Origin of the sequence: Stenotrophomonas sp. TWI1151, assembly GCF_039673135.1 — a bacterium.
In the GTDB taxonomy this organism is placed as follows: Bacteria; Pseudomonadota; Gammaproteobacteria; order Xanthomonadales; family Xanthomonadaceae; genus Stenotrophomonas.
On sequence record NZ_JBDJLA010000007.1, the window covers coordinates 1 to 56,583 of the forward strand.

General features: G+C 67.5%; 50 protein-coding genes and 1 tRNA gene. 21 read left to right on the forward strand and 30 right to left on the reverse strand.

All coding sequences use genetic code 11. The features are described 5' to 3' along the window. Positions 1 to 75: 75 nt before the first annotated feature. The 6 genes from hemC to ABE422_RS10085 form a co-directional block, all read right to left on the reverse strand. A complete protein-coding gene (gene hemC, locus ABE422_RS10060; RefSeq protein ID WP_346462917.1) occupies positions 76 to 987 on the reverse strand; it encodes a hydroxymethylbilane synthase in 912 nt (303 codons plus the stop codon). 55 nt (positions 988 to 1,042) lie between these two features. Beyond that, positions 1,043 to 1,771 (reverse strand): LytTR family DNA-binding domain-containing protein, encoded by a 729-nt coding sequence (locus tag ABE422_RS10065; protein WP_313219529.1) that lies wholly within the window; start codon positions 1,769 to 1,771, stop codon positions 1,043 to 1,045. Between the two features lie 10 nt (positions 1,772 to 1,781). Next, positions 1,782 to 2,828 (reverse strand): histidine kinase, encoded by a 1,047-nt coding sequence (locus ABE422_RS10070; RefSeq protein ID WP_313219528.1) that lies wholly within the window; start codon positions 2,826 to 2,828, stop codon positions 1,782 to 1,784. Between the two features lie 4 nt (positions 2,829 to 2,832). Continuing rightward, positions 2,833 to 3,498, reverse strand: coding sequence for a dienelactone hydrolase family protein (locus ABE422_RS10075; RefSeq protein ID WP_282257418.1), 666 nt, complete (start codon positions 3,496 to 3,498; stop codon positions 2,833 to 2,835). Positions 3,499 to 3,571: 73 nt separating this feature from the next. Then, positions 3,572 to 5,479, reverse strand: coding sequence for a glucans biosynthesis glucosyltransferase MdoH (mdoH, locus tag ABE422_RS10080; protein ID WP_313209087.1), 1,908 nt, complete (start codon positions 5,477 to 5,479; stop codon positions 3,572 to 3,574). Between the two features lie 470 nt (positions 5,480 to 5,949). Further along, a complete protein-coding gene (locus tag ABE422_RS10085) occupies positions 5,950 to 6,129 on the reverse strand; it encodes a hypothetical protein (protein WP_313209086.1) in 180 nt (59 codons plus the stop codon). A gap of 194 nt (positions 6,130 to 6,323) precedes the next feature. On the opposite strand from ABE422_RS10085, the gene ABE422_RS10090 reads away from it, so the two are divergent. Then, complete coding sequence (locus ABE422_RS10090; RefSeq protein WP_313209085.1) at positions 6,324 to 6,713, forward strand: DUF2628 domain-containing protein; 390 nt, start codon at positions 6,324 to 6,326, stop codon at positions 6,711 to 6,713. 144 nt (positions 6,714 to 6,857) lie between these two features. Here ABE422_RS10090 and arcD read toward each other — a convergent pair whose 3' ends face one another. The 4 genes from arcD to ABE422_RS10110 form a co-directional block, all read right to left on the reverse strand. Next, on the reverse strand, positions 6,858 to 8,282 hold the full coding sequence (gene arcD / locus ABE422_RS10095; RefSeq protein WP_346465805.1) for an arginine-ornithine antiporter: 1,425 nt from the start codon (positions 8,280 to 8,282) through the stop codon (positions 6,858 to 6,860). A 108-nt stretch (positions 8,283 to 8,390) separates the two neighbouring features. Then, positions 8,391 to 10,985 carry a methyl-accepting chemotaxis protein gene (locus ABE422_RS10100; RefSeq protein ID WP_346482906.1) on the reverse strand — a complete coding sequence of 865 codons (2,595 nt, stop codon included), beginning with the start codon at positions 10,983 to 10,985 and terminating at the stop codon, positions 8,391 to 8,393. A 244-nt stretch (positions 10,986 to 11,229) separates the two neighbouring features. Further along, a complete protein-coding gene (locus tag ABE422_RS10105; RefSeq protein ID WP_346482907.1) occupies positions 11,230 to 12,696 on the reverse strand; it encodes a SulP family inorganic anion transporter in 1,467 nt (488 codons plus the stop codon). A 176-nt stretch (positions 12,697 to 12,872) separates the two neighbouring features. Beyond that, the gene (locus ABE422_RS10110; protein ID WP_346482908.1) at positions 12,873 to 13,757 is read right to left on the reverse strand and encodes an AraC family transcriptional regulator; all 885 of its coding nucleotides are present in this window, start codon (positions 13,755 to 13,757) and stop codon (positions 12,873 to 12,875) included. Positions 13,758 to 13,879: 122 nt separating this feature from the next. Here ABE422_RS10110 and ABE422_RS10115 point away from each other — a divergent pair, with 122 nt between their 5' ends. Further along, positions 13,880 to 16,081: a TonB-dependent receptor gene (locus ABE422_RS10115; RefSeq protein ID WP_346482909.1), complete on the forward strand. Its 2,202-nt coding sequence runs from the start codon at positions 13,880 to 13,882 to the stop codon at positions 16,079 to 16,081. Positions 16,082 to 16,110: 29 nt separating this feature from the next. Here the strand turns inward: ABE422_RS10115 and ABE422_RS10120 are convergent, their stop codons facing one another. Continuing rightward, positions 16,111 to 17,148, reverse strand: coding sequence for a DUF5694 domain-containing protein (locus ABE422_RS10120; protein WP_346482953.1), 1,038 nt, complete (start codon positions 17,146 to 17,148; stop codon positions 16,111 to 16,113). 208 nt (positions 17,149 to 17,356) lie between these two features. On the opposite strand from ABE422_RS10120, the gene ABE422_RS10125 reads away from it, so the two are divergent. Together ABE422_RS10125 and ABE422_RS10130 are read left to right on the forward strand one after the other, a co-directional pair. After that, positions 17,357 to 17,479 carry a hypothetical protein gene (locus tag ABE422_RS10125; RefSeq protein WP_302476396.1) on the forward strand — a complete coding sequence of 41 codons (123 nt, stop codon included), beginning with the start codon at positions 17,357 to 17,359 and terminating at the stop codon, positions 17,477 to 17,479. 106 nt (positions 17,480 to 17,585) lie between these two features. Continuing rightward, complete coding sequence (locus ABE422_RS10130; RefSeq protein ID WP_346482910.1) at positions 17,586 to 18,110, forward strand: hypothetical protein; 525 nt, start codon at positions 17,586 to 17,588, stop codon at positions 18,108 to 18,110. 28 nt (positions 18,111 to 18,138) lie between these two features. On the opposite strand, the gene ABE422_RS10135 is transcribed toward ABE422_RS10130, so the two are convergent. Continuing rightward, positions 18,139 to 18,489 (reverse strand): hypothetical protein, encoded by a 351-nt coding sequence (locus ABE422_RS10135; protein WP_313219521.1) that lies wholly within the window; start codon positions 18,487 to 18,489, stop codon positions 18,139 to 18,141. 11 nt (positions 18,490 to 18,500) lie between these two features. Beyond that, positions 18,501 to 18,683 carry a hypothetical protein gene (locus ABE422_RS10140; RefSeq protein ID WP_346481552.1) on the reverse strand — a complete coding sequence of 61 codons (183 nt, stop codon included), beginning with the start codon at positions 18,681 to 18,683 and terminating at the stop codon, positions 18,501 to 18,503. A 389-nt stretch (positions 18,684 to 19,072) separates the two neighbouring features. Between ABE422_RS10140 and ABE422_RS10145 the strand changes: the two genes are divergently transcribed. Then, positions 19,073 to 19,852 (forward strand): hypothetical protein, encoded by a 780-nt coding sequence (locus tag ABE422_RS10145; protein ID WP_313209077.1) that lies wholly within the window; start codon positions 19,073 to 19,075, stop codon positions 19,850 to 19,852. A 63-nt stretch (positions 19,853 to 19,915) separates the two neighbouring features. Here ABE422_RS10145 and ABE422_RS10150 read toward each other — a convergent pair. From ABE422_RS10150 to dtd, 4 genes are all read right to left on the reverse strand, one after another. Then, a tRNA-Ile gene (locus ABE422_RS10150) sits at positions 19,916 to 19,991 on the reverse strand. 57 nt (positions 19,992 to 20,048) lie between these two features. Next, positions 20,049 to 21,449, reverse strand: a complete 1,401-nt coding sequence (yjjJ, locus tag ABE422_RS10155; protein WP_346482911.1) for a type II toxin-antitoxin system HipA family toxin YjjJ — start codon at positions 21,447 to 21,449, stop codon at positions 20,049 to 20,051. Positions 21,450 to 21,761: 312 nt separating this feature from the next. Next, positions 21,762 to 23,609, reverse strand: coding sequence for an RNA polymerase sigma factor RpoD (gene rpoD / locus ABE422_RS10160; RefSeq protein ID WP_121040252.1), 1,848 nt, complete (start codon positions 23,607 to 23,609; stop codon positions 21,762 to 21,764). An 89-nt stretch (positions 23,610 to 23,698) separates the two neighbouring features. Continuing rightward, positions 23,699 to 24,139 (reverse strand): D-aminoacyl-tRNA deacylase, encoded by a 441-nt coding sequence (gene dtd, locus ABE422_RS10165; protein WP_313219505.1) that lies wholly within the window; start codon positions 24,137 to 24,139, stop codon positions 23,699 to 23,701. Positions 24,140 to 24,224: 85 nt separating this feature from the next. On the opposite strand from dtd, the gene ABE422_RS10170 reads away from it, so the two are divergent. From ABE422_RS10170 to ABE422_RS10185, 4 genes are all read left to right on the forward strand, one after another. Continuing rightward, entirely contained in the window at positions 24,225 to 25,142 is a 918-nt protein-coding gene (locus ABE422_RS10170; protein WP_313219504.1) for a lauroyl acyltransferase, read from the forward strand. 68 nt (positions 25,143 to 25,210) lie between these two features. After that, a complete protein-coding gene (gene ribA / locus ABE422_RS10175) occupies positions 25,211 to 26,344 on the forward strand; it encodes a GTP cyclohydrolase II RibA (RefSeq protein WP_313209062.1) in 1,134 nt (377 codons plus the stop codon). Between the two features lie 158 nt (positions 26,345 to 26,502). Continuing rightward, positions 26,503 to 26,955, forward strand: coding sequence for a PH domain-containing protein (locus ABE422_RS10180; RefSeq protein ID WP_313209113.1), 453 nt, complete (start codon positions 26,503 to 26,505; stop codon positions 26,953 to 26,955). Then, the gene (locus tag ABE422_RS10185) at positions 26,952 to 28,469 is read left to right on the forward strand and encodes a PH domain-containing protein (protein ID WP_313209061.1); all 1,518 of its coding nucleotides are present in this window, start codon (positions 26,952 to 26,954) and stop codon (positions 28,467 to 28,469) included. The genes ABE422_RS10180 and ABE422_RS10185 overlap by 4 nt, the downstream gene beginning before the upstream one ends. A 38-nt stretch (positions 28,470 to 28,507) precedes the next feature. Here ABE422_RS10185 and ABE422_RS10190 read toward each other — a convergent pair whose 3' ends face one another. Continuing rightward, on the reverse strand, positions 28,508 to 29,566 hold the full coding sequence (locus ABE422_RS10190; protein WP_346462930.1) for a CDP-glycerol glycerophosphotransferase family protein: 1,059 nt from the start codon (positions 29,564 to 29,566) through the stop codon (positions 28,508 to 28,510). Between ABE422_RS10190 and ABE422_RS10195 the strand changes: the two genes are divergently transcribed. Further along, positions 29,565 to 30,383, forward strand: a complete 819-nt coding sequence (locus ABE422_RS10195; RefSeq protein ID WP_313209060.1) for a glycosyltransferase family 2 protein — start codon at positions 29,565 to 29,567, stop codon at positions 30,381 to 30,383. The two genes, ABE422_RS10190 and ABE422_RS10195, sit on opposite strands and share 2 nt — an antisense overlap. Here the strand turns inward: ABE422_RS10195 and ABE422_RS10200 are convergent. The 5 genes from ABE422_RS10200 to def form a co-directional block, all read right to left on the reverse strand. Beyond that, positions 30,368 to 31,669 (reverse strand): O-antigen ligase, encoded by a 1,302-nt coding sequence (locus ABE422_RS10200; protein ID WP_313209059.1) that lies wholly within the window; start codon positions 31,667 to 31,669, stop codon positions 30,368 to 30,370. The genes ABE422_RS10195 and ABE422_RS10200 overlap by 16 nt on opposite strands. A 111-nt stretch (positions 31,670 to 31,780) precedes the next feature. Continuing rightward, positions 31,781 to 33,502, reverse strand: a complete 1,722-nt coding sequence (locus ABE422_RS10205; RefSeq protein ID WP_346462931.1) for a glycosyltransferase family 39 protein — start codon at positions 33,500 to 33,502, stop codon at positions 31,781 to 31,783. A 26-nt stretch (positions 33,503 to 33,528) separates the two neighbouring features. Continuing rightward, complete coding sequence (gene rsmB / locus ABE422_RS10210) at positions 33,529 to 34,872, reverse strand: 16S rRNA (cytosine(967)-C(5))-methyltransferase RsmB (protein ID WP_313209057.1); 1,344 nt, start codon at positions 34,870 to 34,872, stop codon at positions 33,529 to 33,531. Between the two features lies 1 nt (position 34,873). Continuing rightward, positions 34,874 to 35,797, reverse strand: coding sequence for a methionyl-tRNA formyltransferase (fmt, locus tag ABE422_RS10215; RefSeq protein WP_313219500.1), 924 nt, complete (start codon positions 35,795 to 35,797; stop codon positions 34,874 to 34,876). Positions 35,798 to 35,896: 99 nt separating this feature from the next. Further along, positions 35,897 to 36,409 (reverse strand): peptide deformylase, encoded by a 513-nt coding sequence (gene def, locus ABE422_RS10220; protein ID WP_346482912.1) that lies wholly within the window; start codon positions 36,407 to 36,409, stop codon positions 35,897 to 35,899. A gap of 126 nt (positions 36,410 to 36,535) precedes the next feature. On the opposite strand from def, the gene ABE422_RS10225 reads away from it, so the two are divergent. From ABE422_RS10225 to ABE422_RS10265, 9 genes are all read left to right on the forward strand, one after another. Further along, on the forward strand, positions 36,536 to 37,666 hold the full coding sequence (locus ABE422_RS10225) for a LysM peptidoglycan-binding domain-containing protein (protein WP_313209054.1): 1,131 nt from the start codon (positions 36,536 to 36,538) through the stop codon (positions 37,664 to 37,666). A 74-nt stretch (positions 37,667 to 37,740) separates the two neighbouring features. Further along, positions 37,741 to 38,880 carry a DNA-processing protein DprA gene (gene dprA, locus ABE422_RS10230; protein WP_346482913.1) on the forward strand — a complete coding sequence of 380 codons (1,140 nt, stop codon included), beginning with the start codon at positions 37,741 to 37,743 and terminating at the stop codon, positions 38,878 to 38,880. Between the two features lie 42 nt (positions 38,881 to 38,922). Then, positions 38,923 to 39,396, forward strand: a complete 474-nt coding sequence (locus ABE422_RS10235) for a DUF494 family protein (RefSeq protein WP_088433666.1) — start codon at positions 38,923 to 38,925, stop codon at positions 39,394 to 39,396. A gap of 38 nt (positions 39,397 to 39,434) precedes the next feature. Continuing rightward, positions 39,435 to 40,181 carry a pilin gene (locus ABE422_RS10240; RefSeq protein ID WP_346482914.1) on the forward strand — a complete coding sequence of 249 codons (747 nt, stop codon included), beginning with the start codon at positions 39,435 to 39,437 and terminating at the stop codon, positions 40,179 to 40,181. Positions 40,182 to 40,226: 45 nt separating this feature from the next. Further along, positions 40,227 to 41,135 (forward strand): RDD family protein, encoded by a 909-nt coding sequence (locus ABE422_RS10245; protein ID WP_313209051.1) that lies wholly within the window; start codon positions 40,227 to 40,229, stop codon positions 41,133 to 41,135. Between the two features lie 194 nt (positions 41,136 to 41,329). Continuing rightward, positions 41,330 to 43,831, forward strand: coding sequence for a DNA topoisomerase I (locus ABE422_RS10250; RefSeq protein ID WP_346482915.1), 2,502 nt, complete (start codon positions 41,330 to 41,332; stop codon positions 43,829 to 43,831). A gap of 67 nt (positions 43,832 to 43,898) precedes the next feature. Further along, positions 43,899 to 44,459 carry a Sua5/YciO/YrdC/YwlC family protein gene (locus ABE422_RS10255; RefSeq protein WP_346462937.1) on the forward strand — a complete coding sequence of 187 codons (561 nt, stop codon included), beginning with the start codon at positions 43,899 to 43,901 and terminating at the stop codon, positions 44,457 to 44,459. A 43-nt stretch (positions 44,460 to 44,502) separates the two neighbouring features. Continuing rightward, entirely contained in the window at positions 44,503 to 45,306 is an 804-nt protein-coding gene (locus ABE422_RS10260; protein WP_346482916.1) for a DUF4124 domain-containing protein, read from the forward strand. Continuing rightward, entirely contained in the window at positions 45,303 to 45,953 is a 651-nt protein-coding gene (locus ABE422_RS10265; protein ID WP_313209047.1) for a DUF4124 domain-containing protein, read from the forward strand. Before ABE422_RS10260 ends, ABE422_RS10265 begins: the two co-directional genes overlap by 4 nt. Positions 45,954 to 46,048: 95 nt before the next feature. Here ABE422_RS10265 and ABE422_RS10270 read toward each other — a convergent pair whose 3' ends face one another. Continuing rightward, entirely contained in the window at positions 46,049 to 46,825 is a 777-nt protein-coding gene (locus tag ABE422_RS10270; RefSeq protein WP_046274143.1) for an SDR family oxidoreductase, read from the reverse strand. Positions 46,826 to 46,979: 154 nt separating this feature from the next. Between ABE422_RS10270 and ABE422_RS10275 the strand changes: the two genes are divergently transcribed. Then, complete coding sequence (locus ABE422_RS10275; RefSeq protein ID WP_313219494.1) at positions 46,980 to 47,216, forward strand: hypothetical protein; 237 nt, start codon at positions 46,980 to 46,982, stop codon at positions 47,214 to 47,216. 74 nt (positions 47,217 to 47,290) lie between these two features. On the opposite strand, the gene sppA is transcribed toward ABE422_RS10275, so the two are convergent. From sppA to ABE422_RS10295, 4 genes are all read right to left on the reverse strand, one after another. After that, positions 47,291 to 49,198 (reverse strand): signal peptide peptidase SppA, encoded by a 1,908-nt coding sequence (gene sppA / locus ABE422_RS10280; RefSeq protein WP_313219493.1) that lies wholly within the window; start codon positions 49,196 to 49,198, stop codon positions 47,291 to 47,293. A gap of 75 nt (positions 49,199 to 49,273) precedes the next feature. Beyond that, the gene (locus tag ABE422_RS10285) at positions 49,274 to 50,638 is read right to left on the reverse strand and encodes an MATE family efflux transporter (protein WP_313219492.1); all 1,365 of its coding nucleotides are present in this window, start codon (positions 50,636 to 50,638) and stop codon (positions 49,274 to 49,276) included. 119 nt (positions 50,639 to 50,757) lie between these two features. After that, on the reverse strand, positions 50,758 to 51,321 hold the full coding sequence (locus ABE422_RS10290) for a DUF3106 domain-containing protein (protein WP_313209043.1): 564 nt from the start codon (positions 51,319 to 51,321) through the stop codon (positions 50,758 to 50,760). Next, complete coding sequence (locus ABE422_RS10295) at positions 51,314 to 52,318, reverse strand: hypothetical protein (protein WP_346482917.1); 1,005 nt, start codon at positions 52,316 to 52,318, stop codon at positions 51,314 to 51,316. The genes ABE422_RS10290 and ABE422_RS10295 overlap by 8 nt, the downstream gene beginning before the upstream one ends. Before the next feature lie 437 nt (positions 52,319 to 52,755). Between ABE422_RS10295 and ABE422_RS10300 the strand changes: the two genes are divergently transcribed. Continuing rightward, entirely contained in the window at positions 52,756 to 54,936 is a 2,181-nt protein-coding gene (locus ABE422_RS10300) for a primosomal protein N' (protein WP_313209041.1), read from the forward strand. A 61-nt stretch (positions 54,937 to 54,997) separates the two neighbouring features. On the opposite strand, the gene ABE422_RS10305 is transcribed toward ABE422_RS10300, so the two are convergent. Both ABE422_RS10305 and ABE422_RS10310 read right to left on the reverse strand, forming a co-directional pair. Further along, positions 54,998 to 55,618, reverse strand: a complete 621-nt coding sequence (locus ABE422_RS10305) for a glutathione S-transferase (RefSeq protein WP_070472123.1) — start codon at positions 55,616 to 55,618, stop codon at positions 54,998 to 55,000. A gap of 74 nt (positions 55,619 to 55,692) precedes the next feature. After that, entirely contained in the window at positions 55,693 to 56,454 is a 762-nt protein-coding gene (locus ABE422_RS10310; protein WP_102788585.1) for an NYN domain-containing protein, read from the reverse strand. Positions 56,455 to 56,583 lie beyond the last annotated feature (129 nt).

A 56,583-nucleotide genomic window follows, 5' to 3' on the forward strand; every position in this document is an offset into this window, starting at 1 on the left:
ACCCCTCGGTGGCGCCGGCGGCGGGCCGCCTTGGGGGTCCCCCATGGGCCCGGGGTTGCCCGCCTCCGCCCGCCACTACACCGCGAGCAGTTCCCCGGCACCGGCATCCAGCAGGCCACGCGCCACGCGCTGGCCCAGCGTCTCCGGATCACTGGCCGGGCCACGCGCTTCCGCGCGCACGATGCGGCCATCGGCGACCCCGCCGACCAGGCCCTGCAGGAACAGGTTCTCGCCTTCCCATTGCGCGAACCCGGCCACCGGCACGTGGCAGCTGCCGTGCAGTGCACGGTTCATGGCGCGCTCGGCTTCCACGCAGGCACGTGTGTCGGCATCGTCCAGCGCCGCGAACAGGCCCATCACCGCCGCGTCCTCACCGTTGCATTCCACCGTCACCGCGCCCTGCGCCGGGGCCGGCAACCAGTCCGGTGCCGCCAGCCGCGCCACGATGCGGTGGCCCAGGCCGAGCCGCTCCAGCCCCGCCACGGCCAGCACGATCGCGTCGTAGCCGCCGTTGTCCAGCTTGGCCAGGCGCGTGTTGACGTTGCCGCGCAGGTCCTGCAGCTCCAGGTCCGGGCGCAGCGCGCGCAGCTGGGCCTGGCGGCGCAGCGACGAGGTACCTACCCGCGCGCCGATCGGCAGCGCGTCCAGCGAGGCGTACAGATTGGAGATGAAACCATCGGCCGCGTCATGACGGGTCAGCATCGCCGGCAGCGCGAACGGCGCGTCCAGCTCCATCGGCACGTCCTTGAGCGAGTGCACGGCACAGTCCGCTTCGCCACGCAGCATGGCCAGTTCCAGTTCCTTCAGGAACAGGCCCTTGCCGCCGATCGCGGCGAGCGAACGATCCAGCACCTCGTCGCCGCGCGTGCTCATCGGGACCAGCACCACGTCCAGACCGGGATGCGCCTGGCGCAGGCGGTCGGCAACATATTCGCTCTGCCACAGGGCAAGCGGGCTCTTTCGGGTGGCGATGCGCAGGGTCTTCATGGCGCCATTATCGACGCACAGGGGCGTATCGACCAACGGTCGGGCGCACCCGCACTTAGAGGTACTTGAGATCCTGCTTGAGGCTGGCCACGCAACGGCGGCTGACTTCCAGCGGCCCGTGGCCATGCCGCAATACCGCCTGGACCTGGCCTGCGCCATTTCGTCGCAGCTCGACCAGTTCGTGCCGGGCAACCAGGCAATTGCGGTGGATGCGCACGAAGCGGTTGCCGAATTCCTCTTCCAGCGACTTCAGCGACTCTTCCAGCAGGTCTTCGCCGCGGGCGTGGTGCACCACGACGTATTTTTCTTCGGCCTGCAGGTAGTGGATGTCCTCGACCGGGATCAGCCGCAGGCTGCCGCGCAGGCGCGCGCACAGCAGGGTACGCGCCTGCTGGCTGGCGGCGGTCGCCGGGCCACTGCGGCCGGCGAGGAAGGTGCGCGCACGCTCCAGCGCGGCCGCCAGGCGCTCGGGGCGCACCGGTTTCATCAGGTAGTCGATGGCGGCCGCCTCGAACGCGGACAGCGCATGCGCGTCGTATGCGGTGCAGAACACCACCGCCGGGCGTGGCTCGAAGGTGGCCAGATGGCGCGCGGCTTCCAGCCCGTCCAGGCCGGGCATGGCGATGTCGAGCAGGACCAGGTCCGGTTGCAGCTCGGCGCAGGCGTGCAGCGCCTGTTCGCCGTTCTCGGCCTCGGCCACCACCTCGATGCCGGCCTGGTCAGCGAGCAGGGAGCGCAGGCGCTCGCGGGCCAGCGGTTCGTCGTCGGCGATCACCACCTTCAAGACAGTTTCCTCACTGGACCGGGACCGTGATTTCGCAAGCATAGTAGCCGTCGGCCCACGCCCCCGTCATCCGCGCGGCCGGGCCGAAGCGCCAGGCCAGGCGATGGGCGATGTTGCGTTGTGCATGCCCGGCCCCCTGCAGGAGCGGCAGCCCGCGCGTGGCCGGATCCGGCGCCGGGTTGCGCACGCGGATGCGCAGATTCGTGCCGTCACTGGACAGTGCAAGCACGATCGTGCCGCCCGCCGGCACCCGCGAGATGCCATGCAGTACGGCATTTTCGACCAGCGGCTGCAGTACCAGCCGCGGCATCGGCAACGACCAAGGCAGCGGCTCGTCGCGCAGCCAGATCACTTTCAGGCGTTCGCCCAGCCGTAGCGATTCGATCGAGAGATAGCGCTCGGCCAGTTCGCACTCGGCCTGCAGGGTGGAATCGCCATCGCCGGCACCGAGCGCGGCGCGGAAAAGATCGGACAGATCCAGCACCGCGCGCTCGGCCACCTCCGGATCACGCCGCAGCAGGCTGGCGATCAGGTTCATGCTGTTGAACAGGAAGTGCGGCCGGATCCGCGCCTGCAATGCATCGGCCTGGGCCCGTGCGTTGGCCAGCATCTGCGCGCTGCCGCGGTCGCTGACGTAGAAGTAGCGCAGCGCCAGGGCAGTGATCAGCGCGGTGATCGCCGCACTGCCCAACGTGAACCGCCAGAAGCCGACCGCCTGGGCAAAGCTGCTGCCGCCGAGCACGCCGTACAGCGCATGCACGATCGCCGCGCACGCACCGGCGATCAGCCCGGTCATCAGCACCACCAGCACCATGCCCGGCACTTCGGGCAGGCGCGAGAGCACCGCGCGCACGCTGCACAGGCTGACCGTCACTGCCAGCGCCAGCCACAACGCGAAGCCGCTGGCGGACAGGAAGTCCGGCAGCGTCCAGTGGCGACTGCCATCGGGGGCCAGCGCCACTACGACAACCACCAGCTCGGCCAACCCCAGCATTGCCGCCAGGCGCGGCAGGCGGCACAGCTCGGGCAACCAGGACTGCTGGCGCGGGTCGCTCATGGCGTCAGGCGGCGAAGCGCGCCTCGAGCCAGTCGCCCAGCGCCTGCAGCTCCTCGGCGCAGACCTGGTGGGCCATCGTGTAGGTGTGCCACTGCACCGGCAGGCCGAGCGCGCTCAGCGTCTGCGCGGTGTGCTCGGCGATCGCTACCGGGATCACCGGATCCTGGGTGCCATGGGCCATGAACACCGGCACGCTGATGGCATCGGCCACGCGCGCGGCAGCCGCCTTGGCCGGATCCGGCAGATAGGTCGACAGTGCGATCAGCCCGGCCAGCGGACGGGTGCGACGCAGCAGCGCGCTGAGGATCACCGCCCCGCCCTGCGAGAAGCCGGCCAGCAGGATCCGTTCGGCCGGAATGCCGCGGGCGACCTCGCGCTCGATCAGCAGTTCCAGTTCCACGATCGAGGCGTCCACCCCGGCGCTGTCCGCGCGCGAACGGAAATCCATGCTGACGATGTCATACCAGGCGCGCATCGGCACGCCGTTGTTGATCGTGATCGGCTGCACCGGCGCATGCGGGAACACGAAGCGGATCGCCGGCCAGTGCGGGCGCACCAGTTCGGGCACGATCGGGGCGAAGTCATGGCCATCGGCACCCAGGCCATGCAGCCACAGCACCGACCACTGCGGGTCGGCGCCGGTTTCGTTTTCCACGGTATCCAGCATCAGGCGGCTCCAGTACGTTCAAGCCGCATTATGACCGCGGCCCACCGCAATGGGGGCGATGCCTGGATGGCCGTGATCAGCCGGCGGGATGTGCCTCGGCCGCAGCACGGCGCAGCTCGGCCGCGCGCACCAGCACCTTCGGCGGGGCCGATTCTTCCGGGATTTCCATCAGGCCCAACCGGTGCATCCAGACGCCAGCGGTGCGCGAGGAGGTGAAGCCCACCACCGGAATCGCCAGCACCATGCCGATCACCACCGGTGCCATCCATGCGGCCAGCGAGGGCGAGACCGCATAGGCCAGCGCGCCCATGAACAGGCCGAACACACTCAGCCCGCCGTAGCCACGCGTCAGCGCCAACCAGGACACGCCGCCATCGTCGCGCTGCTGCGCGTCCCAGCCCGAGTCCTTGCCGGCCAGCACTTCGGCCACACCGCGCGACTGCACGTACATCACCACCGGCGCCATCAGCGCGGCGAGGATGGTTTCCAGCAGCATCGAGATGAACGCGCGGATCGTGCCACCGCAGCCACGGCGTTCAACCGGCTCCAGCAGCATCGCCAGATAGCCGAGCACCTTGGGCGAAAGCAGCACCACCATGGTGATGGCGAACATGCGGATCACCTGGGTCTCGTCCTGGTGGCGCCAGTACACGCCGGGCGAGAGATGCAGCACTTCATTGAGGTCGATGCCGCCCTGGAACAGCGGGATCGCAATGCCGATCAACATCAGCATCGCCCACATCGGCGCGGTGAAGTAGTGCCCGATGCCGACCAGCATGTGCATGCGGCTGACCCAATGCAGGCCTTTGGAACCGACCACCTTGGCGTGCTGCAGGTTGCCCTGGCACCAGCGACGATCGCGCACCAGCAGGTCGGTCAGGGTGGGGGGGCCTTCCTCGTAGCTGCCTTTCAGGTACGGCACCATGTGGGTGGCCCAGCCGCCGCGGCGCATCAGGGCGGCCTCGACGAAATCGTGGCTGAGCACATGCCCACCAAACGGCTCCTTGCCCGGCAGCGACGGCAGGCCGGCCTGCTCGGCGAAGGCCTGGGTGCGGATGATGGCGTTGTGGCCCCAGTAGTTGCTCTCCGCGCCATGCCACCACGCCACGCCGCGGCCGATCACCGGGCCGTACACGCGGCCACCGAACTGCTGCATGCGGGCAAACAGCGTGCGCCCGCCGACCACCGCCGGCAGGGTCTGGATCAGCCCCACATCCGGGTTGTGCTCCATGCCGGCGACCAGGCGCACGATGGTGTCGCCGGTCATCAGGCTGTCGGCGTCCAGGATCAGCATCTGCGGATAGGCGCCACCGAAACGGCGGACCCAGTCGGCGATGTTGCCGGCCTTGCGGCCACCGTTGTCGCCGCGGCGACGATAGAAGATGCGGTCATGGCCGCCCACCGCGTCGCACAGGGCGTGGAAGGCCGCTTCCTCGGCCTGGCCGATGTCATCGCGCCGGGTATCGCTGAGCACGTAGAAATCGAAATTCGCCAGCTGGCCGGTCTCGGCCACCGACTCGTAGATCGCCTGCAACCCGGCCAGCAACCGGCGCGGATCTTCGTTGTAGGTCGGCATCAGCAGCGCGGTGCGCGTATGCACGGTCGGCAGCGGCGCATCCGGGTCGATGCCGAGCTTGTAGCCCCGATCGAATACCGCGGTCAGGAAGCCGGCCACGGCCCCGGCGAAGGACAACGCGATCCAGGCGAACAGGCCCACGAACAGCACCAGCAGGCAGGCTTCCAGCACACTGATGCCATCAACGGCGAGCACCTTCCACATCATCCGGCTGGCGGCGATGGTCATGGCTGCGGTACCGCCCAGGATGTAGAAACGGCGCAGCCCGATCATCCGCGGCGAGGTGCGCTGGCGCGGAACCTGCAGCTGCCCTTCGCGCAGGGACTGCTCGGGCATCGGCAACGGCGACTCGGCCGGCAACGTCGCCCGGCCGGCATCCAGCAGGGCGTTCAGGGTCTGGGTACTCATGCGCGGTGTCCCTGTGCAGGGCGTGCCAGGCCGGGGGTGCCAAGTGTGGAAAGGGGCATCCTGAGCCCGGCGTACACGATGGCACGCATTCGTCCTGTCGGCGCAGGCCGGAGACCGGCACGCAGCGTATGTCTGTGACTACCGGAACCCACGAACTCTCCAAACCGCTTGAGACGAAAAATGCGGCTCAGTCTATGGCGCGAAATGTAAGGTGCGCGCGAAGGGCGGACCGGGGATTTCTCCGCATTCAGCTTTTGGATCGAGACAAGTGGAGGCCCTCTCGCGGCCAAGGGCGCGCAGGCCCTGTGCCATGGGCTTCTGCCCATTCATCTTGCGGGCGGCGGCGATCAGCCCCCTGCCGCAACGCGACCGGTCCCCATGGCCTCGGCAGGAGGAAGCGCCGCCAGTGGTGCGCAGTTTTTCGCCCTGGAGGGGGCGGGCCGGCAGCGTTGACGGGGTGCGGCAGCGGCTCAGGCGACGGTAGCGGCGATGGCCAGGTCGGTGTCTACCGGCAGGCGCGACAGCGCGCGGGCGCTCACCTGCGAAAACTGCAGCTGGGCAAGCAGGTGTTGTGCCTGGGTGGCAACCGGGCACGGGGTGATCTGCGGCCCTGCTTGCGGGCGATCGGGGGTCATCACATCAATGGACATGGTCTGGCATCTCGTTGACTTCTCATTACCCGCGGGGCTTCCGGCCGCGCGGATTGCGCACCCTATCGGAAAACCGGGACGAATGTGTGACGGTGCGCGCAGTCCCTGACAGGGGGCGTGCAAAGCGTCGAAAAATTGGCGGTAATCAAGAGCTTGCGGCTATCATGTAATCGTTTTCAACATACGATTCGGATATGGATTCCAACACTGCTTCCCCCTACAGCCCCAAGTGGCAGTTCCGCTTCAACTTCTTCGAACAGCACGGCGCCCCCAATTCGCCGACCTTCAAGGCCGCGTACAAGACGCTGCCGTTCGGCCAGAAGATCAAGGTCAACTTCAACTTGTTCGCCCTGTTCTTCAGCTGGATCTACCTGCTGATCCTGGGCATGTGGCGCAAGGCGCTGACGATCCTGGGCATCACCCTGGTGCTGATGGTCGTCGTGGCCTTCCTGCCGGACGTGGTCGGCCGTGCGATCGGTGTGGCCTGGTCGGTGCTGATCGCGCTGACCACCAACTATTCGTACTACCTTGAAAAGGTAAAGGGCGATACCAGCTGGAACCCCTTCGCCGGCATGCGCTGGTAAGCAGCGCGCAGGCGTGGATGAAGAGCCCGGTCATTGACCGGGCTTTTTTGTGGAGCGTCGGCCGCGGTGTTGAGACACCCATCGATCTGCTGAACGAACCGGAGGCGCGCGGCCATCGGGAGGGCTGAGTCGATCCCGTTGGGCTCACGCCAGGTGTAGATCACCCTGGTACAGACCCCACGCCGCCCAGCCGGCAACGACGATCACGCCCGCCACGATCACCTGCTCCGCCCGGGTGAATATCCGCTGCCCATGCTGGTGCTTGGCGGCCGCGAACATGGCGATGCCCGGTGCGTACAGCAACACCGACAGCAGCACCTGTGACAGACCACCGGCATAGACCAGCCACAGCGCGTATACCGTGGCCAGACCGGCCACCAGCAGATCGCGGACCCGCAGCCCGGGTTGCCCGCCATAGGTTTCCCCGCGTAGCGCCAGCAATGCACCGTAACCGGCCGAGAACAGATAGGGCACCAGGCTCATCGATGCGCCCAGCAGCACCAGGCTGGTATAGGTGCCGGCACTGAACAGGGTGATGATCAGAAACAACTGGATCAGCCCGTTGGTGAGCCACAGCGCGTTGGCGGGAACCTGTCGTGCGTTCTCGCGCCCGAGGAAGGCCGGCATCGTGCCATCCCCCGCCGCCGCATACAGCACTTCGGCGCACAGCAGCACCCATGCCAGCAATGCCCCCAGCACCGAGACGATCATGCCGATGATGATCAACGTGGCGCCCCAGGGCCCGACGATGGCCTCCAGCACGAAGGCCATCGAGGGATTGCGCGCCTGTGCCAGCGCTTCCTGGCGCAGCACGCCCATCGACAGCAGGTTGACCAGCATCAGCAGCGCGAGCACGCACACAAACCCGATGATCGTCGCGCGCCCGACATCCGAACGCCTGGCCGCGCGCCGCGAGTAGATGCTGGCACCCTCGATGCCGATGAACACCCAGACCGTGATCAGCATCATGCCCCGCAGCTGCTCACCCAGGCTGCCCAGTTCGGCCGTGCCCCAGAACTCGCCGGTGAAGATATCGGCCTTGAAGCCCACGGCGGCGATGATCAGAAACACCACGATCGGCACGATCTTGGCGACGGTGACGACCGCATTCACCAAGGCGGCCTGGCGGATGCCACGCAGGATCATTGCGTGCATCGCCCACAGCAGCACGGAGGCGCATGCCACCGCCTGCCAGGTATTGCCCTCGCCGAAGGCCGGCACGAAATAGCCCAGGCCGCTGAAGATCAGCACGAAGTAGCTGACGTTGCCGAGCAGCGAGCAGACCCAGTAGCCCCACGCCGCGGAAAAGCCGATGTAATCGCCGAACCCGGCGCGCGCGTACGCGTAGATACCGGTATCCAGCTCGGGCTTGCGGTTGGCCAGATTCTGGAACACGAAGGCCAGCATCAACATGCCCAGGCCACTGATCATCCAGCCGATCAAGGCAACACCCGGGCCGGCGCTGCGCGCGATGTTCTGTGGCAGTGAGAAGATGCCGGCGCCGATCATCGATCCGACCACCAGGGCAGTCAACGCGGTCAGGCCGAGCCGGTCGGAACGAGAGGTCATGTGCTCACCATCGGCAAACAGAATAGCGCCGATTACCAATGCCCGGCGGTGAGCACCGGGTGAACCGGCCCTGCCGGCGCGCCGTTGGCACCGGCGCGCCGGTCCGGATCAGAAGGTCTGCCAGTCCTCGCCGACCACTGCTGCTGCGGGCACGCGCGCAGCGGTCCGCGCGGGCGTGGCACGACGCGCCGGTGTGCCCGCCGCCGCCGCACTGGCCTGCAGGCGGAAGATCGCCACCGCCGTGCCCAGCTGCTGCGCCTGCTCTTCCATCGCACGCGCGGCCGCCGTCGCTTCCTCCACCAGCGCGGCATTCTGCTGGGTGGTCTCGTCCATCTGGGTGATGGTCTGGTTGACTTGTTCGATACCGGCGGACTGCTCCTTCGAGGCTGCCGAGATCTCGGCCATGATGTCGTTGACCCGGCGCACGCCGGTGACGATCTCTTCCATCGTGCGGCCGGCGGTCTGCACCAGGGCCGAGCCCGCGCTGACCTGAGTGACCGAGTCGTCGATCAAGGTCTTGATTTCCTTGGCCGCCCCGGCGGAGCGCTGCGCCAGTGCGCGGACTTCCGTGGCCACCACCGCGAAACCGCGGCCCTGTTCGCCGGCACGCGCGGCTTCCACCGCAGCGTTCAGCGCCAGGATGTTGGTCTGGAACGCGATGCCGTCGATCACCGAGATGATCTCGGCGATGCGCTTGGACGAGGCCTCGATGCCCGCCATGGTGGTCACCACCTGGCCGACCACCACACCGCCCTGCGAAGCCACCTCGGCAGCGCCGGCGGCGAGCTGGTTGGCCTGCACCGCGTGGTCGGCATTCTGGCGAACCGTGGAGGTGAGTTCCTCCATCGATGCGGCGGTCTCTTCCAGGCTGGCAGCCTGCTGCTCGGTGCGGCGCGACAGGTCGCTGTTGCCCGCGGCGATCTCGCCGGCGGCGAGGTTGATACTGCCGGTGGCCTGCTGGATCCGGCCGACGATGTCGGTCAACTGCGCCACCGTGGTATCGGCATCGTCACGCATCCGGGCGAACACGCCATGGAACTCACCACGCATGCGTGCGGTGAGATCACCCGCGGCGATGGCGCGCAGCAGCGCGGAGATCTGCTGCAGGTTGTCATCGCTGACCTGCATCATGGTGTTGAGGTTTTCCACCATCGCGCGGAAGTCGTGGTCGAAGCGCACCACATCGCCACGCTGGCTGAAATCACCCACCGCCGCCGCCCCGGCCAGATCCCCGATCTGGGTATTGATGGCACGCAGGTTGGCCTTGGTGGTATCCATTGCAGCCGTGAAAGCGGCCTGCTCGCCGGGCAGGCGGTCCATGTCCTGGCTCAGGTCACCGACCGCGTAGCGCTGCATCACCTCGACCAGGCGGCGGGTGACTGCGATGTTGGCGCCCACCAGCTGGTTGGTGTCTTCCACCATCTTGCCGTACTCGCCGGGGAAGGTCTGCGCGTCCATGCGGTAACTCAGCTCGCCCGCCTCATGTCGCTGGGCCATCTCACCCTGCGCGGCCATCACTGCGCGCAGCTGGCTGCGCATGCGCTGCATCGATTCGAGCAGGCGGCCGACTTCGTCATTGCGCGCGGGCGGCAGCGGTGTATCCAGACGCCCCTCGGCCACGTCTGCGGACAGGCGGACGGCATCGGCCAACGGACGGATCGCCTGACGGCGCAGCAGCACGTACACGCTGCCGCTGAGCACCAGTGCCGCGCCCAGGCCAACGGCCAGGATGATCCACAGCAGCGCACGTGCCTGCGCGGTGATCAGCGCATGCGGCACGATCACACCCAGCGCGAAATGCTCCTCGCTGCCGCCGATGCGCAGCGGCACGTAGGTCTTCACGTTGCCTGCCGCATCCGGCTCGAAGGCATCAAAGGTCTTGTCTGCCTTGACCGCCGCCAGTACCTGCGTGGTCAGCGCATCCTCGCGACGCTTGCCGATCTCGTTGGCGTCCTTCGCGGCCAGGACGATGCCGCCGGGCGAGATCAGTTCCACATGGCCTTCGCCCATCGGGCGCAGCGCGGCGAGGTGCTTCTGCAATGCGGCCAGGGCGAAGTCCACCGTCACGACCCCGAGGAAGCTGCCGTCATCGATCACCGGGGTGGACAGCGTGGTCATCAGCACCTTCTGACCGCCGATCTCGTAGGTGTAGGGCTCGGCGACGGTCTGCCGCTTGAGCGCCTTCGGCTTGAGATACCAGTCGCCATCGCCGGGCACGTCATAGCCGGTCAGCGCATCCTGCATCGGCGCGCCGTCGTGCCAGGCCCAGTAGCTCATGAACCGGCCGGTATCATCGTGTGCCTCGGCGCCGACGAACTCGGCATCCTTGCCATCGAAGGCGTCGGGTTCCCACAACGTGCCGAAGCCCACCCATTCCGGGTGCACCTGCACCTGCTGGTGGATCACCGCAGACACCGTCGCCCGCGACAGCGTTCCCGCAGCGCGCTGCACCAGCAGGTTCTGCGCCAGCGCCTGGCTGGTGGCGAAAGCACTGGAGAGATCACCACTCACCCGCAGCGCTTCGGCCTGGGCCTCGCTCTGCATGGTGTGGCGGGAGGCATCCACCAGCGACGCGCTGGCTTCGCGATAGCTGATGGCAGCGGTGACACCGAAGCAGAGCATGGCGATCAACGCCGTACCCAGCATCAGTCGGTTGGCGATGCTGCCAGAGCGCTTGGAAGCAGTGGGGCGGGACACGGGCATGGGGGCGGTTCCGGAAAAAGGGCATACCGGCGGGCGCACGCATGCGCCGCCACGGAAACACGCAGTCCATTGCGGGCCGGCACGCGCGCGGTGCAATCACGGCGCGGCCAGCGGGGATCGATGCCACTGCCCTGCCCTGTGCAGATATCGCCTGCCGGCACCGCGACGGCACCGGCCCAGAGAAGGGACTCAGCTGGATAACGGCGTCATGCCAGCGATATTGAGTGCCGAATCCTGACCGTGTTCAGTGAACGCCCGTGCTGCGGTCGCCGTGTCCCAGGCGCTCCACCAGTGTCTGGCTGGCCGCATTGAGTCCAATCACCTCCACCTGCGCCCCGCGTGCGCGCAGTTTGCCGGTCACCCGTTCCAGCGCGCCCACTGCGCTGAGGTCCCAGAAGTGCGCGCCGCTCAGATCGATGGTCACGCGCTCAGGCACATGCAGCAGGTCGAAGGCCGCCGCGAACTGCCCGGCCGAGGCGAAGAACACCTGCCCGCTGACCGTGTAGACCCGGGTGCCATCGGCCGTGTCGGCCTCGGCGATGTCCAGCATCCGGCCCACCTTGCGGGCGAAGAACAGCGCCGACAGCAGCACCCCGGTCAGCACCCCCTTGGCCAGATCGTGCGTGGCCACGGTGACGACCACCGTGCCCAGCATCACCACCGAGGAGCTTTTCGGGTGCAGCCGGAACTCGGCGAACGAGCGCCAGTGGAAGGTGCCGATGCTGACCATGATCATCACCGCGACCAGCGCGGCCATCGGAATCTGCCGGACCCACTCCGCGCCGTAGACCACCAGCAGCAGCAACAGCACGCCCGCCACCAGGCAGGACAACCGGCCACGGCCGCCGGAGGACACATTGATCACCGACTGCCCGATCATCGCGCAGCCACCCATGCCGCCGAACAGCCCGGCGGTGATGTTGGCCAGGCCCTGCCCAGCGCACTCACGGTTGCGCTGGCTGGGGGTGTCGGTCATGTCTTCCACGATCTGCGCGGTCATCATCGACTCCAGCAGCCCCACCACCGCCAGCGTGGCCGAGACCGGCAGCAGGATGCGCAGGGTCTCCCAGGTGAGCGGCACATCGGGGAGCAGGAAGGTCGGCAGGCTGTCCGGCAGCGCGCCCATGTCGCCGACGGTGCGGATGTCCAGGCCCAGCCAGATCGACAGCCCGGTGAGCACCACGATCGCCACCAGCGGCGAAGGCACCGCGCGGGTCAGCAGCGGCAGCAGGTAGATGATCGCCAGACCGGCCGCGCACACGGCGTACACCGTCCATGGCATCCCGATCAGCTCGGGCAACTGCGCAAGGAAGATCAGGATGGCCAACGCGTTGACGAAGCCGGTGATCACCGAGCGCGAGACGAAGCGCATCAGGGCACCCAGCTTGAGCGCGCCGGCGACGATCTGCAGCAGCCCGGCCAGGATCGTCGCGGCCAGCAGATACTGCAGGCCGTGGTCGCGGACCAGATCGACCATCACCAGCGCCATCGCGCCGGTGGCCGCGGAGATCATGCCCGGCCGGCCGCCGGCGATGGCGGTGACCACCGCGATGCAGAACGAAGCGTACAGACCGACCTTGGGGTCGACCCCGGCAATGATGGAAAACGCGATCGCTTCGGGAATCAGCGCGAGGGCGACCACGGCGCCGGACAGCAGATCACCGCGGATGTTGCCGAGCCATTGCTGGCGCAGCGGATAGGACACAGACATGGACAGACTCCACGCACCGGCGATGCGCACGGCGCGTTGTGTGATGAAGACAAAGCACTCCCTGAGCCAGCGCAAGGGCCGGCGCGTCGTCAACGCGGTATCAGGGTGGCGTCATCACAAGGGTCCTGCCGGGGCAGCGAAAGCGGCGCGCAGGATAGCGCAGTCCTCCGATGGCCTCAAACATGGCCAGCCAGTTCACCTCGCGCGTTGCCTGCCCAGCGCGACGGTGCCTGCCCGGTCACCCGCCGGAACGCCGCGGCGAACTTGCCGGGGTTGGCATAGCCCATCGCCAGGGCGACCTCGGTGACGCTGCGGCCGGCCAGCAGCATCGGCTTGGCCGCTTCCATCCGGCGCCAGGTGAGGTACGCGTAGGGCGTCATGCCGGTCGCCAGCCGGAAGCCACGACTGAAGCCACTGGCTTCCTGCCCGACTTCCTGCGCCATGCGGGCAACGCCCATGTCATCGCCGAGATGGGCATCGATCAGTTCCTGCACGCGCTTGACGTGCGCTGGCGACAACGCGCGTCGCGTCGGGGGCGACGCAATCGGAAGTCCCGCCAACCGCTTCAGCACCAGATCGACACCGTGCTCGAAGAACGCGGCTGAGCCTGCATGCGCTTCAGCGCAGTGCCATAGCGCCCCCATCACCGAGGCGATCACCGGGTCCCCATGCAGCGCCGATGCTGCGCGATGCAGCTGCTCCAAGCGCAAGTCGTGCCCCTGCAGATGCCGCGCGTCGATGGCCAGGCCCAGCAGCGCCAGCGCTGGGCTGCGGAATTCGCCCGGGCAGTCCGGCAACACCAGATTGAACGCGCCTGGGCGCCAAGGCTGCGCGATGCGTCCGAGCGCCGTGCGCTGATACAACGCACCGCCGCCCGCCGTGAGCAGCCCGATGCGCAACGCACCGCCCTCACCCATCGTGCCCTGCGCCGCGGCGAACGTGTGGCGAAGCATCAGCACCGAGCCGTCGGCGCTGCCGACGCAGGCGTCCAGCGGACGGCCGGCTTCGGCCGCCACACGGGCGGCCACCGCTGTCGCTGGCGTGGCAGTGGCGCAGGTCATCAGGTGTCCAGTTCTGGATCCGCCCTGCCGGGAATGGAGCGGCAGCACCTCATTGTTACACAATAACATTCACGACTCCTCCCCATCACCGTGGTGCGCGCCACCACCCCCAGAGGCTCCTCGTGAAACACGCTGTACTTGCCGGCGCCGTGCTCGCCGCGCTTCAGTTGCTGCCCAGCGCACCCGCCCATGCCCAGACCAACCCGGCTACCAAGGCCACCGAACTGGACGGCATCGTAGTAACCGGCAGCAAACGCGCTACCCCGTACCTCAAGAGCGACATGTCGGTCACCGTGCTCAACCGCGAAGCCCTCAAAGAAGCGCACGTCACCGAGTTCCGCGACCTGGACAAGCTGGCCCCCAACGTGAAGTTCAACGTGATGGGTCAGCTCAGCGACATGTTCATCTCCATCCGCGGCATCGAGTCCAACCCGTTTCTGGTCAACCGGGCCTCGGTCTATATCGATGGCATTCCGTTCCGCGAGTTGAGCAACGCGGTGTTGAACCATGTGGAGTCGGTGGAGATCCTGCGCGGGCCACAGGGCACGCTGTACGGTGCCAACAGCGAATCCGGCCTGGTGCTGGTGCGCACGCGCGCACCGTCGGCCACCACCGAGGGCGAGGTCAATGTCGGCGTCACCTCGTTCGGCAACGGCCACGGCAGCAGCGTGGATGGTTTCCTCGGCGGCGCGCTGGGCAAGAGCGACCGGTTGTTCGGCTCGGTGGCGTTCATGGCCTCGGACGAAGACAGCCACCTCAAGAACCTCACGCCGTTCAATGGCGTAAAAAGCAAGGTCAAGGAGACCTATCTGCAGGGCAAACTGCGCTGGGAACCGACCGATACGCTGGCCATCAATGCGATCGCCTATCACCTGGGCACGCGTGCACCCGGGATGTTCGAGTACGAATATCTGCCGCTGGATGTCGGTCTGTATAACCGCACCTATGGCGATCTCTACAACGGCCGCCGTGGTACCGGTGACTTCACCTACATCAACGATGCGCCCAAGCGCACCACCAGGAATGAAACCGTCGCCGGCACCAGCGCGCAATGGCAATTGTCCGGCGGCACTCTGGATGCGGCCCTGTCCTACCGCCAAGAGGAGGACACCTCCGCCGGCTACGACTTCGACATGACCGCCACACCCGCGCTGGCCGGCCGCATCTACGACAAACAGCACAGCTGGAACGGCGAGCTGCGCTTCAGCTCCCCCAGCGATCAGGCCCTGACCTACATCGCCGGCATCTCCACCTACCGGCACCACAAGGACTCCATCCTGGGCACGCTGGTCGGCCCGCCGTTGCGCGGCCTGGGCAGCTATGACCTCGCTCCGCTGCAGGGCTCGGATGGCCAGGACTACAGCGTGTTCGGCACGGCCAGCTACACCCCACCCTCGCTGCCGAAACTGACCGCCAGCGTTGGCCTGCGCCATGAGCAGGCCAAGCGCTCCACCCGCCAGCGCGAAGGCACGCTCGATCTGGGCCCGGGCGGCCTGGTGTTCTATCGCGATGCCGAGCTCGCACACACCTTCACTGCCACGCTGCCACGCGTGTCACTGCGCTACGACGCCAGCGACACGCTCTCGTTCTACGCCGCATCCGCCAAGGGCTACATTCCGGGCGGCTTCAATCTGGCGGCCGCGCAGAGCGACGTCGTCAACGACAAAGTGCTGCGCTACGAATCGGAAATGATGTGGAGCCACGAGCTCGGCTTCAAGATGAACGTGCTCGGCGGGCGCGGGCATATCGGTGGCGCGGTGTTCCACATCACCTCGGACAACTGGCAGGAAATCCAGCTGGCCACCGATGCCAACGGCCGGCCGATTTCCTCGGACTACGTAGGCTCGGATGCGTCCATCCGCTCGCGCGGTGTGGAGCTGGAAGGCGCGCTGGAGGTGCTGCCAGGCCTGACGCTGACCGCCAACGCGGGCTACGTGGACGCCGAGTACCGCAAGCTGTTCGTCGGCGCCAATGAAAGCCTGGCCGGCAACGACGTCAAACTCACTCCGCAGTACACGGCGTATCTTGCCGCACGCTACCAGCACCGCTCCGGGCTGTTCGCGCGCGTGGAGTCATCGTTCAATGGCCGCATGGCGCTGGACGAACGCAATCGCGCCTACCAGCCGGCTGTGGCCATCCTCGGCGTGCAGCTCGGCTATGAAACCGGGCCGTGGAGCACGCGCGTGTACGTCGACAACCTGACCAACAAGCGGCGCATCAACGGGTTGATCTTCGACAACCTGGCGTTCGGCCGTGACGGCAACTACTACGGTCCCATCGACCGCCCGCGCATCGTCGGTGCGGAAGTCGGCTATCGGTTCTGAGGCAGCGTGGAGGGTGCTGCGGTGCCCTCCTACTCCTTGAGAACGTCCTGTGCCTCCACGATATCCACCCCCGAGACCTGCCCCAGCCAACCATCAAACCAGGGCTTGTGCGAAGCGCCGACGATGGACAGGACGCGGGAACCGGGGTGGTCACGCACAACCTCGAGAATGTTGGCGACCATGCGCAGATTGCGGATTTCCCAGCCCTGCACCCAGATCTGGGGGTAGTGCTGCGGTGACACGGCGGCCAGTGTCGGGCGCACGTTGGACTCGGCGAGCACCTGCAGCGCCGCGGGATCGTTGACGCTGCGATACAGCGAGAGCAGATCGTTGGACGCGATGAAGGCCGCTTCGCGTTCCGTCATGGCATCGAACGTGGGGCCATACCCACTCCACGCCTGCTGGAGCGCGGCGCTGAACGCCTTGCGGTCGGCGATCTGGTGATTGTCACCGGTATGGTCGTCGACGGCGTACACGCGCTGCAGACCGAGCCGCGCGGCCAGGACCGCAGCGATCTGGTAGCTCTCGTTCTTGCGCGTTTGAATCTGCTTGAGCAGCTCGACGAGGCTGCCGTCCAGGCCGTCGCCCGCGCGTCGCTCGGCCACGGGCAGCTGCAGCCACTGCACGTAGGCAGACGCCCGTTCGCCAGCGGCAAGGAACAGGGCGGCCAGTTGGCGACGCTGCGCGGCGGTGGGGGCAGCCGGCCAGGCCGCCAACGTCCTGTTGACCTGTACGATCGCCGCCGGCACCTCCAATCCCGTGGCCGTCTTCGCGGTGTCCGTGCTGGCGCAGTAGTCATCGCCGTAGACCGCCGCATGGCGCTTGGCCAGATCGCACTGCTCGCCGCTGATGGCTTCGATGGTGATGTAGCCGGGCTTGAAGGCCGCCAGCCTGTCCAGCAGCGGATCCAGCGCCTTGGGATCGAAGGCCTCGTGCTCGCTCAGGTGCACGCTGCCCAGCACGAGGACCTCGGTGCGTGGGCCGACCATGTCCTTGTCCAGCGCCGTAAGGTCCACAGCCGCGTACGTAACCGCGGGGAGCAGCGTTACCAGGCAGCCGCACAGCATTGAGTAGCGTCGCTTCATCATCCATGGCCTGAGAGGTGGTTGACGGATGTTTTAGCAAGGCGCCGGCACCGCGACACCTGCCGAATGACACGGGGACCAAAGGCGCCGTGCGGGAGTTCGTTCCGGCTTATGGGCGCCACCACCCAGTTCCCGATGCCGCCTACTGACAAGATAGTAGGATTGAAGCAACCAACGGAAGGTCTTACGCATGGGCAGTTTCAGTATCTACCATTGGATCATCATCGTCGGCTTGATGCTCATCCCGGTCGCTATCGCAGCGGTGATCGCCATCGTCGTCCTCAGCCTGCGAAAGAAGCCACCCAACCGCTGACGAGCGCCCCCTGCCGGGTCAGAATGGCCGGCTCCCCGCGTGTTGCGGGTGTCTCAAGGGATCCGGCATGGCGACAAGGAACACCAAGGTCGAGTGGCTCAAGGGGATGATGCTGCTCATCTTCTTTGCCATGCTGTTCGGTATCCCCAACAGCTCACCCTGGTTTGGGCTGGTGTTCGTGTACCTGCTGGCCGCCGGGCTGTTCATCGTGGGCAGCATGCTGTGGATTGCCTTGCGCAGCCGTCGCGCAGCGCTGGCCTTGAGCCGCACGCCCCCCAAGCGCGCCCTTCACACCCGCGAGGTGAAGGCGCTGGAGTGGTTCGGCCAACCCGAGCGGATCGTCTGGCGCATGCCGCGCGGCAACGTGATCGACCTGATCAAGGCGGCACGGGCCGCAGGCAGCCGTCCGGTGGTGCGCACACTGTGCGGGCCGTATCGCGTGATGGTCCGCGCCCGACATCACGAGCGGCATGCGTTCATCGGCGAGATGGAGGTACTCATGCTGCCGGGGGCGGATCGCTCCCTGCGCGAGAACAACGAGGCCGACGTGTTGCTGTGCGGAACGTTCGCGGTGGTGCTTGCGTTGAATGGTTCGTGGCGGATCGACCAGGCGCCATCGCTGTTGCGATGACGCGCGTGCGCATCGCGTTGTCGTTCAATCAGTAGCGCGGCTTGATCGGCTCACTGGAATCCAGGTACCCGGCAGCGAGAGCCTTCTCGCAGGCGATATAGCCTGCGTTGACCACGCGCCCCTGCGCGTTGAAGGCCACATAGTAGGGCGAGCTGTTGCCGCGGTTGCGCAGGAGATAGTTGTAACAGACGCCGTTGATGCCGGGGAGCACCATTGCGTCCTGCGGCCGTCCCGCGGCGCTCAGGACCGACTCGCGGCTCGCCCCCTGCTGCAGCGAACTCATCACGACCGGATTGCCGCGGTCATATTGAAGAACGCTGGGCATGCATGCGGACAGACTCGCGCAGACACCACACGCCAGCAGGATCGCCTGGGTCATGGGGGCGGCGCTCACTGCCGGCGCGCACGTGCTGCCGCCGCGTTGGCATCGCGGAGGCGCCGGTTGCGCGCCTGCTTGTCATAGTCATCCTTTGCCTGCATCACGCCACCGGCCGCCTGGATCCAGCTGCTGGTTGTGCAACCGGACACAAGCAATGTCACGGCAAGGGCTGCCGGGATAATGAGAAACTTCATGAATCAACCTCTCTGAAAGCCATCGACACAAGGCCGATGGAAAACTGCGCTTCACTATCGCCACGCGCACAGGAAGCGATGCGAAAAACCACATCGCGAAATCGGCAAAGCCATTACTGGCGCCGCAAACCGGGGCGGAACGATAGTTGACACACACTTAACAATAACGAAATGTCCTGTGCTTCTATTTTTGTATATTCCTATTCCATGCGATTTCATATGCAGTGCGGGACGTCGCGGCAGAAGTTTCCGGTGAAACCTTCAATGCCGCACGGCCCACGGGCTCATGGCTGTTGGCATCCGATCCTGGCCGCAGCATGCTGAGAGCAGCAGATGCCTTATGAATCTACGCTCAGCCGACGCTGGGTTTTCAGGGGACCGGATACACGATGAAACGCAAGGTAGTTGTAGTGGCGTCTGTCATGGTTGTCGCGTTGTCAGGAACCGCTGGACTATCGCTTATCCGGCAAAATTCCACGCCCTTGCCAAACACTGCTGACGAAGTATCTAAAGCCTCTGACCCGGCTGCGCGATCAGATCAGGAAGCATCCGGAACGCCGGGCCTGATGGACCAGGCGACCAGGCCTTCGGCGAAGGCAGGCGACGAGCATCCTGCCGATGCCAGTGCCACGACGACATACGAACTGGTTGAAACAAATCTGCGTTGTCAGATTGATCGCGAGGCCTCCGCCACCACGGGCCACGTCAGGAGTACGACCGACGAGCTCTGCAAGGATCTTTGGCTTGAGCCGCTGAGTCGTGAAGAGGTGTTCACCGCGATCACCCATGCCGCCGAGCATGGAAACATCCGCGCCCAGCTCGATTACGCGCTATACGCTTCGAGGATTTTTGAAGACGAACATAACTCGCTGGATCCGGATCTGATCCGTGACTACAAGCAGAACACCGTCAGATTCCTCGAGTCCGCGGGAGCGGCCGGCGAATCAAACGCATATGTGCGTTTGAGCGACATCTACAAGAACGGCACATTGGCCTCGAAAGACCCGGTCATGGCCTATGCATACGCGGAAGCATACTTCCGCACAGGTTCAAGTCGCTATGGCGCCTCGTTCTTGAACAATGCCGCAGCTGGTCTGGACGGCACCCAATTGCGCCGCGGCAAGCAACTCGCAAATCACCTTCTCGACAAAAGAAGTGCGTCGCCGTGACTATGGAAGAAGCTGCCGCACCTGCGAATCGGCAGTACGGTTGATGCCAGGTGCCTGATTCGATGGTGGGCCCAGAAGGATTCGAACCTTCAACCAAAGGATTATGAGTCCTCTGCTCTAACCGTTGAGCTATAGGCCCTTGCGGCCGCACAGTGTAGTGGAGGCCCGCAGGCGCTTTCCACTGCAGACCGTCACATCAGCCGAAACGCTGCCCCATCGCCTGCACCCGACGCGCATTCTCCGCCGCCAGGTCACGCAGCACGCCCGAGCGCAGCAGCGCCGAACCGGCCACACGTTGCCAGTAGTCCACTGCCAGCGGCGCTGCCCAGTGCAGGTGTGCGAGCTGGCCGCTGCGCTCCGGCGCGATGGAGGCGAGCGGCGCAGCCGCACGCAGCACCCCTGTGCGCGAGGGTGCCAGTGACATCGGCAGCATGTCATACGCGGGCGCCAACGGCAGCGGGCCGCGATCGACCAGGTGGAAACCCAGATTGCCCTGATGCATGTCGCTGTTGCCGATGAGTCGGCCGAACGCGTGCAGCCTTCCCATCGCGGCCTGCGCGTCGCGATCGACCCAGCCCTGCGTCAGCAGCGCGTCGGCAGCCGTCCCCCAGTCCACGGTCACGTCACCAGCGAAGGCCGAGGACAGCGCCAGCAGCGAGACGAAGCCACGCCGGCCGAGCACGTCGACAGTGCGGTCGAAGCGCTGCACTTCCAGGAACGTGTGCGTGTCGGTCTGGAGGATCTCGGACGCTGCTGCCGGCACGCCCGCGTCGCGCAGGCACTGCAGGGCGAGGTGCTCGCAGACCAGCAGGTCTGCCCAGCGTTCTGCGGCCTCGCCTGCGGTGGGCTGCGCGAACTTCACCAGCGCCGCATAGCGCCCTCCCTCATGCTCCACCGTGGCAGTGAACTTCGGCTGCTCGCCACCCGGCGACGATCCGACGTCTTCGCCTTCCAGTGCCGCCGCCGCGCGCTCGGGATAACGACGTGCGCGCTGCCCGGGCAGGACATGATCGCCAGGCGCATCGAGCGCGCGCAACGCCATCTGCACGGCATCGCCGCCCAGCAGGAGATCACCGATCTCGGTGCCGCCTGCACGCACCAGCGCCTGCAGGGTGTCACCCAATTGCCATCGATTGAGGTCGTCGGGGACGCCCAGGTCACGCCCGCGACGATGCGCGAAGGTGCGACCGAGGAAGCCCTGCGGGCGCAGGTCGTCCAGGTACCACGGCAGCCCCGGGAAGTGGCCGTCGACGGTCTCGTCTGGCGAACGGGTCAGATTGGGGCGTGCGGCGGTGGTCGCCACGTGGAAGGTCTCGCCCGTGAGTGCCACGACCGTGCCTAGTTCTTCAAGGGTGGCGTCCGGCCCCAGCCGGAACAGCGGCCACTCGCTGCCCGCGGCGGTCTGCTGGCGGACGGCATAGGCCGTGGCGCGGGTGCGGCCAAGTCGCACCACGCGGTCCCCGGCCTCGGCGACAAGACGACTCAACGTTGTCCGGGTAACCCCCAGGCGATCGACGAGATCGGCAGCTGATACGACCTCGCCGGCAGGCAGGTTGTCGAACAGCGTCTGGAGCTGGACGGTACGGGGACGGGCCATGGCCTGAGTTTCGGGACGAGTTAAGTTACAAATCTATACGCCAATCTTCGGCGAACCGCAACCCAGTTAAACATATAAGCCATTGATTGAAATAACATCACCCCGGAGAACACCGAGAAAAAATCCGTAATTAAGTTACGCAACACGCAACGAAATCACCAAATCAGCCTGGCGATCCCGACCCCGTCGAACACCCCTCCATCCGCTGCGCCGCCGCTAGGCTCGAGTACACCACGCGCCGCCACCCGCCCCAAAAAACAAACCCCGCTTGCGCGGGGTCTGTCGGGTTTCAACGCGATGCGCCGGTATCGATCAATCGATATCCAGGAAACTGCGCAGCTGCTCGGACCGGCTCGGATGACGCAGCTTGCGCAGCGCCTTCGCTTCGATCTGGCGGATACGCTCGCGGGTGACGTCGAACTGCTTGCCCACTTCCTCGAGGGTGTGGTCAGTGTTCATGTCGATGCCGAAGCGCATGCGCAGCACCTTGGCTTCCCTCGGGGTGAGGCCGGCCAGCACGTCACGCACGGTTTCAGACAAGTTGATGTTGGTGGTGTTCTCGATCGGGGACTCCACGTTGGTGTCCTCGATGAAGTCGCCCAGATGGGAATCCTCGTCGTCGCCGATCGGGGTTTCCATCGAGATCGGCTCCTTGGCGATCTTCATCACCTTGCGGATCTTGTCTTCCGGCATGTCCATTTCCTTGGCCAGCTCCTCCGGCGTAGCCTCGCGGCCATACTGCTGGAGCATCTGACGGGAAATGCGGTTCAACTTGTTGATCGTTTCGATCATGTGCACCGGGATACGGATGGTGCGCGCCTGATCGGCGATCGAACGGGTGATGGCCTGGCGGATCCACCAGGTCGCATACGTGGAGAACTTGTAACCACGGCGGTATTCGAACTTGTCCACGGCCTTCATCAGGCCGATGTTGCCTTCCTGGATGAGGTCGAGGAACTGCAGGCCGCGGTTGGTGTACTTCTTGGCGATCGAGATGACCAGGCGCAGGTTGGCTTCGACCATTTCCTTCTTGGCCTTGCGCGCACGCGCTTCACCGTAGGCCATGGCGCGGCTGATTTCCTTCAGCTCGTCCAGTTCCAGCCAGGTGGTCTTCTCGATGTCGATCGTCGCCTGCTGTTCGGCGATGATCTGATCCTTCACGTCACGCAGGGCCGAGGACCACTTCTGCTTGCGCTTCAGTGCGTCTTCCACCCACTCCAGGTTGGTCTGGTTGCCTTCCCACGAGCGGATGAAGTCCTTGCGCGGCATGCGCGCGGTCACGGTCGCCAGGTTCAGCACGCGGCGTTCGTGGGACTTGATCGAGGCCATGACGTCGCGCAGCTGCTTGACCAGCACATCGGTCAGCGGCAACGGCAGCTTCAGGGTCACGAACACGGCGGCCATGTCGTCGCGCAGCTTGGCCAGCGGCTTGCGGTCGCCCTTGGCAGCGGCCTTCTTGAACGCGGTATACGCGTCGCTCAGGGCCTGCATGCGGCGTGCGACTTCTTCCGGATCCGGACCGGTCGGGCCGGCCTCTTCCTCGACGTCGTCGCCGTCATCTTCTTCATCGGCGTCATCGTCAGCGTCGTCGCTGGTGTCTTCGGCCACGGCCGGGGCCGGGACTTCTTCGACGAGGTCGTTGAAGCCGACGATCACTTCGGCCAGGCGCTTCTTGCCTTCCTTGTGCGCGTCGTAGTCGGCCAGCAGCGATTCCACCGACACCGGGAAGGTGCCGAGTGCGGCCTGGACCTGGCCCAGGCCTTCTTCGATGCGCTTGGCGATGGCGATTTCGCCTTCGCGGGTCAGCAGCTCGACGGTACCCATTTCGCGCATGTACATGCGCACCGGGTCGGTGGTGCGACCACCTTCGGTGTCGAGCGCGCTCAGCGCGGCGGCAGCTTCTTCGGCCGCGGTGTCATCGACTTCGCGGTTGCCGGTGTTGCCATCGTTGAGCAACAGGGTTTCTGCATCGGGAGCAACTTCATGGACATCGATGCCCATGCCGTTGATCATGCCGATGATGTCTTCAATCTGCTCCGGATCGACGATGTCGTCGGGCAGGTGATCATTGACTTCGGCGTAGGTCAGGTAGCCCTGTTCCAGGCCCTTGCTGATCAGAAGCTTGATGTCGTTTTGCTGGGCAGGACGTTCGTTGGCCATGTAGTGCTCGCGCCACCGGCTGGGAGAGGGAATAGAACCTAGCATTATACCAGCCCGGCGCCCCGCGTTCCCGGGCGGTGGTCCCGGGGCTAGGGTCTGAGCAGGAAGGTCACTGGACCATCGTTGACCAGGCTGACAACCATATGGGCACCAAACTGGCCGGTTTCCACCCCCGGGGCGTGTTTTTGTCTGCAGATCTCGACCAGTCGGTTGAATCCGCGTTCAGCCTCCGCCGGCGGCGCGGCGGTACTGAAGCCCGGCCGCATCCCGCTGGATGTGTCGGCCGCCAGGGTGAATTGGCTGACCAGCAGCAATCCGCCGCCGGTATCACGCAGCGACCGGTTCATTTTTCCGGCCTCATCGCCAAACACACGGTAACCAAGCAGGCGATCGGCCATGCGCCCGATCTGGGCCTCGGTGTCGCCCGGTTCCATGCCCACCAGGGCCAGCAGACCGTGCCCGATCTGGCCGATCACGGCCCCCTCGACACGGACGCTGGCCTCGCTGACGCGCTGGATCAGAACAAGCATGGGCAGGGCTCCGCAACTGAAGGCGGACTACCTTAACGCGCCCGCGCGCCGACAGGCTGGCCGCCAGCGGCTAGACTTTGCAGTGATGAAACCGCACACCACTGCCCGCCTGGCCTACCGCGCCGCTGCCCTGTTCACCCGCCTGCCCTGGTCCTGGCTGCGTGCCTTCGCCTCCCTGCTGGCCTGGCTGTGGATACGTCTCAATGCCCGTGAGAGCCGCGTCACCCGTCGCAACCTCGAGCTGGCCTACCCCGAGATGGGCGAGGCCGAGCGGACCGTGCTCCACCGCGAGGTGCTGCGCTCGACCGCGCTGCAGGCCATCGAGACCCTGCGCCTGTGGACCCAGCCACGTGATCGCAACCTGGCCCGCCTGACCGAGCGCCACGGCGAGGCGCTGTACGACGCAGCCCTGGCCGCCGGCAAGGGCGTGATCGTGGCGGCCCCGCATTACGGCAACTGGGAGCTGCTCAACCAGTGGCTGGCCTCGCGCGGGCCGATCGCGATCGTCTACAAGGCGCCGGATGAGGAAGTGGGCGATGCCTTCCTGCAGCTGGTCCGCGGCGGCGACAACGTGCAGCAGGTGCGCGCCGAAGGCCCGGCCGTGCGCCAGTTGTTCAAGGTGCTCAAGGACGGCGGCGCCACCGGCATCCTGCCCGACCAGCAGCCCAAGGCCGGCGACGGCGTGTTCGCGCCGTTCTTCGGGGTAGAGGCGCTGACCATGACCCTGGTCAACCGGCTGGCCGAGCGCACCGGCGCGACCGTGCTGTACGGCTGGTGCGAGCGGATCGGCCCGGGCATGGAGTTCGCCCTGCATATTGAAGCCACCTCGCCTGCCGTGGCCGATCCCGACCCGCGCACCGCGGCCACCGCCCTCAATGCCGGCATCGAGCGCATCGCCCGGCGCGATCCGGCGCAGTATCAGTGGACCTACAAGCGCTATACGCTGCGCCCACCGCAGAGCGGCGAGGACGACCCCTATGCCACCGAGGACCATCCGCACTGACTGCGACGCAGCGTCGCGCCCTTGGTGCGATTGAATCGCCGCGATCCGTCCCCACTGTGGAAACCACGATGTCCCCCACGGCCCCTGACATGTCCCCTGCTTCTTCCCTGTTCGGCGACCCGGCCGCGATCCGCTGCGAGCGCGCGGTGGCCGAACTGCGTGCCGGCCGCCCGGTGGTGATCGACGATGGCCACGGCCAGCGCCTGGCGTTCATCGCACTGGACAGCAGCACCCGCACCAGCTTCAGCGCCTTTGCGGCGGCCGCGGAAGATCGCCACTACCTGTTCCTCACCGCCACCCGCGCCCGCGTGCTCGGGGTAAGTGCCGAACGTGGCGCGCGCGTGCCGCTGGCCGGCATCGACTTCGATGCCCTGCCCTCGCTCAGCTACCTGCGCGACCCGGGTGCGATGCCGCCGGGCTGGACCGGTGGCGAAGCGCTGGACGATGGCGCGGTGGAGATCGCCCGCCTCGGCCTGCTGTTGCCGGCGATGGTCGGCGTGCTGCTGACCGCCGATGACCGCCGCTTCGACGACTGTGCGCAGGTCTCGCTGTGCGACCTGAGCCAGGGCGCCGAACAGGCCGCGCATGCGTATGAACTGGTGGCCCGCTCGCCGGTGCCGCTGCGCGAGGTCGGGATGACCGAATTCGCGGTGTTCCGCGGCGGCGTGGCCCAGCGTGACCAGGTCGCGATCATCGTGGGCACCCCGGATCTGTCCGCCGTGGTGCCGGTGCGCGTGCATTCCTCCTGCCTGACCGGCGATCTGTTCGGCTCGCTCAAGTGCGACTGCGGCGACCAGCTGCGGCGCGGCCTGCGCAAGCTCAAAGAGCTTGGCGGCGGCGTGCTGCTGTACCTGGACCAGGAAGGCCGTGGTACCGGCATCGCCGCGAAGATGCGCGCCTACGGGTACCAGCACGACGGCCTGGACACGATCGACGCCGATGCCCAGCTCGGCTTCGGTGCCGATGAGCGCCGCTATGGCAGTGCCGTGGCGATGCTGCAGGGCCTGGGCGTGAGCCGCGTGCAGCTGCTCAGCAACAACCCGACCAAGGCCCAGCGCCTGCGCAATGCCGGCATCGACGTCGTCGACTGCGTGCCGGTCACCGGCGACATCACCGCCGAGAACGAGCAGTACCTGCGCACCAAGGCCGAACGCGCTGGCCATCTGCTCGATGTCGACGCGCTGATCCAGGCCGCGCAATAGCCCACGGCAACCTGCTACCGTCTGCGCCACGGGCGGTTGCACCTGTATGCATGCGCCCGGCCCGTTCCCCAGCCGAGCGCCTTGCCTTGTCCGATCTCCTCGACACTCCCGTGCCGCCGCCCCTGCCGCCGTTGCTGCCTGCCCCCGACTGGCAGGCGATGCCGCTGCGTTCGGCCTCGCTGGCCGCGTTCGGTGGTGCGATCGCTGGCGCACTGATGCTCGGCGGCGTGCTCGGCACGCTCTGGGTGGTCTTTGATCTGCCGGGCCGCTGGTGGGGTGCGGCCGGCATGGTCGTACTCGGCGCGTTGATCGGTGCGGCCCTCGCGTTCCGCCGCCAGCGCCGCACGTATTGGCGGCTGGATGCCCAAGGCCTCGGCCTGCGCCGCGACCTGCTCTGGCAGAACGAAACCCGTGTACCGACCTCGCGCGTGCAGCACCTGGATCTGCGCCGTGGGCCGATCGAACGCAGCGCCGGGTTGAGCACGCTGGTCGTGCATACCGCCGGCAGCCGCTTCAGTGCGGTCACGCTCAGTGGGCTGGACAGCGCCGATGCCGAGCGCCTGCGCGACACCCTGGCGCACCAGCTGGACCAGGACGACGACGCGCTGTGAGTACCCCGCCGCCGCTTGATGCCGCGCCGGAGCAGCGGCTGCATCCCTGGTCGTGGCTGTTCGTGCTGCTGATGCAGTTGCGCCAGGGCTTGGTACCGCTGATCGCGCTGGTGGTGTTCGGCCAGCGTGGCGACCGCGATGAGCTGTGGCTGTCACTCGGCCCGGTGATCGCCGTGGTGGCGCTGGTCGCGTACTCGGTGCTGCAGTACCTCACCTATCGCTATCGGATCGGCGCGTCGGCCATCACCGTGCGCAGCGGGGTGTTCGCGCGCAATCGGCGCGAGATTCCCTTCGCCCGCATCCACAACGTGGTCGTCCACCAGAACCCGTTGCACCGCCTGTTCGGCGTGGCCGAGCTGAAGCTGGAATCGGCCGGTGGCCATCGACCCGAAGCGGAAATGCGGGTGCTCAAACTCGATCAGGCGCTCGCACTGGAGCGCCTGGTACGCCAGCGAGGCCAGGCAGTGCCGGCCACGGCCGAGGGCGAAGCCGCTGCGGCCGAACCGGCCGAGGATGTGCTGCTCGCCTTGAGCCCGGGCGAGGTGGTCCGTATCGGCCTGCTCTCCAACCGCGGCTGGGTCGTGGTGGTGGCAGTGCTGGGCGCGATGGTGCAGTTGTTCCCGCGTGGCAGCGTCTCCGATGTGATCGAAGCCGGCGGCCGCCAGGCCTTCGGGTATGCCAGCCACCTGCATCCCGGAATGTGGCTCTGGACCATGGCCGCGGTAGTCGCCGTGGTGGGCTTCTGGGTGATGCTGCGGGTGTTGTCGGTGGGACTCGCGCTGCTGCGCTATTACGGCTTCCGGCTCAGTGAGCACGAGCGCCGGCTGACCGTGGCCAGTGGGCTTCTAACCCGCATGCGCACCAGCGTGGCGCGGCGCCGGATCCAGGCGTGGACATTGCGCGAGAGCGCGCTGCAGCGCTGGTTCCAGCGCCGGCAACTGCGTATCGATATTGCTGCAGGCAACCCCGGCGAAGGCGAGCGCCGCGACCTGCGTGAGCTGGCGCCGCTGGCGACGCCGGCCGTCTGCGATGGGCTGGTCCAGCATCTGCTGCCACACCTGCAGTGGCCGCCGGCGCGCTGGCAGCCGGTGCAGAGGCGCGGCTGGTGGCGGCTGTGCCTGGGCGCGCTGTGCCTGGTTCCGCTGCTGACGGCGGCGGCGATCTGGTACGGCGGGCCGTGGGGGGCGCTGGTGCTGCTATGGCTGCCGTGGTCGGCGTTCCGCGCGCACCGGCAGATGGCGCGCATCGGCTATCACCTGGATGACGACTACGTCGCCGTGCGCGGTGGCTGGTGGCAGCGCTGGTGGCGCTTTGCCGAACTGGACAAGCTGCAGGCGCTGCGCCTGACCCGCTCGCCGCTGGACCGCCGGCTGGGCACCGCCAGCGTATGGCTGGATACCGCGGGTGCAGGCATGGGCACGCCGCTGGTGCTGCAGTACCTGCCGGAAGCGGAGGCGCGTGCGGTGTACGAGCAGTTGGGCCGTGCGTTGGCGAAGCGTCGCCTGCGCTGGTAGGAGCGCATCCACGCATGGCGTGGATCTACCTGGTGACGCTACCGCTTCGCTGGCCCCCAGTACCCGAGATCCTTGCGGATCTGCAGGCCGCGCGTCCACGCACCGAACGGTTTGCGCTTGAGCGCGCCGAGTTCACCGGACAGGAAATCCTCGGTGGCAGCGATCACCCGCTCGGAGGAATACCCATCGCGGAACGGATGGATGGTGTCCGCGTACCGGCGGATCTCGGCCATCAGGGCGGGCGCTGGATCCAACGCCTGGGCCAGCATCGCCGGCAGCTGGGTGGCGTCGTCGAAATCGATCATGTGCGGCTGCGGGACCCGGTTGCGGAAGGTCACCACCGGTTTGTGCTGCACGATGAACTCGGAGACGATCGAGGAAGTATCCGAGACCAGCACATCGGCGGCGCGCTGCGCGGCCATCACCTGTTCCGGCTCGATGAAGCGCGCATGCGCACCGGCCAGCGCGCGGTAGCGCTCGAACAGCTCCGGGGCGCACTTGGGGTGAAGGGTCAGCAGCCAGTAGTGCTCGCCGCGGCCGATATCGGCCGCGATCTGCTCGTACAGATGCGGCGCGGCGCTCAGCCGCTCGGTGAAGGTCGAGCCGAACAGGATCACCGGGCGGCCCTGTGCCGGCACGCGCAATCCGGCGCTCAAGCCACCGTCATCGCGGAACAGCGGATCGAGCTTGGGCCAGCCGGTCTCGGCCACGGCGAAGTGGCCCTCGCGCGCGGCCAGCTCGCGGAACGGGGTGGTCGTGGCCGGGCCCTGGGTGCAGTACAGATCGAACAGACCGCGCACCCGGAAGTGGCCGCGGGCACTGTCGCGCTTCTGCACGTTGAAGCCGTGGAAGACCTGCACCTTGGCCCCGGCGATGAACGGCGGCACCCAGTTGGCGGCGCTGAACACCGCGCGCGGGCGCAGTGTCAGCGCCTCGTTCAGGGCCACATTGGGCACGCCGGGCAGCGAGGCCCCGGCGGCGCCATCGGCGAACCAGGCCGACACCGATTGACCGGATGCGTGCAACGCCTGCGCCAGAGGGGCGAGAATGGGCAGCGCATAACGCTCCGTCGCAAACAGCAGGTACTCGGCCATCATGTCCTCCTCGACCGCTCCCACTGAACGGCCTCGCATTTCGGCCTGCATTATCGCGTTCAATGAAGCCGACCGCATCGGCGATTGCCTGGCCTCGCTGGCCTTCTGCGACGAGATCGTCGTCGTGGACTCGCAATCCACCGATGCCACCGTGGCGATCGCGACGGCCGCCGGGGCGCGGGTGCTGCAACGCCGGTTCGATGGCTTCCGCAGCCAGAAGGCGTTCTGCGTCGAGCAGGCCGCGCATGACTGGGTGCTGTGCCTGGACGCCGACGAGCGCATCAGCGACACCCTGCGCGAGGCGATCCTGTCCGCCCAGGCCAACGGCTTCGCCGGCCACCATGGCTACCGGTTCGCACGGCTCTCCGCGTACTTCGGCAAGTTCCTGAAGCATGGCAATGCCTACCCGGACCGGGTCCTGCGCCTGTTCGACCGCCGCCATGGCGGCTGGCGCGGCAAGCGTGAGATCCATGAGGCGGCCAGCGTCGATGGTGCGGTGGGTACCCTGCGCGGCGACCTGATCCATTACCCCTACCGCTCGCTGGAGCAGCAGCTGCTCAAGACCCAGCGCTACGCGCGGATGATGGCCGAGCACGAGTTCGCGCGCGGCAAGCGCGCCACCCTGCCCAAACTGATCCTGGCGCCGGCGTGGCGGTTCTGGCGCGGGCTGCTGCTGCGTGGCGGCTTCCGCGATGGCTGGCACGGCCTGGTCTACGCCTACGTACGCGCCAATTACGTGCGCCAGAAGACCATCATGCTGTGGATGCTGCAGAACGGGCAGCCGGTCACCGACCCGCCGCGGGATCAGCCCGGCGCCTGAGCCCCGGCCGACGCCAGCGCCAGGCGCCGCGTGTACCCCTGGACGATCGACAGCCCGGCCAGCAGGCCGACGATGGTGACGTAGAAGCTGGCCGTGATCTGATGCGCGAACATCGACTGGGTGATCCCGCACAGCACATAGGTCACCACCACCATGATCCCGGCGGCCGCCGGACCACGGAAGGTCTGCTCGCCGCTGCGCCGGTGCAGGCCGGTGAACACCCATAGCGGCACGCCGTAGATGGCCAGCAGCAACAGCAGGCCCGGCGCGCCCTGGGTCGCGGCCCACTCGGCCAGATCGTTGTGCGCGTGGCCCAGATGGCAACGCTGCTCACTCGGATCATCCCGGCACACCGGCAGGCGCTGCATGGCGCTGTCGAAATGGCCGATCCCCACGCCGGTCAGCGGGTGATCGAGGAAGGTTTCATAGGCCACCTGCAGCCGCTCCACGCGCGCGCCGGCGGAGGAGTCGCTGTCACCGCGCTCCATCCGCACCACGTCGTGCTTGAGCTCGGTCAGGCGGACCTGCTCGCGCAGGCTCGGGATGGTGAGGGTCAAGGTGCCGGCGATCGCCACCAGCGCCAACAGCACGCCCAGGCGCGCGCGGCCGGTGCGCCAGCGCAGGCTCATCGCCATCACCACCAGCAGTGCCAACAGCGCCAGCCAGACGCCGCGGCTGCCGCTGAGCACGATGGTCACGCAACCGGCGACCATGCCCACGATCACCCAGGTCCAGCGCTGGTGCGGCCGGCAGAACACCAGCAGCACCATCAGCACCAGCACGATGTCGGCCAGCACGATCGCGTTGGTGCTCAGATCAGCGCGTGGCGCGCCGCCGGCCACCTGCAGGATCGACAGCACCATGGTGCCGAGCAGGCCGGCCAGCGCCCCGCCCCACAGCCAGCGGATGTCCGGCCGCAGTGCACACACCCACAGGGCGATCCACGGGATCACCACGAACCGCGAGCGGTTGTCGATGTCGCGCAGGCCCTGCTCGAACAGATAGATCGAGAGCAGCGCAAAGGCAATCGCGGCCACCACCAGCCAGGTCAGGGCCTTCACCGGCTGCCCGGCCAGGCCACGCGCGCGCCACAGGTAATCCGGCGCCAGCAGCGTGCTCAGCAGCAACAGGATGCCGTAGGGCAACAGGTTCTGGGGCAGGGTCAGCACCAGCGCGGGCATGCAGAACAGGCCCACGGTGGCGATCCAATGGGCCACACCGGCACGCCCCTGCAGCGGCGGCAGGGAAACGGGCGTGGCCGGCTCGGATGCAGCGGAGAACGTCATTGCCAACCTCGATTGCCACACGCAGGCATGCACGCCCGTGATTGCGCTGGACGCGACCGGCGCCCACGGACCTGCGGTATCCGCCCGAGGAGGCGGCCAGCATTACAGAATTCACTCATCGCCGTCGATCCGGTGCAGCGCGCGTTCGCGCGCCTGTTCTTCGGCACTGGCCACACACGGGCCGTGGATGTCGCCCGGCCTTACCAACCACCAACGGCGACGGTTGGCGACCCCGGCCAGTTCGGCGCTGGTGCGGTCCACGCAGGCCAGCAGCGCGTCCTCCTGGACCAGCAGCCAACGCTGCTGCGGCTGTGCGGCCTGCCAGGCGACTCCGTCGGCGAGTTGCCGGTCCCAACGCCGGTTGAACCCGAAGGTGGCGGCCTCACGGTCGGCCATCAGCAGGTTCTGTTCTTTCCAGGCGACCAGACCCAGTTCGGCCTCCGGGCCGATGCGTTGACCGACCTGCAGCATCAGGCCGCGGGCGGAACTGGAGTCATTGAACAGCGGGTAGCCGATCAGCCCGAACGCTACCCAGGCCATGGTCAGCGTCGCCACCACGGCCAGATGGAAGCGGCGCACGCCGGCGATGCACAGGGTGAGCACCGCCCAGCAGCCCAACGCGACCGCGACCCAGCCCAGGCCGGAGGTCACCGCGGTGTCGATGCCGCGATCCAGAATCAGTTTGCGCTCGAAGCCCGGCTGCCCCAGCAGCATCGAGATGCCGATGCCGAGCAGGCCGGCAGCCAGCAGCGCCACGAAGCCGCCCAGCAGCCACTGGAAGGTGCGCTTGCGCAGCAGCCCCGGCAGCAGGGGTGCCAACGCCAGGCAGAACATGGGCAGCGCCGGCAGGATGTAGACGTCACGCTTGCCGTTGGGGATCGAGAAGAACAGCACGATCAACAACCACCACACCAGCGGCAGCAGGTAGCGCGCATCACGCCGCTGCAGGCGCCGGCGCCAGGCCGGGATCGCCCAGGGAATCGCCAGGAAGGCCGGGATCCACATCGACGGCATCGTACCCAGGAAATACCACCATGGCTGATGATGATCCCAGGACTGCGCGTAACGCTTGGCGGTCTGCCGGAACAGGATGTCGTCCAGATAGGCGCGGTACTCGGCCGACCCACTGCCCAGTGCGGTCACCACCATCGGCACCAGCCACAGGGCGATCGCCAGCACGAAGGCCAGCGGCCCGACCCAGAACCGCCAGTCGCGGACATGCAGCTTGACCCGCGGCCAGCCCAGCACGGAGGCCACGGCGGCCGGCACGATCATCAGCAATGCGATGACGCCCACGCCCTTGGTGATCACCCCCAGCCCGGCGGCGAACCAGCCCAGCCACCACCAGCGCCACGCAGGGCCACTGAGCAGATGCCGCAGCAGGCCGTAGTTGGCCAGGGTGATGAAGACCACCACCAGCGGATCGATCTGGGCTTTCTTGGACTGGAAGGTGAAGTGCAGCGCGAACAGCAGCGCCCAGGCGGCGTACAGCCCGACCCGCCGCGTCCACAGGCGGCGGCCCAGGTCATAGACGCAGGCCAGTGTGCCCAGCGCGGCCAGCAGCGAGGGCAGCAGGAAGGCCACCCGCCAGTCGCCGATCAGCGAGTACAGCGCGGCCTGCGACCACATCAGCATCGGCGGCTTGTCCGAGTACAACTCGGTGCCCCGATGCGGGAACAGCCAGTCCCCGCTCTCCACCATCTGCTTGGCGACCAGCGCGAACCGGGGCTCGTCGGAGGGCCACGGATCACGCATGCCCAGGCCGGCCCCCAGAACGAGCAGGGCCATCAGGGCAAGCAGCCAGAACTCTCGGGATGCGCGGTTTTTAAGCATGGGGCGGGATTCTAGCCGGGTTCGGTTCAACCCTTCTTTAGCAGACGTGCATAGAAGAAGCCGTCAGCACCGTCCTCACCGGGCAGGCGCTGGCGCCCGGCCCAGGAATCGTGGCCATACGCCTCTCCCAGCGGCAGGAAGCCCGCATCCCGGGTGCGCTGCAGGAAGGCTTCGACCTGGAACTGGTTTTCATCGCGCAGGATCGAGCATGTCGCATACAGCAGGGTTCCGCCCGGGGTAAGCATCGTCCAGCAGGCATCCAGCAGGCGCGCCTGCAAGGCCATCAGCGCCTCGATGTCGGTCGCGCGGCGATGCGCCAGCACATCCGGCTGGCGGCGGATGATGCCGGTGGCCGAACAGGGCGCATCCAGCAGGATGGTGTCGAACAGCTGCCCGTCCCACCAGCTGGCCGGATCGGTTGCATCGCCCGCCAGCACCTTCGCGTTCTGGCCCACGCCGGTGCGTGCGAACGTTTCGCTGATGCGCTTGAGCCGGCGCGCATCGATGTCCAACGCCAGCAGTTGCAGGGTCGGATCGCGCTCCAGCAGATGGGCAGCCTTGCCGCCCGGCGCGGCGCAGGCATCGAGCACCCGCGAACCCGGGCGCGGCGCCAGCGCATCGGCCACCTGCTGGGCAGACAGATCCTGCACCGACAGCGCGCCATCGGCGAACCCGGGCAGCGCGGAGACCGCGACCGGCACCGGCAGGCGGATCGCATCGGCACCCACGCGCGATGCTTCAGCCTCGATACCGGCTGCCGCCAACTGCTGCAGCATCGCCTCACGAGTGCTGTGCTGGCGGTTGACCCGCAGCCACAGCGGCGCGGCCTGCAGGCTCGCGGTGAACACCGCGTCGGCCTCGTCCGGCCAATCCTGTTCGATCTTCTCGGCCATCCACAGCGGGAAGGCATCGCGCGCCGGCAGCGGCGGAATGCCTTCCCGCTGGGCGCGGCGCAGCAATGCATTGACCATGCCGGCCTGGCGATCACGGCCCATCGCACGCGCAGCGTCGACCGTGGCCGAGAGCGCGGCGTGCGCCGGCAGCTCCAGTGCGTCCAGCTGGGCGAAGCCGACCAGCAGCAGCGCGCGCAGTTCGTCTTCGCGCACGCCCAGCGGCCGCGGCATCCATTGCGCCAGTGCGGCGTCATACGCGGCACGGCGACGCAGCACGGCAAAGCACAGCGCCTCCAGCAGCGCGCGGTCGCGGCTGTCGTCCAGGGTCGGCAAGGCGGTGGCCAGTTCGGCCTTGAGCGAACGGCCGCGGCCGATCACCTGGGCCAGCACGCGCGCGGCCAGCACGCGGGTGGGCACGCCGGGGGCGGTATGGGCGGTGTAGGGGCCTGCAGGCTTGCCGGAACGCGCGTTGGTCATGTCAGGCACCCATGCCGAGATCGCGACGGGCATTGAGGTAGTCGGCGGCGGTGATCGCCTTGCCGCCCTCACGCTGCAGCACACGCAGGCGCAGCGCACCCTGGCCACAGGCGATGTCGATGCCGTCGCGCGAGGCGGCCAGCAGCGTGCCCGGGGCCTTGCCCTGGTTGTCATCCAGCGCGATCGCGCCATGGATGCGGACGCGTTCGCCGGCCAGCATCGCCTCGGCGATCGGCCACGGATTGAACGCACGTACGGTGCGTGCCAGCGCGTGGGCGTCCTGCGCCCAGTCCAGACGGGCTTCGGCCTTGTCCAGCTTGTGCGCATAGGTCACGCCAGCCTCGGGCTGCGGCTGCGCGATCGGCTTGATGCCGGCCCGCAGCAGGCCCAGGCCATCGGACAGCACCTGCTCACCCAAGGCGGCCAAACGATCGTGCAGCTGACCGCCGGTGTCGTTGGCGCCGATCGCGATGTGCTGCTTGAGCAGCACCGGGCCGGTATCCAGCCCGGCGTCCATCTGCATCAGGCAGACACCGGTTTCGGTATCGCCGGCCTGGATCGCACGCTGGATCGGCGCGGCACCGCGCCAACGCGGCAGCAGCGAGGCGTGCACGTTCCAGCAGCCGTGGGTTGGAATGGTCAGCACCGCCTTGGGCAGGATCAGCCCATAGGCCACCACCACCATCAGGTCCGGCGCCAGGTCGCGCAGCTGCTGCTGGGCTTCGGGGGTCTTGAGGCTCTCCGGCTGGAACACCGGGATGCCACGTGCGATCGCTTCCAGCTTGACCGGCGACGGGGCCAGGCCGCGGCCACGGCCAGCGGGGCGATCGGGCTGCGTGTACACCGCGACCACTTCATGGTGGCGGGCTGCGGCACGCAGCGAGGACACGGCGAACGCCGGCGTACCGGCAAAGACAATCTTCATGGCGACCCCACTAACAGAACGTAAAACGGCGCCGATGTGCGGCGCCGCGCGACAGGACACGTCGCGCGGTCATCCCGCGCGGCGGTCGCTGCAATCACCTCAGGCAACGTGCTTGCGCTGCTTGGCCAGCTTCTTGCGCACCATCTCGCGCTTGAGCGGCGAGAGGTAATCAATGAACAGCTTGCCGTCCAGGTGGTCCATCTCGTGCTGCACGCAGACAGCGAGCACGCCGTCGGTGGTCAGTTCCTGGGCCACGCCGTGGCGATCCAGGTAACGCACGGTGATCTGGTTGGCGCGGGTGACGTCGGCAAAGATGCCCGGCACCGACAGGCAGCCTTCCTGATAGACCTGGCCGCCTTCGTTGGCGATGATCTCAGGATTGATGAACACCATCGGGGTGTCTTTCTCTTCACTGACGTCGATCACCATGAAACGCTTGTGCACGTCCACCTGGCTGGCGGCCAGGCCGATGCCCGGGGCGTCGTACATGGTGTGGAACATGTCATCGATCAGGGTCTGGAACGCCGGCGTGGTCACGTCGGCAGCATCGATCAACGCAGCCTTGGTACGCAGGCGCGGATCGGGAAATTCGAGAATGGGCAGGAGGGCCATGGCAAATACCGGTAGGGGGCGCCGGTCGAAGCGGCGTACAGCGAGATTCTATCGCCAACGCTTGCCCCGCGCCCCGGTTTCTGGACTATAGTGCGCGAACCTGTTGGGGAATCAGGCACCACATCTATGTTTGAACGAACTCGTACGGTCGTCGCCGTGGCGATGCTGACCGTCGCTACCTATGCTACCGCCGTGGAAATGAATGGCGGGCACCCGGATACCTATGTCGTGCGCAAAGGGGACACGCTATGGGACATCTCGGCGCGTTTCCTGCAGAAGCCTTGGCTGTGGCCGGAGATCTGGCAGGCCAACCCGCAGGTCAAGAATCCGCACCTGATCTACCCGGGTGACGTGCTCAGCCTGGCCTATCTGGACCGCGTCGTGGCCCAGCCCGGCCCGCGCCAGGAGGCCCCGATCAACGGCGTCCCGCTGGAGCAGGTCGAGCCCTTCCTGAAGCAGCTGAGCGTGGTCGACGAGGTCAAGTCGCTGCCCTACGTGGTCAATCTGGAAGAAAACCGCCTGCGCGCCACCACCGGCCAGACTGCCTATGTGCGCGGCCTGGAGAACGCCCAGGTCGGCCAGCGCTACGCGGTGGTCCGCCCGACGGTGCAGTACGCCCTGCCCAAGCCGACCGAAGACCTCAATGCCCGCGGCGATACCACGCCCGGCAGCGGCAACCTCTGGAAGACGTTCATCGTGCCGAGCAAGCGGCACCAGACGCTGGGCTACGAACTGGCCCAGATCAACGTCGGCACGGTGAGCCGGGTACAGAGCGGCAGTGTCGAGGTGACCTCGCTGGTGCTGCAGGGCCAGGTGGACGGCCGTGAAGTCCGCGCCGGTGACCGCCTGGTTCCGGTCGAGGCCCGCCCGTACGACCTGCAGTTCGTACCGCATGTGCCCGCGCCGCAGGCCGTCGATCTGGACGTGCGCGTGCTGGCCGTCGCCGACACCTTCACCTCCGGCGGCCCGCGCGATGTGATCGCGATCTCCGCCGGCAGTGCCAACGGGGTCGACAACGGCACCGTGTTCTCGCTGTGGCGCCAGGGCCGCCATGTGGCCCACCGCATGGATTACCCGAACTCGTCGCGGATGGACGATTCGCTGACCAGCGGTGCCGGCCGGGTCACCCTGCCGGACGAGTACGCTGCCCATGCGATGGTCTTCCGCACGTTCGAGAACGTCAGCTACGCGCTGGTGATGGAAGGCGTGAAGCCGGTCAGGGTCGGCTATTCGGCACTGCATCCGGATAAGCAGTAAGCGCGGCGGAGTCCTACCCTGCGATCCGACGGCGCCCTAGGGCGCCGTCGTCATTTCCGGGCCAGGGTATCGGGATGCCCATTCCCTGCCTTGCCGCCTCCACCGCCCTGCTCACCCTGGTCCTGGCCGGGGGCGCGCTGCCGCCTCGCCTGCGCCTGCTGCGCCAGTTCTCCGATGCGGCGGCCGCCCTGCAGGCCGGCCCGACCGCCTGGCGGGCCGCCGGCTGTACTCCAGCGCAACGCGCCCGGCTCGCGTTGCCGGACGAACGCTACCTGGCACAGGCCCTGGCATGGCTGGCCGAGGAGCACCATCACCTGCTCGGCGTGACCGATCCGGACTACCCGGCGCTGCTCAACCAGATCGAGGAACCGCCCGTGGCGTTGTTCGTGGACGGTGACCCGGCGCGGCTCTGGCACCCGGCGGTGGCGGTGGTCGGCAGCCGCTCGCCCACTGCCGGCGGCCGCGAGCACGCGCATGCCTTCGCCACCGCGCTGGCCGGCGAGGGCTGGTCGGTCATCAGCGGGCTGGCGGCCGGGGTCGATGCCCACGCCCATGACGGCGCATTGCAGGTGACCGGGGGCATGACCGTGGCCGTGGTCGCCACCGGCCTGGACCAGACCTATCCGCCCCGGCATGCCGCGCTGCATGAACGGATTGCCGCCACCGGCGCGGTGGTCAGCGAGTACGCCCCGGGCATGCCGGCAACCCAGGCGCACTTCCCCGCACGCAACCGGATCATCGCCGGGCTCAGCCTGGGCACCCTGGTGATCGAGGCCGCCGAGCGCTCCGGCGCCCTGATCACCGCGCGCTGCGCGGCCGAGGCGGGCCGCGAGGTGTTCGCCCTGCCCGGCTCGATCCGCAATCCCCGCGCCCGCGGCTGCCATCGGCTGATCCGGCAGGGCGCAGCGCTGGTGGAGACGCCGGCCGAGGTGACCGCCGGGTTGGCCGCGCTCGCCCAGACCCTGGCCGGGGCCTTGCGAACCCGCTTGGACGCCCCCACTGAACAGGCACGACCGGCGCCCGAGCGCGCCCCTTCCTACACCGACCCGGACTACCAGTGCTTGTGGAAAGCCCTGGATCATGACCCAACGGGTATGGATTCATTGATCCAGCGCAGCGGATTGACGGCGGCCCAGCTGTCGGCCATGCTGCTGGTCATGGAACTGGATGGAAAGGTAATGGCCGCCTATGGTCGCTACTGTCGAAAACCCTAGTTTCTTCACCTCCACAGCGTCGTTGACGCAGGCCGAGGGGCAATGAAAGAGAGCATTCTGGATGTCCTGCTGTACCTGTTCGAACACTATTTCAGCGAAGACGCGGACCTCATCCGCGACCGCGACTCCCTCCAGAACGGCCTGATCCAGGCCGGCTTCAGCCCCACCGAGATCAACAAAGCCTTTGACTGGCTGGACGCGCTCGCCGAGCAGCGCCCGGCCGTGGTGCTGGGCCGCGTCAATGGCCCGGTGCGCATTTTCCATGGGCCCGAGCTGGACAAGCTCGACGTGGAAGGCCGTGGCTTTTTGATGTTCCTGGAGCAGCACGGCATCCTCGATGCCAGCCAGCGTGAGCTGGTGCTCGACCGTGCGATGGCGCTGGACCAGGACGAACTGGACCTGGACGACCTCAAGTGGGTCGTGCTGATGGTGCTGTTCAACCAGCCCGGGGCCGAGGCCGCGTACGCCTGGATGGAAACCCAGATGTTCGTGGACGAGCCGGAACCGCTTCACTGACCTTACACTGAGCGCCTTGCGCATTCAGGAGCGGGCCGGTGGACCAGTGGTTCTTTGCAGAAGGAAACAGTCAGCAGCGCGGTCCGCTGCCTGCTGACGAGTTGATCGCGCTCTACCATTCCAGCCGCATCGCACTGGATACGCTGGTCTGGCGCGACGGCATGGCCCAGTGGCAGCCGCTGGAAACCGTGGCGGCCGAGATCGGCCTGGACATCGCCCCCGCCGTCGAGGTGGTGGCAGAGCCGGTTCCCGGCCCCGCCGTGCCACCGGCGCTGCCCGCCGCGCCCGGCGTTCCCGTCACCCCCGTGTCCCCCGCCAACCCCACCGCCGTTCCCCCACCCCGCAAGGGATTGAGCGGGTGCGCGATCGTGGGCATCGTTGCGGCCGTGATCGTGGTGCTGGTGCTGATCGTCGGCGCGGTCCTCGCCTCGTTCGCGCTGCCCGCCTATCGGGACTATGTGGCGCGGGCCAAAACCAGTGAAGCACTGGTGACGCTGGCCGCGGTCAAACTCGCGGTGGCCGGGTTCCACAGCGCACATGGCCGCTGCCCGGTCAACGATGACGAGGGCTTCCAGCCGGCCGAAGCCTACGCCGACGGCGCGATCAACGCCGTGCGGATCGGCCGCTTCAACAATGGCCACTGCGGCGTGGAAGCCGAGCTCACCGTGCCCGGCAATGCCGCGCTGGACGGCAAGCTGTTGTGGCTGGACTACAACGGTGCCGGGCAGTGGGAATGCAGCGGCGAGCCCGACGATACCTACCTGCCGCTGGAATGCCGCGGCTGATAACGGACACATGTCCATGGATGCACCCAACAGGGGATTGAAGCAATGACTGAGTGGTATTTCGCCGATGGCCAGGAACGTCAGGGGCCGCTGAGCGCAGAGGAGATGCGCCAGCGCTTCCAGCGCGGTGACATCACCCTGGCCACGCTGGTGTGGCGCGAAGGGTTCGCGCAGTGGGCGCCACTGTCCGAGGCCGTCGATGAGCTGCAGCTGCAGCATCTCGCCGCGGCCGCCAGCAATCTCGGCAGCGGCATCGACCTGCGCGGGGACTACACCGCCATCGACAATGGCACCGCGCCACTGCCGGGCACCGGTGGCGGCACCTACTCGCCGTACACCGCGCCTGCCGCGGCCACCGGCTACGCCAACACGGCCGTGGTCCATGGCCAGGACGTGGTCTATGCCGGTTTCTGGAAGCGCTACGCCGCCTACTTCATCGATTACATCCTGCTCACCGTGGTCACCCTGCCGCTGAGCATGATCATCAACGTGATGGGCGCCGGCTCGGGCAACGAAGGCGTACAGGTCGCGCTGACGCTGGTGGTGATGCTGCTCAGCATGGTGATCAGCATCGGCTACTACGCCGGCTTCCACGCCTCGCGCGGTGGCGCCACGCTGGGCAAGATGGCCGTCGGCATCAAGGTCGTGCGCGGCAATGGCGAGCGGATCAGCTTCCTGCGGGCCTTCTGCCGCTACCTGGCAACCATCGTCAGCAGCCTGATCCTGATGATCGGCTTCATCATGGCCGCCTTCACCGAGCGCAAGCAGGCATTGCACGACATGATGTGCGACACCCTGGTGGTGGACAAGTGGGCCTTCACCGAGCACCCCGAGCTGCAGCAGCGCGGCCTGGGCACGGTCACCATCGTGATCCTGGTGATCGCCGCACTGGCCGTGGTGGCCCTGTTCGGCGTGATGATCGCGATGATCGGCGTGATCGCCTCGATGTCCTGATCCGAGCCATCCTCACACCGGGCCGCTTGACATGAGCGGGCCCGGCGTGATTCCACTAATAGGCAGAAAGCTGAACGCCCGGCCCACCCCCGGGCGTTCGGTTTATGTATATCGCCCGCGCCGCTTCACTAATGCGGCCATTTGCTCCACCCTAGCGGCCCTCCCCGGGGCCCTGCCCATAGAATCCTGACGCCATGCCCAAGCACCTGCTCATCGTCGAATCGCCCGCCAAGGCCAAGACGATCAACAAATACCTCGGCAAGGACTTCACTGTCCTGGCCTCGTATGGGCATGTGCGTGACCTGGTGCCCAAGGAAGGCGCGGTCGACCCCGACAACAACTTCGCGATGCGGTACGACCTCATCGAGAAGAACGAAAAGCACGTCGATGCCATCGTCAAGGCCGCCAAGAGCGCCGACGACATCTTCCTGGCGACCGATCCGGATCGCGAGGGTGAAGCGATCAGCTGGCACATCGCCGAGATCCTGAAGGAGCGCGGGCTGGTCAAGGACAAGCCGATGCAGCGCGTGGTCTTCACCGAGATCACCCCGCGCGCCATCAAGGAAGCGATGGGCCACCCGCGCGAAATCGCCGGTGACCTGGTCGATGCCCAGCAGGCGCGCCGCGCGCTGGATTACCTGGTCGGCTTCAACCTGTCCCCGGTGCTGTGGCGCAAGGTGCAGCGCGGCCTGTCCGCCGGCCGTGTGCAGAGCCCGGCACTGCGCATGATCGTCGAGCGCGAAGAAGAGATCGAAGCCTTCATCGCCCGCGAGTACTGGAGCATCGATGCGCTGTGCGCGCATCCTTCGCAGCACTTCAATGCGCGCCTGATCAAGCTGGACGGGCAGAAGTTCGAACAGTTCACCGTGACCGACGGCGATACCGCCGAGGCCGCGCGCCTGCGCATCCAGCAGGCCGCCCAGGGCGCCCTGCACGTCACCGACGTGGTCAGCAAGGAGCGCAAGCGCCGCCCGGCGCCGCCGTTCACCACCTCCACGCTGCAGCAGGAAGCCTCGCGCAAGCTCGGTTTCACCACGCGCAAGACCATGCAGGTCGCGCAGAAGCTGTATGAAGGCATGGCGATCGGTGAGGAAGAAGGCACTGTCGGCCTGATCTCGTACATGCGTACCGACTCGGTGAACCTCTCGCAGGACGCGCTGGCCGAAATCCGCGATGTGATCGCACGCGATTACGGCATCGGCTCGCTGCCGGACCAGCCCAACACCTACCAGACCAAATCCAAGAACGCCCAGGAAGCGCACGAAGCCGTGCGTCCGACCTCGGCGCTGCGCACCCCGGCCCAGGTGGCGCGCTTCCTCACCGATGACGAGCGCAAGCTGTACGAGCTGATCTGGAAGCGCGCCGTCGCCTGCCAGATGATCCCGGCCACGCTCAACACCGTCAGCGTGGACCTGTCGGCCGGCAGCGAGCATGTGTTCCGCGCCAGCGGCACCACCGTGGTCGTGCCCGGCTTCCTGGCCGTGTACGAGGAAGGCAAGGACAACAAGAGTGCCGACGACGACGATGAAGGCCGCAAGCTGCCGGCGATGAAGCCCGGCGACCGCGTGCCGCTCGATCGCATCCTGGCCGAACAGCACTTCACCCAGCCGCCGCCGCGCTTCACCGAAGCGGCGCTGGTCAAGGCGCTCGAGGAGTACGGCATCGGCCGCCCCTCGACCTATGCCTCGATCATCCAGACCCTGCTGTTCCGCAAGTACGTGGAGATGGAGGGCCGCAGCTTCCGCCCGTCCGACGTCGGCCGCGCGGTCTCCAAGTTCCTGTCCAGCCACTTCACCCAGTACGTGGATTACGACTTCACCGCCAAGCTCGAAGACGAGCTCGATGCCGTGTCGCGTGGCGAGGAAGACTGGATCCCGCTGATGGCGCGGTTCTGGGAACCGTTCCACAAGCTGGTCGGCGAAAAGAACGAATCGGTCGATCGCGCCGAGGCCAGTGGCGCGCGCGAGCTCGGCACCGACCCCAAGACCGGCAAGCCGGTCAGCGTGCGCCTGGGCCGCTTCGGGCCGTACGCGGCAATCGGCAGCACCGCCGAGGACGCCGAGGACAAGCCCAAGTTCGCCTCGCTGCGCCCCGGCCAGTCGATGCACACCATCTCCCTGGAAGACGCGCTGGAGCTGTTCCTGATGCCGCGTGCGCTCGGCCAGGACAAGGACGAGGACGTCAGCGTCGGCATCGGCCGGTTCGGTCCGTTCGCCAAGCGTGGCAGCACCTATGCCTCGCTGAAGAAAGAAGACGACCCGTACACCATCGACCTGGCCCGCGCCGTGTTCCTGATCGAAGAGAAGGAAGAGATCGCGCGCAACCGGATCATCAAGGAATTCGAGGGCAGCGAGATCCAGGTGCTGAACGGTCGCTTCGGCCCGTACATCAGCGACGGCAAGATGAACGGCAAGATCCCGAAGGATCGCGAGCCCGCCTCGCTGACCCTGGCCGAAGTGCAGACGCTGATGGAAGAAACCGGCAAGCCGGTGCGCAAGGGCTTCGGCAAGAAAGCCGCCAAGAAGGTCGTTGCCAAAAAGGCGCCGGCCAAGAAGGCTGCCGCTGGCGAAGCGACCAAGAAGACCGCCACCAAGAAGGCTGCGGTGAAGAAGGTTGCCAAGAAGGCCACGGCGAAGAAGGCCACCAAGAAGGTGGCCAAGAAAGCCGTGAAGAAGGCCGTCAAAAAGGCCTCCTGACCGCCCTGGTTGCCCCCTCCCGCCACGGCGGGAGGATAATGCGGGCCATGCACCCGGGTCGCCTGTCATGAACGAACTCACTGTGGACACTGCCCTGCCTGCGCTGCGCGCCGGCGGGGTGATCGCCTATCCCACCGAAGCGGTCTGGGGGCTGGGCTGCGATCCCGCGCACGAAGCGGCGGTGATGAAGCTGCTGCAGCTCAAGCAGCGCCCGGTCGAGAAGGGGATGATCCTGGTTGCCGCCGATCCGGCCCAACTGGATGGCTGGGTGCGGATGGATGCCCTGCCGCTGGATCGCCAAGGCGCGGTCCTGGCCAGCTGGCCCGGTGCCAACACCTGGATCCTGCCCGCTGGCGAACGCGCGCCGCGCTGGATCACCGGCGAACACAGCGGCATCGCGGTGCGCATCAGTGCGCACCCCCTGGTCGCCGCGCTGTGCCGCGCCTGGGGCGGCCCACTGGTCTCCACCAGTGCCAACCTCGCCGGCGAGCCGCCAGCACGCACACGCGCCGAACTGGACCCGCGCCTGCTGGCGTTGCTCGATGGCCTGATCGATGGCCAGACCGGTGGCCTGGCGCAGCCCACGCCGATCCGCGATGCGCTCAGCGGCCAGGTATTGCGCAGCTGAGCCGCCTTTTGCGCCCGGGCGGGCAAAGCCGCACACTGGCCGCATGACCCTGCGCCCTGCTCTGTGGTTGTCCCTGCTCACGTTGCTGAGCCCTGCCGTGCCCGCCGCCGCGCAGAGCGACAACGTGCGCGTCTACCGCTGCGTGGGCAGCAACGGCGCCGTCTCGCTGCAGGACGCGCCATGCCGCGAGGGCCGGCAGGAAGTCCGCGACCTGCAGCGCCCACGCGACCCGGCCCCGCAGGTAGTGCGCAGCGACCGCGCGCCCGACCCGATGCCTGCCCCGCGCGCACCCGAGCGCGAGGTGCGCTACGTGCACGTGCAGCCGCCGCAGCCGATGTACGAGTGCACCACCAGCGAGGGCGACAGCTACGTCAGCGACAGCAACGAGGGCAATCCACGCTGGGTGCCGATCTGGACCGAGGCCTATCTGCCGTATCCACCTGGCCCGAGGCCGCCGTCGGGTGGCTATCGGCCGTCGCGTCCGCTGCCACCGATCGCACCGATGGGCAGCGGTTCGGTGAGCAGCAGTGGCGGTGCGGTCTCGGTGACCGGCAACGGCTCGCGGGTGGGCGGCAGCATCAGCATCGGCGGCGGCAGCTCGCACTGGCAGGGCGGTGGGTATCCGCATCCGGGGTGGGGCAACAGCGTGGTGGTACCGGCCGGCAACGTGCTGGTGCGCGACGAATGCCATTCGCTGCCCGCACAGGAAGTCTGCGCGCGGCTGAAAGACCGGCGCTGGGCGCTGATCCGCCGCTACAACAGTGCGCTGCAGAGCGAACGCGACGCGCTGACCCGCGAGCAGCGCGGGATCGATGCGCGCCTGGACCAGGACTGCGGGGGGGCATGACACGCTGCCTGCTGCTTCTGTTGCTTGTGAGCCTGCCCGCTGCGGCGGACGAGGCGGTGTTCTTCCGCTGCACCGATGCGGGCGGCCAGTTGACCATCCAGAGCGTCGCCTGCCCCGCTGGCAGCGAGCAGCGCATCCAGCGGATCAGCGCGCCGGTGCGTGGCCCGGCAGCCGTGGAGAATGCGCCGGCTGCGCCCACCCCTGACTACCGCATGCCACCGTTGCCGCAGGACGGCGACGAAGACAGCGGCCTGCTCGACAGCGCAGCGCTGCGCCCGGCAGCCGCGGCGGAGGAGCCCGACGACGCCCGCCCACCCAAACCGCCGCTGCCGGAGATCTACCAGTGCGTTTCTGCCGATGGCGGCCGCTACCTGCATGAGCGCGAGCCGGCCCCGTCACGCTGCGAATCGCTGGCCCTTACCGGCCTGGGGGGCAGCCATGCGCCGAGCAATGCAGCCAGCTGCGAAGTGGTGCGCGATGCCTGCGAGCCGGTAGCGGAGCAACAGCGCTGCAGCAGCTGGCAGCAGCGCTTGCGCGATGCGCGCGGGCGCGAGCGCTTCGCTGCGCCGGAGAACCAGGCCGCGGCGACCGCCGAACGTACGCGGCTGGAAGCCGTGTTGGCCGAGAGCGATTGCCCCGTGCCATGACCGGGTTTAACCCCGCGTCGTGACTGGATTCACCGTGCGTCATGACCGCGTTCTGCCGCGCACCCTGTGACCGGCAGTGCCGGCCGCTGGCCGGCTCAGAACCCGTAGCGCAGGAACCCGCCGTCCACCGCGATGCACTCGCCGGTGACGTAGCTGGAGGCTGGCAGGCACAGGAAACCGACCGCCGCCGCCACCTCTTCGGGCTCGCCGATACGGCGCATCGGCGTGCGGTCGATCACCTGCTCGTAGTAGTCCGGATCGGACAACGGCCCGGAGGTCCGCCGGGTGCGGATGTACCACGGCGCCACGGCGTTGACGCGGATGCCGTCCTCTGCCCACTCCACGGCCAGATTGCGGGTCATCTGGTGCATCGCGGCCTTGGTCATGCCGTACACCGCGCCGCTGCGCACGTGGGTCAGGCCGGACACGCTGCCGACGTTGACGATCGCCGAGGCCGCGTGCCGCGCCAGCAGCGGGTGCGCGTAGCGCGACAGCTCGAACGCCGAAAACAGGTTGGTCTCGAAGATCCCGCGCCACTCGTCTTCGGTGTATTCGGTGGCCGGCTTGCTGATGTTGCCACCGGCGTTGTTGACCAGGATGTGCAGCCCATCGCTGTGGTCCTCCACCCAGTCCAGGATTTCGCGGCGGTCCTCGTCATCGGAGACGTCGGCAGCCAGCCCGTGGATCTCACGATCCGGGTAGGCATCAGCCAGTTCATCGCGGGCCATCTCCAGCGCATCCGCATCGCGGCCGACGATCAGCAGGTCCGCACCGAAGCCCAGCAGTTCGCGCGCGATCGCCAAGCCGATGCCGGCACTCGCGCCGGTGATCAATGCGGTCTGTCCATCCAGTCGCCAACGTTGCGCGCTCACGTGCTTCTCCTGCGGTGATCCATGGGATGCAGCACCCACGGTGCGGCCCGGATAGGATAACGCGCGATGGCCGGCCTACCGGACGCCATCACGCGCAAGGCGCGAGGCGGTGGGACACTGATGCTCCGCTACCGGCTCACCGAGGGAGGTTGCCATGACGATCCGTATTGCCCTGCCGCTGCTCGCGATGATCGCGCTGAGCGCCTGCAACCGGCCAGTGCCACCGGCACCGGACACACCACCGGAACCGCAGGCCACTGAACTGCGCGATGCGATCCAGGCACCGATCGACCGCGCCAAGGCGGTCAGTGACACCCTGCAGCAGTCCGCCGATGCCCGCGCTGCCGAAGCCGACCGCGCCAGCGGTGACACGCCACCGCCCAGCCCCTGACACGCATCGGCCGGATGGCAGAACGCCCGGCACAGGCCGGGCGTTCGGGTGTCACACAGTACCGCTGAGGCCGCTTACAGACCGCAGAAGCAGTACACCAGCGTCTTGACCGGCGCGGCGTTGTTGCGCGGGTCGCGTGCGGCGTCTTCGACGAAGCGCAGCTGGGTGTCCAGCTCCGGCATCGAACGGGCCAGCATCAGACGGGCCATGCCCGACTCGCCCAGCATCCAGGCACCGGCATGGCTGCCGGCGAAGCCGCTGAGGAACTGCGCGAACGGCGTGGCCGCCTTCTCGATGTAACGCACGCGGAACTTGCCGGCCTCACCAAGCTTGGCGCGGCTGGCGGCATCCGCCACCGCGGCCTTCAGGCCACCGAAGTCATCGACCAGGCCACGTTCCTTGGCCTGCGCACCGCTCCACACACGACCGCGGGCGACTTCATCAACCGCTTCCACCGGCTTGTTGCGCGCGGCGGCGACCTTGCCGGTGAAATCGGCGTAGCCCTTGTTGATCACCGACTGGATGACCTGGCCCACGGCCGGGTCCATCGGGCGGGTGATGTCGAACGCACCGGCGAAGCGGGTGGTGCCCACGCCATCGGTATGCACGCCGATCTTGTCCAGCGAGCGGGCCACGTTCGGGATCATCCCGAAGATGCCGATCGAACCGGTGATCGTGGAGGGGTCAGCGTAGATGCGATCGGCATTCATGCTGATCCAGTAACCGCCCGAGGCGGCCAGATCGCCCATCGAGACCACCACCGGCTTGCCGGCTTCCTTCAGCGCGACCACTTCACGGCGGATCTGCTCGGAGGCGAACACTTCACCGCCCGGCGAGCTCACGCGCAGCACCACGGCCTTCACGTCCTTGTCGTCGCGCGCTTCGCGCAGCAGGGCCGAGGTCGACTCGCCACCGATGCGACCGGCCGGCAGATCGCCACCGGAGATTTCACCGGACGCCACGATCACCGCCACCTGCGGACGCGAATCCACCGGCGAACGGCGGCCATCGAGCACGCTCAGGTAGGCATCCAGATTGACGTTGCGGTAGCCACCGTCCGCGTCGTCGTCGGCGATGCCGCGCTCGGTGAGCAGGGTGTCCACTTCCTCGCGCGTCTTCAGGCCGTCCACCAGCTTCTGCTGCAGGGCGAACTTGGCCAGGTCGCCACCGGCGGCGGCGATGCCTTCGGGCATGGTATCGATGCCGGCGGCCAGCTGGGCCGGGTCGAGCTTGCGTGCCTTGGCGATGTCGGCCAGGTAGCGCTGCCACACATCGTTCATCCAGAACAGGTCGGCTTCCTTGGCCTGCGGCGATGCGGCGTCCAGCACGTACGGCTCGGCGGCCGACTTGTACTCACCCACCTTGAACAGGTGCACGTCCACGCCCAGCTTGTCCTGCAGGCCGGTGCGGAAGTACTGGCGATAGCGGCCCAGGCCCTCGAGCACCACGCCGCCCATCGGGTCCAGGTAGACCTCATCGGCCTGCGAGGCCAGCAGGTACTGCGACTGGCTCATGTTCTCGCTGAAGGCCACGACCTGCTTGCCGGCGGCACGCAGTTCCTGCAGCGCAACGGTCACTTCGCGCATCGAGGCGAAGCCGCTCGGCTGCAGCTTGTCCAGCTCCAGCACCACACGCTCGATCTTCTTGTCGGTCTTGGCCGCCTCCAGCGCGCGGATCAGATCACGCAGCTGGATTTCTTCGGCGCCCTTGTCACCGACGGCCTTGCCCAGCGCGCGGCTGACCGGATCGGCGCTGAACTGCTCGACCAGCCGACCTTCCGGCGCGATGACCAGCGTGGTGCGGTCCTGCAGCGACGCCTTCGAGGTCGCGCTCTTGCCCATCGCGACGATGAAAAGGATCAGGATCAGGAACAGCAGGCCGAAGAACACCAGGTTGAGGATGAGCCGGCGGGTAAAGTTCATCACATCCCACAGCCCGATGAAGAAGCTGGCGACGGGATTGCGACGCGCGGGTTGGTTCATGGGGGTAACTCCAGAGTGGCTTCTTGCCGTGGTGCCAGAATAGCCGTTGCCGGGCGCGCCGGCATCGGACACAAGTCAGGGGGTCGATGGGAGGCCGGCACGGGCGCTGCTCACGCGCAGGCGCCAGGCCATGAGGATCGCGGCGGCGGTCAGGCCCAGGATCAGGCCCAGCCACATGCCCTGCGGGCCCATGCCCAAGCCCAGTCCCAGCCCGGCGCCGAGCGGCATGCCCAGGCCCCAGTACGAGAACATGGCGATGAACATCGGCACGCGGGTGTCCTTCAGGCCGCGCAACGCACCGGCCGAAAGCACCTGGATGCCATCCGGGAACTGGAACGCGGCTGCATACAGCAGCAGGGTCGAGGCCAGTGCAGCCACGCCCAGATCGTTCGTGTAGACGCCGACGATGGCGTCATGGCCAAGCAGCAGCACCAGCGCCGACAGCGTCTGGGTGCCCAGGATGATCAGCAGCCCGGCGATCGCCGCGCGGCGCACACCCAGCCCGTTGCCGCTGCCGACCGCATGGCCGACCCGCACCGTGGTGGCTTCGGCCACGCCCATCGGGATCATGAAGCACAGCTGCGCCACATTGATCGCGATCTGGTGCGAGGCCGCTTCGGTGGCGCCGAGGCGGCCGATCAGCAGCGCGGTGACGATGAACAGGCCGCCTTCCATCAGCACGGTGATGCCGATCGGCAGGCCGGTGCGCAGCAGCTCCCAGATCGCGCTCCAGCGCGGCGCGTCGAAGTGCGAGAACAACTGCAGGTGGGCGAAGCGCTTGGTCTTCCACAGGTAACCGGCAAAGCACAGCGCCTGCAGCCACATCATGATCGCCGAGGCCATGCCCAGGCCTTCGGCGCCCAGCTCGGGGAAGCCGAGCTTGCCGTAGCAGAGCACGTAGCCCAGCGGCGCCAGCACCAACAGGCCACCAAAGCCGAGCAGCATGGTCGGCAGCGTCCAGTGCATCCCTTCGCTGAGGTAGCGCATGCAGAAGTACAGCGTCAGCGCTGGGCCGCCCCAGCGCACCGCATGCAGGAACGCGGTCGCGCCGGGCACGATATCCGGCGCGATGCCGAACGCCGGCAGCAGCGGCGGCACCACCGTGAGGAAAGTGAACATGATCAGCCCCAGCCCCAGCGCCAGCCACAGCGCCTGGCGGAACAGCGGACCGATCTCGCGCTCGCGGCCCGCACCGTGCAGCTGCGACACCGAGGCGGTCAGCGAGATCAGGGTGCCGATCGGGATCAGCATCGGCAGCCACAGCAGCGCCGTGCCGATGGTGACGGCCGCGAGGGTGTGGGTGCCGTGGTGACCGGCGATCACGTTGTCGACGAAAGAGATCAGGCCGGTGGAGACATGGCCCAGAACCAACGGCAGCGCGAGCAGACCGGTGGCGCGCACTTCCCGGGAGAGGCGCGGCGTGGAGGAAGCGGTAGACATGGGAGTCACAGACGGCAACTACGGTCGCGCGCGGAGGGCACAGGCACCGGGTTGCGGCCCGCCATCTTACGCGCGCGGCCGGGGAAAAGCCGCGCTTTCAGGTAAACGGGCCGAAGCCGTCAGTGGCCCACGTTCTCGCGCAGCCAGCTGTCCCGTGCGGCCGGCGCCACGCCAAGGAATTCGGCGCGCACGCGGTCGCGGTCCTGCGGTGGAGTGCGCTGGGCGACCAGGGTCAGCTGGGTGAGCTGGGAGGGCGTGAGCTGGCGCAGCACCGCCAGCGCGGTGGGGCGCTGCTCGGCCGGCAGATACCCGAACAGGCCCTGCAGCTTGGTGAACTCATGCCCGAGCTGTGGGCCAAGCAGCCAGCCGTCGCGGAAGCGCTGGTCCTGTTCGGCGAAGCGCTGGCGAAGCGCCTGCTGCTGGGCCGGCGGCAGCGCCGCCACGCGCGCCGCCGCGGCGCGGACACGGGCACGCTCGCTTTCGGTCATGGCCTGCCAGGCGGCATAGCGGCTGCGCAGCTCGCGCAGCTGGGCCGGATCCAGCGCTGCGGGGGTGGTCGGGATCGCCGGTGCAGTGGCACTGGCCGGCGCCGGCACCGCGAGCGGCACCTCCACCCGGTTGGGGGCGGCGATGGCCGCACTGGAAAGCCCGAGGGCGATCAGCAGGAAGACAGGCTTACTCATCGGCGGCAGCCGTCTCCAGGCCGGCGGTAGCGGGTTCGGGGCGGCTCGGCTGGGCCTGGGATTCATCCACGGGCACGGGGCCACCCGCAGCAAACCATGCGTACAGATCGGCATCGCGGGCGGTCGGCAGATCCGGATCGGCCAGCATCGCCGCGTCCGTGGCCGCGTAGGGCGAGGCGGTCGGCGCCACGGTCGGCAGGTCGGCCGCCGGCAACGCTTCGACCGTGACCGGGCCGGCATCGGCGACGGCACCTTCGGGGGTATCGGCCATGGGCTCGCCACCCTGACGGGCGTGTTTCCACCACGCCGCGCCGCTGAGCAGCACGCCGGCAGTGACGGCCACGATCAGCACGCCCTTCCACGGGAAACGACGGCCGCGCTGGCGCTTGAGCGGACGGCGCTGGGTGGGGGCATCGGACTTGACCGGCGTGCGCCAGGAGGCGGTATCGGGTTGCTGGCTGGCCGGGGCCGCCACCGGTTGCTGCAGGCGCTGCAGCCGGCTGGCGGGCAGATCGCGGATACGCAGCTGGACCTGCTCGGCCAGCGCGCGCCAGCCGGCGGCATCCGGGTTGCCATGGGCATCGCGCGGGCAAGCATCGGCCAGTGCGTGCTGGTAGTCGGCCATCGGCAGATCCAGGATCTGCGCGGCCGCGGCTTCATCCAGCCCGCCACCGATCCGCAGCACAAAGGCCAACCGCGCCGGCGGGGTCAGCCCGGCCAGGTGCTCCAAGGGGGCAGGCCAACGGCCTGCGGCCGGCTCGCGCAACGGCGCGCGGTGCACCAGCAGCGACCAGAACCGCTCCGGCCACTGGGCCATGGGCAGATCGCTGGCGATGCCGGCGAAGGCGCGCATGACGGCGACCAGCGCCTGTTCGGCGACGGTCGGGTCGCCGCACTGCAGCTCGGCCACGACCAGGGCGCGGCGTTCAACGCCACGGAGAAACGCCGACAGCGCGCCGGCTGCGGTAGAAGAAACGGGGGCGGGCGCAGCCGTCATAGCAACTCCATCATTGTGTGGAAATGATAGCGATTGCGTCACTCCAGCGGCGCGCGGATGTTCATTTCCTGTGAGCGGCCACGCTCCGCAAAGCCTTCCGGCGCAAAAGGTTGTGCACAGCACCACGCAAAACCGGGGTAGAACCACACGTGAGCCCCACGTCAAGTCTGTTTCAACTTTGTTTCACAGCTATGTTGTTGTTTTTATTGCTTATTGTTGCTTGGCTATTTTTTGACCAACCTGAGCAGAACGTCGGAAGTTCCTGACGCAAGGCGGTCACATACGCAGTGGCACACAGACTTATCCACAGAAGATGTGGATAAGCCTGAATCTCCAATCAAGTCGGATATTTAGGTGGGATTTATGATTGGGCGCGCACCCGGTTGAGACGGTGAATGGGCGTGATCCGCTCCGCCCCTGCCCGCTACACTGGCCCGATGACCTCCTCGTCTTCGACCCTGCGCGTCGCCCTGCCGGTGCCGCTGCCGCACTTGTTCGACTATGCCCCGCCGCCCGGGCCAGCCCCGGACCCGGGGATGACCGGGCAGCGGGTCCGGGTGCCGTTCGGCTCGCGGGAGCTGATCGGCGTGGTGGCCGGGATCGGCCAGGTCGAGGACCCGGGCAGCCTGCGTGCCGCGATCGAGTGGATCGACACCACGCCGCTGGTGACCGGTGAGCTGTGGCGCTCGCTGCAGTGGCTGGCGCGCTACACCCATGCCCCGCTGGGCGAGGTGATCAGCACGGCCCTGCCCGGTCCGCTGCGGCGGGGTGAGGCCGTGCCGGACACCCATCAGTGGGGCTGGCAGCTGACGGCGGCCGGCCGCGACCCGCAGCCCAAGCTGCGCAGCGGTACCCGCCCGCAACGTCTGGCCGAGTGCCTGGCCGAGGGCGTGGTGAACGAAGACCGCCTGGATACCTTGATGGACGACTGGCGCAGCGCGGCCCGGTCGCTGGCCAAGCGCGAGCTGGTCGAACGGATCGCGCTGGCGCATTCACCGGCCATCGCCTCGCCGGCAAGCGGCCCCGCGCCCAACGCCGAACAGGCCGAGGCGATCGCCGCGATCACCGCCGCCGACGGTTTTGGTGCCTTCCTCCTCGATGGCGTGACCGGCAGCGGCAAGACCGAGGTCTACCTGCAGGCGATCGTCGCCTGCCTGGCACGCGGCAAGCAGGCGCTGGTGCTGGTGCCGGAGATCGGGCTGACCCCGCAGACGCTGTCGCGCTTCCGCAACCGCCTGGGCATTCCGGTGCATGTGCTGCACTCGGGCTTGAACGACAACGAGCGCGCCCGCGTGTGGGCCGCCGCCGCGCGGGGCGAAGCACAGGTCATCGTCGGCACGCGCTCGGCGGTGTTCACGCCACTGCCGCATGCGGGCCTGATCGTGATCGACGAAGAGCACGACGGCAGTTACAAACAGCAGGACGGCATCCGCTATCACGCGCGCGATTTCGCGCTGGTACGCGCCAAGGCACTGGACGTCGCCGTCGTGCTCGGCAGCGCCACGCCGTCGCTGGAATCGCTGCACAACGCGCATGCCGGCCGTTACACCCACCTGCGCCTGAAGCAGCGCGCCGGCGCCGCGCGCCCGCCGGTGGTGCGCGTGCTCGATGTGCGCAAACGACCGTTGCGCGATGGGCTCTCGCCGGAAGTACTGGCCGGCATCACCCAGCATCTGCAAGCCGGGCACCAGGTGCTGGTGTTCAAGAACCGCCGCGGTTATGCGCCCGTGCTGCTCTGCCATGACTGTGGCTGGACCGCGCCGTGCCAGCGCTGCGATGCGCCGATGACCGTGCATGCCGGTGGCCGGCGCCTGCAATGCCACCATTGTGGTGCGCGCCAGTCCGCGCCGCTGGCGTGCCCGGACTGCGGCAGCCTGGCGCTGCAGCCGCAGGGCATCGGTACCGAACGGCTGGAAGAACATCTGGTCGAGGCCTTCCCGGAGTTCCCGGTGATCCGCATCGACCGCGGCACCACCGGCAAGCGCGATGCGCTGGAAACCCAGCTGGCCTTGCTGGGCGATCGCGCGGGGATTCTGGTCGGCACGCAGATCCTGGCCAAGGGTCACGACCTGCCGAAGCTGACCCTGGTGGTAGTGGTCGGCATCGATGAAGGTCTGTTCTCGGCCGACTTCCGCGCCAGTGAAAAGCTCGCCCAGCAGCTGATCCAGGTCGCCGGCCGCGCCGGGCGTGCGGTGGATGCCGGCGAGGTCTGGCTGCAGACCCACCACCCGGGGCATCCCCTGCTGGAGACGCTGGTCAACGGCGGCTACCACGCCTTTGCCGATGCGGAGCTTCAGCAGCGCGAGGCGGCCGGTTTCCCGCCGTTCGCGCACCTGGCGCTGCTGCGTGCCGAAGCGCAGCAGGTGGAGCATGCCAACGCGATGCTCAGTGCGGTGCGCGCGTTGATTCCCGACGATGCCGCGGTGGAACGCTACGGCCCGATGCCGGCACCGATGCCCCGCCGCGCCGGCTACCAGCGCACCCAGCTGCTGCTGTCCTCACCCGCGCGACGCCCACTGCATGGCGTGCTGGACCAGGTGACGCCGCAGATCTCCGCGCTGCCGCAGGCACGCAGGGTGCGCTGGTCGCTGGATGTGGATCCGATGGATCTGTACTAGGCCGGCAGGTGCCGACCGTTTGTCGGCACGAGGTAGTGCCGGCCGCTGGCCGGCACCCCGATCAGGTCAACGCCGTCATGACCCCACGCTGGTACGCCGGCCGCTGCTTCAGCCGTTCGTACCAGGCGGCCAGATGCGGCAGGTCCGGCCGCTGGATCGGCATCTCGAACCAGGCATAGATGAAGGCGCCCAGCGGGATATCGCCCATCGCGAACTGCTCACCGGACAGATACGGCTGCCGCGACAAGGCCTCATCGGCCATGGCCAGCAACTCGCCCGAGCGCACCAGTGCGGCAGCGATGCGCGCCTCATCCCGATCAGCGGGCGCGGTCCGCAACGTGCCCCAGAACAGATCGCGGAACACGCCGGCGAAGGTCGAGGTGGTCCAGTCCATCCACTTCTCCGACTGCGCGCGCGCCACCACGTCCTCCGGGTACAGCGTGCCCAGCGCGTAGCGCGCGCAGAGATAACGCACGATCGTGTTGGATTCCCACAGCGGCAGGCCCTGGTCCTCGATCACCGGCACCAGCCCGTTCGGATTCATCGCGCGGTACGCCGGCGACTGCGTGCCACCGAATGCACCGCCGACTTCGATCGACTCGTAGGGCGCACCGATCTCCTCGGCACACCACAGCACTTTGCGCACGTTGCTGGAATTGCGACGGCCCCAGATTTTCAGCATGATCGGACTCTCGTATCGGGCGATGCGCGGCACGGGTCGCGCGGTGCGGATACGATACGCCCAACGGCGGGCTGTTACTTCGTCGCCTTCGCCGCACTCTTCTTCGGCAGCGCGCGCACATACGTCGATTTGCCGTCCTTCTTCATCTCGAACAGGCCGGTCGCGGCCAGCAGATCGCTGAGTTTGCCGTACCCGTAATTGCGCGAATCGAAGGAGGCCTGGTTGCCGATCTGGCTGCCGACCGGGCCCAGGTGTGACCAGCCATCCTCGGCTTCGGCCGAGGTCACCGCGCGGCGCAGCATCTGCACCAGGCGGGTGTCGTTGCGCAGCTCCGGGCCGCTCTTGCGCGGGCGGGTTTCCTCGTTGTCCTGCTCCACTTCCTGATCGGCCGCATGCGGCTGACCCAGCGCTTCGATGTAGGTGAACTTCGAGCAGGCGTTGACGAACGGCTCGGGCGTTTTCTTTTCGCCGAAGCCGTACACCTTCACCCCGTCGGTCAGCAGGCGCATCACCAGCGGGGTGAAATCCGCGTCGCTGGAGACGATCGCAAAACCGTCCAGATTGCGGGCGTACAGCATGTCCATCGCGTCGATCACCATGGCCATGTCCGAGGCGTTCTTGCCGCGGCTGTAGGCGAACTGCTGGATCGGGCGGATCGCGTATTCGTGCAGCACCGATTCCCACCCTTTCAAGCGCGGACTCTTCCAGTTGCCGTAGGCGCGGCGGACATTGGCCACGCCATAGCGGGCGACTTCGGCCAGCACCGCATCGATCTTGGACGAGGGCGCGTTGTCGGCATCGATCAACAGGGCGATGCGCTTTTCCGGTTCGGACATCTCGGTCTCCTGGGCGGGATCGGATCGGCCATCGGGCAAGTGCGATGGCCCCTGAACCCAGTATCGGCCATCGACGTGAACATCGCGCTTCACGTGCGACCATGGGCCGCATCACGAGACGACCTGCGC

What these genes read in the sequence shown, in the direction of transcription:
- ABE422_RS10260 (WP_346482916.1), top strand. Translation starts at nt 44,503, where the DNA reads ATGACCCTGCGCCCTGCTCTGTGGTTGTCCCTGCTCACGTTGCTGAGC.
- ABE422_RS10200 (WP_313209059.1), bottom strand. Translation starts at nt 31,669, where the DNA reads ATGACGTTCTCCGCTGCATCCGAGCCGGCCACGCCCGTTTCCCTGCCG.
- dtd (WP_313219505.1), bottom strand. Translation starts at nt 24,139, where the DNA reads ATGCTTGTTCTGATCCAGCGCGTCAGCGAGGCCAGCGTCCGTGTCGAG.
- hemC (WP_346462917.1), bottom strand. Translation starts at nt 987, where the DNA reads ATGAAGACCCTGCGCATCGCCACCCGAAAGAGCCCGCTTGCCCTGTGG.
- ABE422_RS10130 (WP_346482910.1), top strand. Translation starts at nt 17,586, where the DNA reads ATGATGCTGCTCATCTTCTTTGCCATGCTGTTCGGTATCCCCAACAGC.
- ABE422_RS10195 (WP_313209060.1), top strand. Translation starts at nt 29,565, where the DNA reads ATGTCCTCCTCGACCGCTCCCACTGAACGGCCTCGCATTTCGGCCTGC.
- ABE422_RS10100 (WP_346482906.1), bottom strand. Translation starts at nt 10,985, where the DNA reads ATGCCCGTGTCCCGCCCCACTGCTTCCAAGCGCTCTGGCAGCATCGCC.
- ABE422_RS10225 (WP_313209054.1), top strand. Translation starts at nt 36,536, where the DNA reads ATGTTTGAACGAACTCGTACGGTCGTCGCCGTGGCGATGCTGACCGTC.
- ABE422_RS10295 (WP_346482917.1), bottom strand. Translation starts at nt 52,318, where the DNA reads ATGACGGCTGCGCCCGCCCCCGTTTCTTCTACCGCAGCCGGCGCGCTG.
- def (WP_346482912.1), bottom strand. Translation starts at nt 36,409, where the DNA reads ATGGCCCTCCTGCCCATTCTCGAATTTCCCGATCCGCGCCTGCGTACC.
- fmt (WP_313219500.1), bottom strand. Translation starts at nt 35,797, where the DNA reads ATGAAGATTGTCTTTGCCGGTACGCCGGCGTTCGCCGTGTCCTCGCTG.
- ABE422_RS10265 (WP_313209047.1), top strand. Translation starts at nt 45,303, where the DNA reads ATGACACGCTGCCTGCTGCTTCTGTTGCTTGTGAGCCTGCCCGCTGCG.
- dprA (WP_346482913.1), top strand. Translation starts at nt 37,741, where the DNA reads ATGCCCATTCCCTGCCTTGCCGCCTCCACCGCCCTGCTCACCCTGGTC.
- mdoH (WP_313209087.1), bottom strand. Translation starts at nt 5,479, where the DNA reads ATGAGTACCCAGACCCTGAACGCCCTGCTGGATGCCGGCCGGGCGACG.
- ABE422_RS10235 (WP_088433666.1), top strand. Translation starts at nt 38,923, where the DNA reads ATGAAAGAGAGCATTCTGGATGTCCTGCTGTACCTGTTCGAACACTAT.
- ABE422_RS10245 (WP_313209051.1), top strand. Translation starts at nt 40,227, where the DNA reads ATGACTGAGTGGTATTTCGCCGATGGCCAGGAACGTCAGGGGCCGCTG.
- ABE422_RS10090 (WP_313209085.1), top strand. Translation starts at nt 6,324, where the DNA reads ATGGATTCCAACACTGCTTCCCCCTACAGCCCCAAGTGGCAGTTCCGC.
- ABE422_RS10125 (WP_302476396.1), top strand. Translation starts at nt 17,357, where the DNA reads ATGGGCAGTTTCAGTATCTACCATTGGATCATCATCGTCGGCTTGATG.
- ABE422_RS10255 (WP_346462937.1), top strand. Translation starts at nt 43,899, where the DNA reads ATGAACGAACTCACTGTGGACACTGCCCTGCCTGCGCTGCGCGCCGGC.
- ABE422_RS10305 (WP_070472123.1), bottom strand. Translation starts at nt 55,618, where the DNA reads ATGCTGAAAATCTGGGGCCGTCGCAATTCCAGCAACGTGCGCAAAGTG.
- ABE422_RS10140 (WP_346481552.1), bottom strand. Translation starts at nt 18,683, where the DNA reads ATGAAGTTTCTCATTATCCCGGCAGCCCTTGCCGTGACATTGCTTGTG.
- ABE422_RS10190 (WP_346462930.1), bottom strand. Translation starts at nt 29,566, where the DNA reads ATGATGGCCGAGTACCTGCTGTTTGCGACGGAGCGTTATGCGCTGCCC.
- rsmB (WP_313209057.1), bottom strand. Translation starts at nt 34,872, where the DNA reads ATGACCAACGCGCGTTCCGGCAAGCCTGCAGGCCCCTACACCGCCCAT.
- arcD (WP_346465805.1), bottom strand. Translation starts at nt 8,282, where the DNA reads ATGACCTCTCGTTCCGACCGGCTCGGCCTGACCGCGTTGACTGCCCTG.
- rpoD (WP_121040252.1), bottom strand. Translation starts at nt 23,609, where the DNA reads ATGGCCAACGAACGTCCTGCCCAGCAAAACGACATCAAGCTTCTGATC.
- ABE422_RS10145 (WP_313209077.1), top strand. Translation starts at nt 19,073, where the DNA reads ATGAAACGCAAGGTAGTTGTAGTGGCGTCTGTCATGGTTGTCGCGTTG.
- ABE422_RS10290 (WP_313209043.1), bottom strand. Translation starts at nt 51,321, where the DNA reads ATGAGTAAGCCTGTCTTCCTGCTGATCGCCCTCGGGCTTTCCAGTGCG.
- ABE422_RS10310 (WP_102788585.1), bottom strand. Translation starts at nt 56,454, where the DNA reads ATGTCCGAACCGGAAAAGCGCATCGCCCTGTTGATCGATGCCGACAAC.
- ABE422_RS10250 (WP_346482915.1), top strand. Translation starts at nt 41,330, where the DNA reads ATGCCCAAGCACCTGCTCATCGTCGAATCGCCCGCCAAGGCCAAGACG.
- ABE422_RS10180 (WP_313209113.1), top strand. Translation starts at nt 26,503, where the DNA reads ATGCCGCTGCGTTCGGCCTCGCTGGCCGCGTTCGGTGGTGCGATCGCT.
- yjjJ (WP_346482911.1), bottom strand. Translation starts at nt 21,449, where the DNA reads ATGGCCCGTCCCCGTACCGTCCAGCTCCAGACGCTGTTCGACAACCTG.
- ABE422_RS10070 (WP_313219528.1), bottom strand. Translation starts at nt 2,828, where the DNA reads ATGAGCGACCCGCGCCAGCAGTCCTGGTTGCCCGAGCTGTGCCGCCTG.
- ABE422_RS10300 (WP_313209041.1), top strand. Translation starts at nt 52,756, where the DNA reads ATGACCTCCTCGTCTTCGACCCTGCGCGTCGCCCTGCCGGTGCCGCTG.
- ABE422_RS10110 (WP_346482908.1), bottom strand. Translation starts at nt 13,757, where the DNA reads ATGACCTGCGCCACTGCCACGCCAGCGACAGCGGTGGCCGCCCGTGTG.
- ABE422_RS10275 (WP_313219494.1), top strand. Translation starts at nt 46,980, where the DNA reads ATGACGATCCGTATTGCCCTGCCGCTGCTCGCGATGATCGCGCTGAGC.
- ABE422_RS10170 (WP_313219504.1), top strand. Translation starts at nt 24,225, where the DNA reads ATGAAACCGCACACCACTGCCCGCCTGGCCTACCGCGCCGCTGCCCTG.
- ABE422_RS10135 (WP_313219521.1), bottom strand. Translation starts at nt 18,489, where the DNA reads ATGACCCAGGCGATCCTGCTGGCGTGTGGTGTCTGCGCGAGTCTGTCC.
- ribA (WP_313209062.1), top strand. Translation starts at nt 25,211, where the DNA reads ATGTCCCCCACGGCCCCTGACATGTCCCCTGCTTCTTCCCTGTTCGGC.
- ABE422_RS10205 (WP_346462931.1), bottom strand. Translation starts at nt 33,502, where the DNA reads ATGCTTAAAAACCGCGCATCCCGAGAGTTCTGGCTGCTTGCCCTGATG.
- ABE422_RS10285 (WP_313219492.1), bottom strand. Translation starts at nt 50,638, where the DNA reads ATGTCTACCGCTTCCTCCACGCCGCGCCTCTCCCGGGAAGTGCGCGCC.
- ABE422_RS10105 (WP_346482907.1), bottom strand. Translation starts at nt 12,696, where the DNA reads ATGTCTGTGTCCTATCCGCTGCGCCAGCAATGGCTCGGCAACATCCGC.
- ABE422_RS10085 (WP_313209086.1), bottom strand. Translation starts at nt 6,129, where the DNA reads ATGTCCATTGATGTGATGACCCCCGATCGCCCGCAAGCAGGGCCGCAG.
- ABE422_RS10120 (WP_346482953.1), bottom strand. Translation starts at nt 17,148, where the DNA reads ATGCTGTGCGGCTGCCTGGTAACGCTGCTCCCCGCGGTTACGTACGCG.
- sppA (WP_313219493.1), bottom strand. Translation starts at nt 49,198, where the DNA reads ATGAACCAACCCGCGCGTCGCAATCCCGTCGCCAGCTTCTTCATCGGG.